Genomic DNA, 57,671 nt, shown 5'->3' on the forward strand with positions numbered 1-57,671 from the left:
GCCTTGTCGATGGTGTCGGCATTGGCGCCGATCATTTCTACGCCGAACTTCTCCAGAACGCCTTCACGCTCCAGGTCCAGTGCGCAGTTCAGAGCAGTCTGGCCGCCCATGGTCGGCAACAGAGCGTCCGGACGCTCTTTTTCGATGATCTTGGCAACAGTCTGCCACTTGATCGGCTCGATGTACGTTGCGTCGGCCATGTCCGGATCGGTCATGATGGTGGCCGGGTTGGAGTTCACCAGGATGACGCGATAGCCTTCCTCGCGCAGAGCTTTACAAGCCTGGGCGCCGGAGTAGTCGAATTCACAGGCCTGGCCGATAACGATCGGGCCAGCGCCGAGAATCAGGATGCTTTTAATGTCTGTACGTTTTGGCATGGGTTTGTCACTCAAATCCGCAGGTCAGTCGGCAAGCCGTCGATCAAGTCTGTGAAGCACCCAAGGGGCCGCCGGAGTCCGGGGCCGGCACTGGGTACTAGCACAAGGGTATGATCAGCGGCGCTTGGCCATCTCATTGATGAAACGATCGAACAGCGGCGCTACGTCGTTCGGGCCAGGGCTGGCTTCAGGGTGACCCTGGAAGCTGAAAGCGCTCTTGTCGGTCAGCTCGATACCTTGCAAGGTGCCGTCAAACAGCGACTTGTGGATTGCGCGCACGTTGGCCGGCAAAGTCGCTTCATCAACCGCAAAACCGTGGTTCTGACTGGTGATCATCACAACGCCCGTGTCCAGATCCTGAACCGGGTGGTTCGCACCGTGGTGGCCGTGACCCATTTTCACCGTCTTGGCGCCGGACGCCAGAGCCAGCAACTGGTGTCCCAGGCAGATACCGAACACCGGAATTTCGGTTTTCAGCACTTCCTGAATAGCCGTGATTGCGTAGTCGCATGGCTCCGGATCACCCGGGCCGTTGGACAGGAACACACCATCCGGATTCAGTGCCAGTACGTCGCTGGCCGGAGTTTGTGCCGGCACAACAGTGACGCGGCAGCCACGCTCAACCAGCATGCGCAGGATGTTCCACTTTACGCCGTAGTCGTAGGCAACTACGTGATAAGGCAGCTCGGAAGCTTCAATTGTCGGATGGCTATCGGTGGCCAGGTTCCAGACACTGGAGCGCCACTCGTAAGCCTTCTCGGTGCTGACAACTTTCGCCAGATCCATGCCTTTCAGGCCCGGGAAGCCGCGCGCAGCAGCAATGGCAGCTTCGTCAGAAATGTTGTCGCCGGCCATGATGCAGCCGTTCTGTGCACCTTTCTCACGCAAAATGCGGGTCAGGCGACGGGTATCGATACCTGCGATAGCGACAACATTGTTGGCTTTCAGGTAATCGGAAAGCGACATCGTGTTGCGCCAGTTGCTGGCAACCAGTGGCAGATCACGAATAACCAGACCTGCGGACCAGACACGATCAGACTCGGCATCTTCCGGCGTAGTACCGGTATTGCCAACATGCGGGTAAGTCAGGGTAACGATTTGCTGAGCGTAGGATGGATCCGTCAAGATCTCCTGGTAGCCAGTCATTGCGGTGTTAAACACCACCTCTCCAACGGTCTGACCGTCGGCTCCAATGGCTTCGCCGCGAAAAATGCTGCCATCAGCGAGGGCGAGTATGGCTTGCTTAGTCAAGAAGACCTCCCGTAAATAAAGCCTGAAAGGGCGATCGCAGGTTGTAAAAAAGCGGAGTGACGTATGGACACGTCACCCCGCTTCTTCATCGAATTATCTGCGCGCTTTTAGTGGACACACTAAAGCTGTAGCTTACAGAAAAAGGCTTTTTTGGTCTACCGCTAAAGAGCCTAAAAGGCAGAGGAATGCGACAGAACATCGCTTAGCGGTTAAAAGTCAGGCTGCCGGCGCGCCAACAGCCTGATTTTACAGAGACAACTCAACGCAGGTCGAGCACATCCTGCATGTCATACAGCCCGGGCTCACGCCCGTCGAGCCACAGCGCAGCACGAACGGCACCCTTGGCGAAGGTCATGCGGCTGGATGCCTTGTGGGTGATCTCAAGACGCTCGCCCTCGGTCGCAAACAGAACCGTATGATCCCCCACCACATCACCGCCCCGAACTGTCGCAAAACCGATGGTTTCGCGCTCGCGGGCGCCGGTGTGACCTTCGCGACCATAGACCGCCACCTGCTGCAGGTCACGCCCCAATGCACTGGCAATGACCTCACCCATGCGCATCGCGGTTCCCGAAGGCGCGTCGACCTTGTGCCGGTGATGAGCTTCGATGATTTCGATATCAGCATCTTCACCCATCACCCGTGCCGCCATATCCAGCAGCTTGAACGACAGGTTGACGCCCACACTGAAGTTGGAGGCAAAAACAATCGCAATATCCTGGCCAGCTTCAACCAGCAACTGCTTTTGTTCGGCATTCAACCCCGTAGTACCGATCACCATGGCCTTGCCCAACTGGCGACACACGGCCAGGTTGGCCAGCATTACCTCAGGCAGGGTGAAATCGATCAGTACGTCGAAATCAGCCGCGACCACTTGCAGGTTTTCCGACAACGGCACACCGATACGCCCGATAGAGGCCAGCTCACCGGCATCCGCCCCCACCAGGGAGCTGCCCGGGCGCACGATGGCCGCCGTCAGCCCGCACACTGGTGAGCGCTGCTGCACCGCATCGACCAAGCTCTTACCCATGCGCCCAGCAGCGCCCATCACAGCCATACGTCGCATGTCCCGCTCCTTACAAATCGCCGAAGAAGCGCTTCACGCCTTCGAACCAGCCGGTTGCGTTCGGCGAATGACTACTATCGCCTTCGAGTGTCGAACGGAACTCTTCCATCAGCTCACGCTGACGACGGCTCAGTTTCACCGGCGTCTCGATCACCACACGGCACATCAAGTCACCAGCGCCGCCGCCACGTACCGGAGCAACACCCTTGCCACGCAGACGGAACTGCTTGCCGGTTTGCGTGCCTTCCGGAATCTTCAGCTTGACCCGGCCATCCAGGGTCGGCACTTCAATCTCGGCACCCAGCGAAGCATCGGCAAAGTTGATCGGTACTTCACAGAACAGATGCTTGCCGTCGCGCTGGAAGATCGCGTGCTCACGCACCTCGATCACCACGTACAGATCGCCGGTCGGCCCGCCCTGCACACCCGCCTCGCCTTCGCCCGAAAGACGAATCCGGTCGCCCGTATCTACGCCCGCAGGCACTTTTACGGAAAGGGTTTTGTATTCCTCTACGCGGCCTTCGCCACGGCAGCTGTCGCACGGATCAGAAATGATCTTGCCCTGACCGTGGCAACGCGGACAGGTCTGCTGCACAGCAAAAAAGCCCTGCTGCATGCGCACCTGGCCAATACCGCCACAGGTCGTACAGGTAACCGGCGAAGAACCTTTCTTGGCACCCGAACCATCGCATGGTTTGCAGTTGACCAGCGTCGGCACACGAATATTGACCGTGGTACCGCGTACGGCCTCTTCCAGATCCAGCTCCAGCGTGTAGCGCAAATCGCTGCCCCGCTGAGCGCCGCCCCGGGAGCCACCGCGACCACCGCCGAAGAAATCACTGAACACATCGCCGAAAATATCGGAGAAGTTCTGCCCGCCAAAACCGGCACCGCCGCCACCCATTTGCGGATCAACACCGGCATGGCCGTATTGATCATAGGCGGCACGCTTACTGGAGTCCGACAGAACTTCGTAAGCCTCGTTGGCTTCCTTGAACAACTCTTCGGAAGCCTTGTCATCCGGATTGCGATCCGGGTGATGCTTCATTGCGAGGCGACGATATGCCTTCTTCAACTCCACTTCAGTGGTAGTACGTTCAACACCCAATATTTCGTAATAATCGCGCTTTGCCATAATTCTTTGCACTCTCAAGGACGTTCGGCAAAACCCTCCCGAGCCTCACCAAACCCGCCGGACCCCAGTAAAGACCAAGCCCGACTCACGTCTTTTTCAACGATATTGGTTTCTGATTAACAGCCAATGCATCGGCCAACAGGAGCGGTTACAGCCAAGCGGAAATAAAAAAGATCCGGACCCAACCGCAAGCATTCGACCATGTCGCATGCTGTAAAAATTCCTCTACTCCAGACACGCCAACGCGGGAGCAAGCTCCCGCGCGGCGACATCCTACCAGTCACCGCTAATGCACGGTCAACCGGCCGACCAACAAGCTAATTACTTGTTGTCTTTTACTTCTTCGAACTCGGCGTCGACAACGTCGTCAGCCTTGGCTTCTTCAGCAGGCTTGGCCGCTGCGTCTGCCGGGTTCGCTTGCTCGGCGTACATTTTCTGTGCGACCGGAGCAGACACCTTGGACAGCTCTTCAACCTTGGCTTCGATAGCAGCCTTGTCATCGCCTTTAACAGCGGCTTCAAGTGCAACTACTGCAGCTTCGATTGCAACTTTCTCTTCTGCGGTCACTTTATCGCCAGCATCAGCGATCATTTTACGAGTCGAGTGAACCAGTGCGTCGCCCTGGTTACGTGCAGCTGCCAGCTCTTCGAACTTGCGGTCTTCTTCAGCGTTGACTTCAGCGTCACGAACCATCTGAGCAATTTCTTCCTCGGACAGACCCGAGTTAGCCTTGATCACGATGGACTGAGACTTGCCAGTCGCCTTGTCTTTTGCACTTACGTGCAGGATGCCGTTGGCATCGATGTCGAAGGTTACTTCGATCTGAGGCACGCCACGTGGAGCTGGTGGAATGTCAGCCAGGTCGAACTTGCCCAACGACTTGTTCTGAGCGGCTTGCTTGCGCTCGCCTTGCAGCACGTGAATGGTCACTGCGCCCTGGTTATCGTCAGCAGTCGAGAACACTTGCGATTTCTTGGTAGGAATCGTGGTGTTTTTCTCGATCAGGGCAGTCATTACGCCACCCATGGTTTCGATACCCAAAGTCAGCGGGCTCACGTCCAGCAACAGAACGTCTTTCACATCACCGGCCAATACTGCGCCCTGGATAGCAGCACCCATTGCAACAGCTTCGTCCGGGTTCACGTCTTTACGTGCTTCCTTGCCGAAGAACTCGGTTACCAGCTTCTGTACCAGCGGCATGCGAGTCTGACCACCGACCAGGATCACGTCGTTGATCGCGCCAACGTCGATACCGGCGTCTTTCAGTGCAGTGCGGCAAGGCTCGATGGTGCGCTGAACCAGGTCTTCAACCAGCGATTCCAGCTTGGCGCGGGAAATCTTAACGTTCAAGTGCTTAGGACCGGTGGCATCTGCAGTGATGTACGGCAGATTCACGTCGGTCGACTGGCTCGAAGACAGTTCGATCTTGGCTTTTTCAGCAGCTTCTTTCAGACGCTGCATCGCCAGCGGGTCACCTTTGAGGTTCATGCCGCTTTCTTTCTTGAACTCGTCAACCAGGTAGTCGATCAGACGGATGTCAAAGTCTTCACCACCCAGGAACGTGTCACCGTTGGTCGCCAGCACTTCAAACTGGTGCTCGCCATCCACTTCGGCAATTTCAATTACCGACACGTCGAAAGTACCGCCACCCAGGTCATAAACGATGACAGTGTGGTCGCCTTTCGCTTTGTCCATACCGTAAGCCAGAGCAGCAGCGGTTGGTTCGTTGATGATGCGTTTTACGTCCAGACCCGCGATACGGCCGGCGTCTTTGGTCGCCTGACGCTGGCTGTCGTTGAAGTAGGCCGGAACGGTGATAACCGCTTCAGTCACTGGCTCGCCGAGGTAGTCTTCGGCGGTCTTCTTCATTTTCTTCAGAATTTCAGCCGAGATTTGTGGCGGAGCCATTTTCTGGCCGTTCACTTCAACCCAAGCGTCGCCGTTGTCAGCCTTGGCGATCTTGTACGGAACCATCTGAATGTCTTTCTGCACAACTTCTTCGTCAAAACGACGACCGATCAGACGCTTCACCGCGTACAGGGTGTTATGCGGATTGGTCACTGCCTGACGCTTGGCCGACTGGCCAACGAGAATTTCGCCATCGTTGGCATACGCAACGATCGACGGCGTAGTACGCGCGCCTTCAGCGTTTTCGATAACTTTTGCTTTACCGTTTTCCAGAACCGAAACACACGAGTTGGTGGTCCCGAGGTCAATACCGATAATTCTGCCCATGTTAACTCTCCCTAAATTTGAATTTTTTTGCCGCAGCAGTAATGACCAACTGCGGCATTACTTAACGCTTGACTTCTAAATGGGGGCCTTGCGGCCGATTTCAAGCCTGCTCGTCAATCGATGGCGAAACCGGCGCTGGAGCCTTGCTGACTACGACCATAGCCGGGCGCAGCAAGCGACCATTGAGCTGATAACCTTTTTGAAACACCTTGAGCACACTGTTTGGCTCCAGGTCAGCGCTTTCCTGCATTGCCATCGCCTGGTGATGCTCGGCATTGAAGGGCTCGCCGTGTGGATCGATAGCTTCCAGGTGATAACGTTTCAGGGTGTCCTGGAACATTTTCAGGGTCAGCTCGATCCCTTCACGCATTGGACGAATGCTTTCGTCGTCCGGGTTCGACAGCTCAAGGCCGCGTTCCAGACTGTCGATTACCGGCAACAGGTCGCCAGCAAATTTTTCCAGTGCAAATTTGTGTGCTTTTTCAACATCCTGTTCTGCACGGCGGCGAACGTTCTGTAGATCGGCAGCTACGCGCAAAGCCTGATCATTAGCGGCCGCCAGCTGCTCTTCAAGCACTTGCACGCGGGATACCAGATCTTCGCTTCCTGCATCAGCAGCCTGATTAGCGTCTTGATTCTGCGTATCCATAGTCTGTTCGTCTGCCATAGATTTCTCCTTTCAAACTTTGTCCGCGAGCTCGACTCGCGCTTCTGCCAAGGTATATGGGGTCGCAATTTTCAGGTTCAAGAGCCAAAAAGCAGTAAGTGTGGTCTTTCCCCTCGAGCAAAAGCCCCGGCTGGACAATCGAAACGACCTAAAAAAGCAAAATGACCAAGCAAATCGAACTAAACGAAGGCATTGTCAGCACGAAACAAAACACTGTATAAATAACCAGACATTACGTTTTGGAGCAGCTCCTATGCTGGTGCACCTGTCCGTACATAACTACGCCATCGTTGAACATCTCGATCTTGAACTGGATCGCGGGATGAGTGTAATCACTGGCGAGACCGGTGCCGGTAAATCGATCATGCTCGATGCGCTCGGCCTTACCCTGGGTGACCGCGCCGACAGTGGCGTAGTTCGCCCCGGAGCCGAAAAGGCCGACATCCTGGCCACCTTCGACCTGCAGGATATCCCCGAAGCCCGGGCATGGCTTGCCGCACGCGATCTCGAGGCTGAAGGCCCGTGCATCCTGCGCCGAGTGATCACCGCCGAAGGACGCTCACGCGGCTACATCAATGGCACACCCTGCCCTCAAGGCGACCTGAAAGCCCTGGGCGAGTTGTTGATCGATATCCACAGCCAGCACGAACACCAGTCGCTGCTCAAACCCGACACCCATCGCCGCTTGCTGGACGAGTATGCGGGTGCCACCGATCTGGCCCGCCAGGTCCATCTGGCAGCACAACGCTGGCGCCAGACCCGCCAGGAACTCGAGCACCTGTCCAACTCGGGTGACGAACAGCGCGCACGCCACCAACTGCTGAGCTACCAGCTCGAAGAACTCGAAACCCTCTCGCTGGGCGAAAACGAACTGGAAGAGCTGGAGCAGGAACACAAGAACCTGACCAACGCCGAAACCCTGCTGACTATCTGCCGCCAGGTGGTTGAACAGTGCAGCGAAAACGATTCCGGCAACGTACTCAACGCGCTGACCGTGAGCCTGAATCGCCTGTCGAGCATCAACAACAACTCCGGCTCGCTGAGCGAAGCAACCGACCTGCTGGCCAGCGCACAAATTCAAGTCGAAGAGGCCGTGGGCGAACTTAACCGTTTCCTCGATCATTTTGATGCTGACCCGGGCCGCCTGCAGTACCTCGAAGAGCGACTGGACACCATCTACACCCTGGCACGCAAACACCGCGTCCAGCCAAATGACGTTGCCGCCCTGCAGCAACGGCTACTGGAAGAGATCGAAACCCTCAACGCCAACGATGAGTCCATTGAACGCCTGAACAATGAACTGACCGCGTACACCCGCCACTATCAGGAGTGCGCACGCGAACTCAGCGGTTTGCGTGCCCATGCGGCAACACAGCTGAGCAGTGCAGTAGAAGAAGAAATCCAGCGCCTGGGCATGCCAGGCGGCCGCTTCGTCATCGAGTTGCGCCCACAAAACAGCACCGACCCGATGCCCCACGGTCTGGAGCAAGTTGAACTGCTGGTCAGCGCCAACCCCGGCCAGCCTCTTAAAGCCCTGGCCAAGGTGGCCTCTGGCGGCGAACTGTCACGCATCAGCCTGGCCATCCAGGTCATCACCGCACAAACCTCACGCGTACCCACCCTGGTATTCGACGAAGTCGACGTGGGCATCGGCGGCCCAACTGCTGAAATCGTTGGCCAGTTGCTGCGCAGGCTTGGCGAGCGCGGCCAGGTGCTGACGGTCACCCACCTGCCGCAAGTGGCAGCCCAATGCCACCAACACCTTTTCGTACACAAGGTTCGCGAGCGCGAAACCACACGCACCGCTGTGTCGAAACTCAGTCAAAAAGAGCGAGTAGAAGAAGTCGCGCGCATGCTCGGCGGCATCGATCTGACCAAAGAATCATTGGCTCATGCCAAGAAAATGGTGGTCACAGCAAAAAACCTGGCAGCTTAACGACGAACGGTCAACAAACACCAAGATTCAGACAGCACGAAGGCGACCCTGGGGTCGCCTTCGTTGGTTTCGCGAACCGGGGTTCGCGCGACATGCTTATTTAGTTTTCTTGCGTACGTACAGCACCAGATTGTGATCTACCAGCTCGACGCCATGTTTGGCGGCGATGGCATGTTGCAGTTTTTCGATGTCTTCGTCGAAAAACTCGATCACTTCACCACTGTCCACGTTGACCATGTGGTCGTGGTGTCCGCCGTCGGCATCGGCCAATTCAAAGACTGCATGACCGCCATCAAAATTATGGCGAATCACCAGCCCTGCGGACTCAAACTGCGTCAGTACACGGTAGACCGTGGCCAGACCGACGTCTTCGCCAGCTTGCATCAATGCCTTGTAAACATCCTCGGCACTCATGTGACGCTGCTCGGCAGAGTCAAGCATTTGTAGAATCTTGACTCGTGGCAGAGTCACCTTAAGTCCGGCCTTACGTAGTTCGCTATTTTCAACCATGGTTAGCTTTCTCGCGGAAGCGCTTCGCAGCTTCTCTTAATACGGGTATGATCGGCGTTTACGTTGTCCCAGCCAAGATAGTGGAAGTCGCCCACCGATGCAAAACACCAAGCTCTTGCTAACCAGTTTCACCTTTGTGGGACTGCTCGCACTCGCCGGTTGTTCATTCCCCGGGGTTTACAAAATCGACATCCAGCAGGGCAATGTCGTCACGCAGGACATGATAAACCAGTTACGCCCGGGAATGACCCGCCGGCAAGTGCGGTTTATCATGGGCAACGCCCTGCTGACCGATACATTCCATCCGGATCGTTGGGATTATTTGTATAGCCTGCAACCCGGTGGCGGTGAACGCCAACAAGAACGCGTGAGCGTGTTCTTCAACGAAAACGACCAGCTCATCAGCTTGTCAGGCGATTTCAAGCCTGGCGTGAGCCGCGACGAGGCAATTCTCGGCAAAGACACTGCCCCGGGTGAAACCACCCCGCCAGTGCCTGAGACTGCCCCGAGCGAGAATAGCGATGAGCCACCTAAACCTGGCTCGCTGCTCGATCAGATCCAGAAAGACGTCGATGGAGTCAAAGCGGTACCTGTACCGACTCCAGCGCCTCTGGATACAACCGAACAATAAAGGTTCGGCACAAAAAAGCCCGGCATGCCGGGCTTTTTGTTGTCTGTCTAAAGTGCTTACAGCTGGCTCAGGCGCTTGGCTTCAGCCGCTTTGGCTGCACGCTGGCGCCGGATTTCTTTAGGGTCGGCCAGCAAAGGACGATAAATTTCAACCCGATCACCGGCCTGCAATACATGGCTGTCTGGCGCTGCGACCTGCTTGCCGAAAATCCCCACAGGGCAATTCAGCAGATCCAGCTCCGCAAACTCGCTATCCATACCCGACGCCAGCACCGCCGCCCGTAAAGTAGTGCCTTGCGGCACCGCCAAAACCAGCAAGCGCTGACGATCGACAGCCGCGTAGACAACCTCAACATCAATCATCAGAGTCAGCCATACAACTGCTTGGCGCGCTGGCAAAACGCATCTACCAGCGTATTGGCGGCCTGATTGAACAACGGCCCCAAGGTCGCCTTCACAATCGCCCCGGCGTAATCAAACGTCATATCCAGGCTGATCTTGCAGGCTTTCTCGCCCAATGGCTTGAACACCCAGAGGCCGTGCAACTTGGTGAATGGCCCCTCTTCCAGATTCATCTCAATGGATTGCCCCGGCACCAGCGTGTTACGCGTCACAAAGTGCTGGCTCAAACCGCCCTTGGCCACACCCAGGCTGGCGCGCATCAGCACCTCGGTGCTTTCAAGAATTTCGGCCGATGAACACCACGGCAAGAACTCCGGATAACTCGCAACATCGTTAACCAGGTCATAAAGAGCCTGCGCCGGATAAGGCAGCAAGGCGGAGCGTTGGATATGGGTAGTCATGTCAGCGTTACTTCCACAGCTGGGCGGCAAACACAATCAGAATGCCGAGTGGCGCCACATAGCGCATCAAGAAAAGAGTCAGGGTGAACATCGCCGGGCTGCGCATCGACAACTCGTCGCGTACCGCGCCACGCCCCATGATCCAGCCTGCAAAGACCACAAAGCACAGCCCGCCTAAAGGCAGCATGATACGCGAGGTGAAGAAATCAACGACACCAAAGAAGTCCAGACCGCTGGCAGCCCCCCATTGGTACAGGTGAAAACCTGATTCTTCGCTCACGAAAAACTTGGCCTGCTTCCAGATATTGAACGAAAACACCGTACCCAGACCGACGAACCAGCAGGTAAAGGCCAGCCAGAACGTGACCCAAAGGCGCCTGACCCGGGTCCGCTCAACGAGGTAAGCCACCATCGGCTCCAGCAGTGAGATAGCCGAACTCCAGGCTGCCACGGCCACCAGAACAAAGAACACCACCCCCATCAACTGACCGAACGCTACGTTGCCAAAGGCAAACGGCAAGGTCACAAACATCAGCCCTGGGCCTTCGCTCGGGTTCAAACCCGAAGCGAATACAATTGGAAACAATGCCAGTCCGGCCAGCAATGAGACAAAGGTATCGATCAGCGCCACACCGACAACCGTCCCGGAAATCGATGCGTTTTTCGGCATATATGCACCGTAGATCATGATAGAACCCACGCCAACACTGAGCGAAAAGAACGCATGCCCCATTGCCGCCAGCAAGCCGTCGAGCACCCGGTCGGGGTTGAAGTCGAACATGAAATGCACGCCCTCCATGAAGTGCCCCGTGGTCATGCTGTAACCCAGCAGCACCAGCAACAGTACAAACAGAATAGGCATCATGATCCGCAAACTGCGCTCAAGACCCGCTACCACCCCCCTGGCGATCACAAACGCTGACAGAAGCATGAACGCTGTATGCCAGAACGTAAGGCGCCATGGGTCGGCTATCACGCCACCGAAGTAAGCACCCACCTGATCAGCCGTCGCGCCCTGAAAGTCGCCCTTGCCCATATTGATGATGTAATCCAGCGACCAGCCGCCGACCACACTATAAAAAGACAGGATCAGCAGTGCCGTGATCATCCCGGCAAAAGCCCCCCAGGACCAACGCCCGGAATGCCCGGCCTCCACCGCCAATACCTTCAAGGCATTTGCCGGACTCAGTCGCGCCCGCCGACCGATCAGGGTTTCAGCCAGCATCACCGGCACACCAATCAGCGCGATACAGGCCAGAAACACCAATACAAAAGCACCGCCACCGTAGACGCCCACCATGTAAGGGAATTTCCAGATACTGCCCAGACCCACGGCAGAACCGGTCGCAGCGAAAATAAAGACCCAACGGCTTGCCCAACTGCCGTGGACAGAAACCTTGTCTGTCGACATCGTTACTACGCCCAACCACTAAAAAAAGAGGGCGCATTGTCCGGGAATCACCCTACGCGCTCAAGCACGCAGTCCTGCACGCACAAACTCGCAGGTTGGCCGTAGCCGACACGCTAGCAACTGCCTATAATGCCGGCCCTATGGCTAAACAGAAGAAACACCCCACAGGGACCATCGCGCAGAATAAAAAAGCGCGACACGATTACTTCATCGAACATCGGTTCGAGGCTGGTCTGGTCCTGGCCGGCTGGGAAGTAAAAAGTCTGCGTGCAGGCAAGGCACAGCTGGTCGACAGCTATGTGCTACTCAAGGACGGTGAAGCCTGGCTGCTTGGCAGCCATATTGCCCCCCTGACGACAGCCAGCACCCACGTTATTGCCGACCCGACGCGCAGCCGCAAACTGCTGCTTAACCAGCGCGAGCTGGAAAAGCTGTTTGCCGCGGTGCAGCAGAAGGGTTACGCCTGCGTCTGCCTCTCGCTTTACTGGAGCAAGCACTTGATCAAGTGCGAAATTGCCCTGGGTAAAGGCAAGAAGGAATACGACAAGCGCCATACCGAGCGTGAGCGCGACTCCGATCGCGAACTGCAGCGTGCAGTGCGCAACAAGGGCAAGGAAGACTAAACCTCCCTGCCCCTATTATCTGCAGGAGCGAGCTTGCCTCGCTCCTGCAGGTTTGGCCCCTTACAACCCGTTACGCCGCTCAGCCCGCGCCATGCGCTGAACTTCCTGACGCACTTCTTCCAGCACTTCCTGCACGTACACCAGGTGCCGGCTCGCCACTTCCCGGGCATCCTCTGCACGCCCCTCGATAATCGCCAGATACAACTCGCGATGCTGACTGATCAGCATGTCGCGCGTTTCACTGCGCTGCTTGTACATACCCCCGATGTTGGTCACCACGTTGCGCTTGAGCAGGTCGAACAAGCCCCGAATGGTGTGCAGCAACACTGCGTTATGACTGGCTTCGGCAATAGCCAGATGGAAGTTGGCATCCGCCTCGCCCTCCTCGGCGCGACTCACTTCATCGACCCGCGCATAACAATCCTGCAACTGCTCAAAGGCCAGGCGCAGACGCTCGCGATCCATCTCGGTGGCGCGCGATGCCGCGTAAAAGGCACATGAGGCCTCAAGGGTATGGCGAAACTCCAGTAAATCGCGCTGCGCTTCGGGATTGCTCTCCAGCAATTGCAACAACGGATCACTAAAGGTCGAACCCAGCGCAGTCGCCACATAATTGCCGCCGCCCTGGCGACTGACCAGCAAACCTTTGGCCGACAGCTTTTGAATGGCCTCGCGCAACGACGGGCGCGACACACCAAACTGCTCCGCCAGCGCACGCTCAGCCGGCAAGCGCTCGCCTGACTTCAACGTTCCCTCAAGGATCATGCCCTCAAGCTGCTCGACAATATCGTCCGACAAACGGCGCTGACGAATTTGATCAAACCCCATAACTGCTCTCCACCCTCCCGACCGAGCGCCGGGGGCCGCTATTCTCGCCGATTGGCGCAATCCGCACACCCATCAGAAGCGCCGCTCCGGCCCCATCAGATGCACTGAACACGAACACCCCGACAAAAGATTTAAGAGCGGCAAATTGACACATACCGCATAAGGCTTTTACCCTAGCCGGTAGCGGTTGTAAATTGGTAATACCAATTATCCAAGCACGCTCGACCAATAACAATTAGGGGCCACCCCATATGCAAACCTGGCAACAGCTCTATAGCCCGCTCGGCAGCCTCGGCCTGTCCGCTCTCGCGGCTGTCATTCCGATCGTGTTTTTCTTCCTGGCTCTGGCCGTGTTCCGTCTCAAAGGACACGTCGCCGGGAGCATTACCCTTGCCCTGTCCATTGTGGTGGCCATCTTTGCCTTCCAGATGCCTGTCGACATGGCCTTCGCAGCTGCCGGCTATGGATTTGCCTATGGCCTCTGGCCAATTGCCTGGATCATCGTTGCCGCGGTGTTCCTCTACAAACTGACGGTTAAAAGTGGTCAGTTCGAAATCATCCGCAGTTCGGTACTGTCGATCACCGATGACCAGCGCCTGCAAGTGCTGCTGATTGGCTTCTGCTTCGGTGCCTTCCTCGAAGGTGCAGCCGGTTTCGGCGCGCCGGTAGCCATTACTGCCGCACTGCTCGTAGGCCTGGGCTTCAACCCGCTGTACGCGGCGGGCCTGTGCCTGATTGCCAACACCGCCCCCGTAGCGTTCGGCGCACTGGGCATTCCGATCATCGTGGCGGGCCAGGTGACGGGCATCGACTCGTTCAAGATCGGCGCCATGGCTGGCCGTCAGTTGCCATTGCTGTCGCTGTTCGTACCCTTCTGGCTGGTATTCATGATGGACGGCCTGCGCGGCGTGCGTGAAACCTGGCCGGCAGCCCTGGTGGCCGGCTTGAGCTTCGCCGTCACCCAGTACTTCACCTCGAACTTCATTGGCCCTGAGCTGCCGGACATTACCTCGGCCCTCGCCAGCCTGGTCAGCCTGACCTTGTTCCTGAAAGTCTGGCAGCCAAAACGGACTGCAGGCGCACAGATCGCAGGCGTCTCCTCTGATGTAATCGTGACCGCCAGCGCAGGAGGTTTCGGCAAACCGAGCAACCTCATGGCTTCGCCTTACAGCCTGATGCAGATTCTCAAAGCCTGGTCGCCGTTCCTGATCCTCACCGTTCTGGTCACCATCTGGACCCTCAAACCGTTCAAGGCCCTGTTCTCCCCGGGCGGCGCGATGTATGGCTGGGTGTTCAACTTCGCCATTCCGCACCTTGATCAACTAGTGATCAAAACCGCACCCATCGTAAACGCACCGACCGCCATTGCTGCCGTGTTCAAACTGGACCCGATTTCAGCAACCGGCACAGCGATTTTCTTCTCTGCATTGATCTCGATGCTGATCCTGAAAATTGACATCAAGACTGGTCTTACCACTTTCAAAGAGACCCTCTACGAACTGCGCTGGCCGATCCTGTCCATCGGCATGGTGCTGGCCTTTGCCTTCGTCACCAACTACTCGGGCATGTCTTCCACCATGGCTCTGGTGCTGGCGGGGACTGGCGCGGCGTTCCCGTTCTTCTCGCCGTTCCTCGGCTGGCTGGGCGTATTCCTGACCGGTTCCGACACCTCCTCGAACGCGCTGTTCAGCTCGCTGCAAGCCACCACCGCGCACCAGATCGGCGTCAGCGACGTGTTGATGGTTGCGGCCAATACCAGCGGCGGCGTGACCGGCAAAATGATTTCCCCGCAATCAATCGCCGTAGCCTGTGCGGCCACCGGCCTGGTGGGCAAAGAGTCCGACCTGTTCCGCTTCACCCTCAAGCACAGCCTGTTCTTCGCCACCATCGTTGGCCTGATCACACTGGCGCAGGCCTACTGGTTCACCGGCATGCTGGTGCACTAATAAGACTATGGTTACTGCACGATAAAAGGCGCCGGCCTGCACGCCGGCGTCATTCATTCCAAACCCGGTCTGCCTGGCGGCTGAAGACGGTTTCAGCTGCTGACGCGGACACATAACCGGGACCACCCGGAGACGCCTGATGAGCGAGCTTTTTTACAACGCCGTGCCGAATGCGACCCGCGTCGCCCCGCCCCTCCCGACACCTCGCCAATACCCCTCGCACAAGCCACGCAAGGTCTATCTGTTTGGCACCTGCGTAGTGGACCTGTTCTTCCCCGAAGCCGGAATGGACGCCATTCACCTGATCGAACGCGAAGGTATCGCAGTCGACTACCCCCAGGGCCAAAGCTGCTGCGGACAACCGGCCTATACCTCCGGCTACACCGATCAGGCCCGCGAAGTCGCACGGTCGCAGTTGGCATTGTTCGCCGAAGACTATCCCGTGGTCGTGCCGTCCGGCTCTTGCGCCGGGATGCTGCGCGAGCACTACGAAGACCTGTTCAAGGACGAACCCGAAACCCTGCTCAAGGTCCACGCCCTGGCCGAACGCACCTTCGAACTCACCGAATTCCTGCTGTTTGTGTGCAAGGTGCAATTCAAGGACAGCGGTGCTCCGGTCAAAGTAGCGCTGCACACCTCATGCTCCGCACGGCGCGAAATGAACACCCACCTGCATGGCCGCGAAATGCTCGCGCAACTGAGTAATGTCGAACGTATCGACCACAGCCACGAAAGTGAATGCTGCGGTTTTGGTGGGACATTCAGCGTACGCATGCCGGATATTTCCGGGGCCATGGTCGCCGACAAGACCCGTTCCTTGATTGAAACCGGCGCCCATCAGGTACTGACTGCCGACTGCGGCTGCCTGATGAATATCAATGGCTCGCTGGAAAAACAGAAGCAGGCCCTGCGCGGCCAGCATCTTGCCAGCTTCTTGTGGCAACGCACCGGAGGCCAGCAATGAGCGCCAGCACACTGATCCCCACCGTCGCGATTGAAGAAGACTTTCGCGAGCGCGCCCACGAAGCCTTGGCCGACACGCAACTGCGAAACAACTTTCGCAGTGCCATGGACTCTTTGATGACCAAACGTGCGGCGTCCTTCAGCGACGCCCATGAACGCGAACACTTGCGAGCCCTGGGCAATGCAGTGCGCGCACGCGCCTTGTCCAAACTGCCCGACCTGCTGCAACAACTGGAAGCCAACCTGACTCGCAACGGCGTGCAGGTGCATTGGGCCGAAACCGTCGACCAGGCCAATGAAATCGTGATGTCCATTGCTCGCCGGCGCTCAGCCAGGCAAGTGATCAAAGGCAAGTCCATGGTCAGCGAAGAGATGGAGATGAACCACGTGCTCGGCGCCCAGGGCATTGAATGTCTTGAGTCCGACATGGGCGAGTACATCGTTCAACTCGACAACGAGAAGCCGTCCCACATCATCATGCCGGCGATCCACAAGAATGCCGGGCAAGTGGCTGACTTGTTCCACGAAAAACTCGGTGTGGACTACACCAAAGACGTCGACCAGTTGATCCAGATCGGCCGACGCGTGCTGCGCCAGAAATTCTTTGAAGCTGACATCGGCGTGTCCGGCGTCAACTTCGCAGTCGCCGAAACCGGCACTCTGTTGCTGGTGGAAAACGAAGGCAATGGCCGCATGTCCACCACAGTGCCACCGGTGCATATCGCCGTCACCGGTATCGAAAAAGTCGTCGAAAACCTGCGCGATGTGGTGCCACTGCTGTCACTGCTGACCCGCTCGGCCCTCGGCCAGCCGATCACCACCTACGTCAATATGATCTCCGGCCCGCGCAAACCCGGCGAACTGGACGGCCCCGAAGAAGTGCATCTGGTACTGCTCGACAATGGCCGCAGCCAGGCATTTGCCGACAGCGAGTTACGCCAGACTCTTAACTGCATCCGCTGTGGTGCCTGCATGAACCACTGCCCGGTATACACGCGCATCGGCGGCCATGCCTACGGCGAGGTTTACCCGGGGCCGATTGGTGCAATCATCACGCCGCACATGGTGGGCCTGGCCAAAGTTCCGGATCACCCCAGCGCGTCGTCGCTGTGCGGTGCCTGCGGCGAAGTGTGCCCGGTAAAAATTCCGATCCCGGCCCTGCTGCGCCGCCTGCGCGAAGAGAACGTCAAAGCGCCGGATGCTTCGCCCCGAATCATGCGCGGCCAAGGCAGCAAGTACTCGCGCAAAGAGCGCCTGGTCTGGAACATGTGGGCCAGACTCAATAGCTCTCCCACCCTCTACCGCGTGTTCCTCAAGGCTGCCACCCGCCTGCGCGGGCTCACGCCGAGCAATGTCGGGCCGTGGACGCAAAACCACAGTGCCCCCAAACCCGCAGCCCGCTCCCTGCACGATATGGCCCGCGAGCACCTGGCGAAAAAATCGGGAGACCCGCGATGAGCGCTAGACAAAACATCCTCAACAAACTGCGTAACAGTCTGACAGGGACCACACCGGTGCCTGACAACTTCGACGAAGTGCTGGTGACACAACCCTGGACTTATACCCCGGAACAACGCATCCCTCAGCTGCGCAAACTGATGGAAGCGGTGCACACCGAAATCCATCTCAGCACCGAACAGGACTGGCCCGCACTGTTGGCGCAATTGGTCACCGACCGTCAACTGCCGAGCCTGCTGATTGCCCCGACCACGGCCCACGGGCAAAAAGTGACGGCGCACTGGGAACGAAATCCCGGGTTGGCGCCGCTCAAGGCCTACAACCGTCCGGTGGAAGAATGGAAAGCCGAACTGTTCAATGACACCCCGGCCAGCCTGACCACGACCCTGGGCGCAATTGCCGCCACCGGCAGTCTGATCATGTGGCCAACCCCTGAAGAACCGCGCCTGATGAGCCTGGTACCGCCGGTGCATTTCGCCCTGCTCAAGGCCAGCGAAATCCGCGACAACTTCTATCAGGTGCAGCAAGAGATGAACTGGGCCGCCGGGATGCCAACCAACGCATTACTGGTATCCGGCCCGTCGAAAACCGCCGATATCGAGCAAGTGCTGGCCTACGGCGCCCACGGCCCGAAAGACCTGGTGGTGTTGATCCTGGAGGATGCATGAGCCTGCCCGCTGCCTTTGTGCGTGATGTCGAACAACTGATCGCGCAGGACCGCCGTTTCAGCGACCCGCTGTCCACCCTGGCCTTTGGCACTGACGCCAGCTTCTATCGGCTGATCCCAAAGCTGGTGATCCGCGTCGAGTCCGAAGACGAAGTGGTCGAACTGCTGCGTCTCGCCCGTCGCGATCAGGTGCCGGTGACTTTTCGCGCCGCCGGCACCAGCCTGTCGGGGCAGGCCATCAGCGACTCGGTGCTGATCGTGCTTGGGGATAACTGGAACGCCAAGGAAATACGCGGCCAGGGCACACAAATCCGCCTGCAACCCGGGGTTATCGGCGCCCAGGCCAACGCCTGGCTGGCACCGTTCGGGCGCAAGATCGGCCCCGACCCGGCCTCGATCAACGCCTGCAAAATCGGCGGCATCGTCGCCAACAATGCCAGCGGCATGTGTTGCGGCACCGCGCAAAACACCTACCACACCCTGGCTGGCCTGCGCGTGGTGCTGGCCGACGGTACCCGGGTCGATACCGAAGACGCGAACAACGTCGCCGACTTCCGCCAAAGCCATGCTCCATTGCTCGAACAGCTGGCGACATTGGCCCGCGAGACCCGCGCCAATCCCGAACTGGCTGCCAAAATTCGCCATAAATACCGTCTGAAAAATACCACTGGCCTGTCGCTCAACGCCCTGGTGGATTTCGATGACCCGCTGGATATCCTCAGCCACTTGCTGGTGGGCAGCGAAGGCACGCTGGGCTTCATCAGCTCGGTGACCTACGACACGGTAATCGACCATCCGAATAAAGCCTCGGCGCTGATCGTGTTCCCCGACGTTGAAACCTGTTGCAACGCAGTCACCGTACTGAAAAGCCAACCTGTGTCCGCCGTGGAGCTACTGGATCGTCGCAGCCTGCGCTCGGTACAGGACAAGCCCGGCATGCCGGCTTTCGTACAACAGCTGTCGGCCAATGCCTGCGCCCTGTTGATCGAGTCCCGTGCCGCAACCTCGACCTTACTGCACGAACAACTGGCGCAAATCATGGCGTCGATGGCGGCGTTCCCGGTCGAGAAACAAGTCGACTTCACCGAGGACCCGGTGGAAAACGCAAAACTGTGGGCGATCCGCAAAGACACCTTCCCTGCAGTCGGCGCCGTGCGCAAAACCGGGACCACGGTCATCATCGAAGACGTGACCTTCCCGGTCGAACAACTGGCCATCGGCGTCAATCGCCTGATCGAGCTGTTCGACAAACACCACTACGACGAAGCGATCCTGTTTGGCCATGCCCTGGAGGGCAACCTGCACTTCGTCTTCACCCAGGGTTTCAACAACCCCGAAGAAGTGGCGCGTTACCAGGCATTTATGGATGACGTGGCGCAACTGGTGGCCGTGGAATTTGGCGGCTCGCTCAAAGCCGAGCACGGCACCGGGCGCAACATGGCGCCTTTCGTAGAACTGGAATGGGGCAGCGATGCCTACCAGTTGATGTGGCAGCTCAAGCGTTTGCTGGACCCCCAGGGCATTCTCAACCCTGACGTGGTCCTCAGCGAAGACCCGCACATCCATCTAAAGCATCTGAAACCGATGCCCGCCGCTGACGAGATTGTGGATAAATGCATCGAGTGCGGCTTCTGCGAGCCGGTATGCCCATCAAAAGGCCTGACCCTCAGCCCGCGCCAGCGGATTGTGATCTGGCGCGACATTCAGGCCAAAAAGCGCGCAGGTATCGACACCCTAGAACTGGAAAAAGCTTACGCCTACCAGGGCATCGACACCTGCGCCGCTACCGGTTTATGCGCGCAGCGTTGCCCGGTGGGTATCAATACCGGCGAGCTGGTGAAAAAACTCCGGGCCCGCAGCGCCCACAGCGTGAAAACCGCCGACTGGCTGGGAAATCACTTTACAACCACGCTGCAAGGCGCCCGCTTCATGCTGCACGCCGCCAATGGCGCACGCATGCTGCTGGGTGCGCCGCGGCTGGGCAAAATCTCGGCCGCGCTGACCAAGGCAAGCAAAGGCCGGGTACCCTTGTGGACCAACGCCATGCCGCAACCCGAACGGCCGATTCGCTTCAGCCCGCCGGTCAATGATGCACGGCCGCGCGTGGTGTATCTGGCCGCGTGCGTTTCACGGGTGATGGGGCCGGCGGCAGGCGACAGCGAGCAAATGTCGCTTCTGGATAAAACCCGCGGCCTGCTGGAAAAAGCCGGTTACCAGGTAGTGTTCCCCGACAACATGGACAGCCTGTGTTGCGGCCAGCCGTTTGCCTCCAAAGGCTATGCCGAACAGGCCGAACACAAACGCCAGGAACTCATCGGCGCCCTGCTGCATGCCAGCCGTGGCGGGCTTGATCCGATCTACTGCGACACCAGCCCTTGTACCTTGCGCCTGGTGCAGGACCTGAACCAGTCGCGCCTGGACCTGTACGACCCGGTGCGTTTTATCCGCACCCACCTTGTGCACAAGTTGAACTTCACCCCGCAGACCGCGCCGATTGCCGTGCATGTCACTTGCAGCACCCAGCACCTGGGCGAAAGCCAGGCGCTGATCGACATTGCACGGCTGTGCAGCACCCAGGTAGTGATTCCCGAAGGGATTCATTGCTGCGGATTTGCCGGCGACAAAGGCTTCACCACACCGGAGCTGAACGCCCACTCGCTGCGCACCCTGAAAGACGCCGTGCAGCATTGCAGTGAAGGGATATCCACCAGTCGCACCTGCGAAATCGGCCTGAGCCAACATGGCGGAATCGATTACCACGGGCTGGTGTATCTGGTGGACCGGGTGACCACCACCCTGTAGGAGTGAGCTTTTTACGTCGACGGCATGCAGGCTGGCTCGCCCCGGACGCCCTGCCGAACACTCAAAAAAACGCCCCACTTTTGGGCATAAAAAAACTCATTCCATGGCGGCCAAATACAGGCAGAACTCCTGAGCACAGCTATAGTCAATTGGCTTAAGGCCCCAATGTTTGGGGCATATAACCGAGTCCGGAGACACCGGGCCTACCCTGTACACAAGGAGTTTTCCCCATGAAGCGTACCGCTCTTGCTGGTCTGTTTATTTCCGCTGTGATGTTGGCCTCCCCGGTGTTTGCGGCTGAAACCGTTCCTGCAAAGGATGATTTGTGCGCCATCAACCTGCAAAGCATTGAAAACGCCATGGCTACTTCTGGTCAGACCAGTGAAAACACCGCCGACGACATCAAGGCTGGTTACGAAAAGGCCAAGAAAGAACAGGCCAGCGGCGATGACAAAGCCTGCATTTCAACCACCACTCAATTGCTCCAGCGTATCCAGGATAACAACAAAGGTGGTGATGACGGCAAGTAAGCCCTTGATGGGGTTGGCCTTCTGCGCCGCAAAGGCGTACACTCCGCTAGCTTGCTGGTAATACACAGCAAGCATCGGGGCCGTTTAGGATTCGACGCCGGTTGCGAAACTCTAGGTGCATGCCGAGTTGGTAACAGAACTCGTAAATCCACTGTTGCAACTACTTATAGTTGCCAATGACGAAACCTACGAGGGTCAAGCTCTCGCAGCGTAAGCTGCCTTAGCCATCCTCCTGGTACCTTCGGGTCCAGCAATCACTAGGGGATGCCTGTAAACCTGAAGTGATTGTCATATAGAACAGGATCGCCGTGCAGTACGTTGTGGACGAATCGGCTAAAACTTACACAACTCGCCCAAAGCACCCTGCCCTTCGGGTCGCTGAGGGTTAACTTAATAGATACGGCTAAGCATGTAGTACCGACAGCGGAGTACTGGCGGACGGGGGTTCAAATCCCCCCGGCTCCACCACTTCAACATCTAAAGACGTCCACGGACGTCTTTTTTTGTGCCTGAACTCCAGTGAAATCAAGGGTTTCAGCGCTACTGGGCTTTGCAGAGGATTTTTGAGTTCTAGCCGTTTGGGTATTCCAAATGGTATTCCAAGCCATCCGGTGCTATTTTTTGGAATACCAAAACGGTGTCAGAGGTAGCTCTCATGCCTGCTCCAGCCCTTCGCCTTTCCGACCGCCTGCTCAAGGCAGTCAAGGCAAAAGACAAGGATTACGTCCTCAGCGATGGTGACGGTCTTCAGCTCCGAGTCAGGAGCAATGGCTCGATGCTGTGGAACTTCAACTATCGCGATCCGATAACCAAGAACCGTATCAACATGGGACTGGGCACTTATCCAGAGCTCTCGTTGGCGAACGCTCGAAAGAAAGTCGTTGAAGCACGTGAGCTACTTGCACAAGGCATAGATCCCAAGGTGCAACGCAACATTCAGAACGAAGCCAAACGAGCGGAGACAGAACACACATTTGAGAACGTCGCTACCGCTTGGTTTGAGCTGAAGAAGGACTCCGTCACCGCAGCGTACGCCGAGGACATTTGGCGGTCGCTCACACTGCATGTATTTCCGGACCTGAAAACAACGCCGCTTTCGAAAATTACCGCACCGATGATCATCGGACTGCTTCGGCCAATCGAGGCGAAAGGCAGTCTCGAGACTGTGAAACGGTTGAGCCAAAGGCTCAACGAGATCATGACCTACGGTGTAAATTCGGGACTGATCTTTGCCAACCCCCTCAGCGGTATTCGAGCGGTCTTCAAAAAGCCCAAGAAAGAGAATATGGCCGCCCTACCACCTGATGAGCTTCCGGAGCTCATGCTGGAAATTGCCAACGCCGCCATCAAAAGAACGACCCGCTGCCTAATCGAATGGCAATTGCACACCATGACCCGTCCTGCCGAAGCGGCAACCACACGATGGGCAGACATCGACTTCGATAGACGTATCTGGACCATCCCCCCGGAGCGCATGAAAAAGCGTCGTCCGCATACCATCCCGCTGACCGAACAGGCACTCGCGTTACTGGAGGCGCTCAAGCCCCACAGCGGCCACAGGGAATACGTGTTTCCAGCAGATAGAAATCCGCGTACCCATGCCAACAGCCAGACCGCCAACATGGCGTTGAAACGCATGGGCTTCCAGGACCGCTTGGTCAGCCACGGCATGCGCTCCATGGCCAGCACCATCCTGAATGAGCATGGCTGGGATCCCGAACTGATCGAAGTCGCCCTGGCACATGTCGACAAGGATGAAGTTCGAAGCGCCTATAACCGTGCGGACTACATTGAGCGAAGACGCCCGATGATGGCCTGGTGGAGTGAGCATATTCAGAAGGCCGCAACGGGTAGCCTGTCGGCATCTGCGATCAATCAAATCAAGGACTCCAACGTCGTGCAGATACGCTAAGGGCTCACCCTACTCGCAGATGGCCGAAAAATTACGCATCAGAGAAATAGGTGACTTTTCTCAAAGTCTCGTTTAGACATGAATTGCAATTGCCTTTGCGAATACACTGTCGACCTGAAAATGGCCTCAGTGTGATGGCTAGCAACGATCTGTCTGGATATCGACCAATGCCTCTGACCCTACCCCAACTAGAGCGCCACCTGTTTAAGGCCGCTGACATTCTGCGCGGCAAGATGGACGCCTCAGAATTCAAGGAATACATCTTCGGGATGCTGTTCCTCAAGCGCTGCTCGGATATGTTTGAGCAACGTCGCGAGGAAGTGATTCGCCTTGAAATGGAAGGTGGTAAAAGCAAGGTTCAGGCGCAGGTCTCTTCCGAGATCTCGCGCTGGTACAAAATAGAGGGCTCGTTCTGGGTGCCGCCGCAGTCGCGCTACGATTTTTTACTGAATGATGCACACCAGAACGTGGGCGACTTCCTGAATAAGGCGCTGACCGGTATCGAGACAGCTAATACCAGTCTGTACGACGTACTCGAGCATATAGACTTCACGCGCAAGGTCGGCCAGAGCAAGATCTCCGACATCAAGCTGCGCCAGCTCATCACACACTTTGGTGTGTTCCGCCTGCGCAACGAAGACTTCGAGTTCCCTGACTTGCTGGGTGCTGCTTACGAATACCTAATTGGCGAATTCGCCGATTCGGCGGGCAAAAAAGGTGGCGAGTTCTATACGCCGCGCTCGGTGGTGCGGATGATGGTGCGACTCATCAAACCCGAGCTCAAGCACGACATCTACGACCCCTGCTGTGGGTCCGGCGGCATGCTGATCGCTGCAAAGGAATACATCGACGAGCATGGAGAAGATGGCCGCAAGGCGAACCTGTTCGGCCAGGAATTCAACGGCACAGTGTGGTCCATCGCCAAGATGAACATGCTGCTGCACGGCATCAGCAACGCCGATCTACAAAACGAGGACACCTTAGCCGAGCCCCAGCACGTTGAGGGTGGCGAGTTGAAGCACTTCGACCGCGTCCTCACCAATCCGCCGTTTTCCATCCAGTGGGGCAATACCGAAAAGGATGCTGACGGCAAGCCCGCCTGGAAGCCCAAGTTTGAAGCCGAGCGCTTCTCCTATGGCCAGGTGCCGCTGGGTGCCAAGAAGGCCGACATGATGTTCCTGCAACACATGCTGGCCGTCACGAGCGACGGTGGCATGGTGGCCACTGTTCTGCCCCACGGCGTACTGTTCCGGGGTGGTGAGGAAAGAACCATCAGAAAAGGCATCATTGAGGACGACTTGCTCGAAGCCGTCATCGGCGTCGCCCCCAATCTGTTCTACGGCACCGGTATTCCTGCCTGTATTCTGCTACTGCGCCAGCGGGTGCAGAAAGGTGCCAACCGCGTCAGCGGCAAACCCGCCGAGCGCCGAGGCAAGGTATTGTTCATTAATGCCGACCGCGAACTCTTCGAAGGCCGGGCACAGAACTACCTGCTGCCGGAGCACATCGAAAAGATAGTCACCACCTTCGACGAGTTTCGTGCCATCGACGGTTTCTCGGCCATTGTCGACAACACCACACTTAAAGCGAACGACTACAGCCTCAACATTCGTCGCTATGCCGACAATTCCCCTCCGCCCGAGCCACATGACGTGCGCGCCCATTTGGTCGGCGGCATCCCAAAGGCCGAGGTAGCCGACAAAGCCGGATTGTTCAGCGCCCACGGACTGAATCCGATGGACCTGCTGGTGGAGCGTGAAGCCAAGTATCTCGACTTCGCGTCTGAGCTCGACAAACGACAGGCTCTCAAACCGACAATCGAAAACAACGCAGGCCTGGTTGCCAAGGAAGCGGCCATCCGCGCCGCTTTCGAGCAATGGTGGCAAGACCACAGCGCCCGCATCACGGCACTCTCTGGGCAAATGGACAACGCTGCCAGCCTCGTCGCCCTGCGCAACGACCTGCTGGCCAGCTTCAGCCAAAGCCTGGAGGCCATCGGCCTGCTCGACCCCTTCCAAGTGCGCGGCATCGTTGCCGGTTTTTGGTACCAGACAAAGTACGACTTCCTCACCCTGATGGCGCGCGGTTCCAAGGGCGTGGCCGACGCCTGGCGCACTAGCATCGTCACCGCGCTGGAAGATAAGGCCAGCAAAGAAAGCCCACTGGAGCACAAGCTGGTTAAGTTTCTGATGGGTGATTTCGTCGAGGCCATCACCGAACTGGAGGCCAAAAAGGCCGAGCTGGACAGCCAGATCAAGGCCGCTAGCCCTAAAGATGCTGAAGGAGAAGATGGCGAAGTAACCGAAGCTGCGGAGGAAGATGCCAGCGCAGAAAACACCGTGGACGATGCCCAGCTCAAAGCCTGGAAGAAGGAGCTCACCGCAGTCAAGAAGCAACTCAAAGCCAAGAGCAACAGCTTCAAGGAGCATATCGGTGCCGCCGTTGAGGGGCTAACACCGGAAGCCGCCGACGACCTGCTACTGACCATCATGCACAATGATATGAAGGCCATCGTTGAGGGCTACATGGCCGCGCAACGCAAGCAGATCGTGGCCTCGTTTGAAAACTGGTGGGACAAGTATCGCGTGACGTTGACCGAAATCGAAGCCAATCGTGATGAAGCCGCAAAGGCGCTGCAGGGGTTCTTGAAGGGGTTGCGGTATGTCTGAAAAAACAGCAAAGCAGCCGACGCACAGATACCAGCGCTTCCTTCAAAGTCTTCCGGAGGACTGGGAGCACAAGGAGATTCGACAACTTGGCACAGTAGTTGGCGGCGGTACGCCGTCCCGCGATGTTCCCTCTTTTTGGCGAGGGACCAATCCATGGGTCACTCCGGGTGAAATAAGCAAGATCGCAGTGAAGTTCTTATACGACACCGATGAGCACATCAGTGCATCTGGACTGGCAGGAAGCGGTGCCAACATACTCCCGCCCGGTTCGCTGATGGTGACGACCCGTGCGACCCTCGGCGCTCGTGCGATCAATGGCGTGCCTATGGCCACGAACCAGGGTTTTAAATCAATTGTCTTCAAACAAGCGGCCGACTCAGACTTCTACTTTCATCTCTTCGAAAAGGTGCAACCAGAACTTGTTCGGCGCGCATCGGGCACTACGTTCCTAGAGATCTCCGGCTCCGAATTCGCCGGCATCGAGGTGCCATCGCCCAGTCCGGATGAGAAGCGTCTGATCACCGAAGTCCTGGACACCCTAGATACTGCCATTCACGAAACCGTAGCGATCATTACAAAGCTAAAGGCAGTCAAACAAGGTCTGCTGTACGACCTACTAACACGCGGCATCGACGCAAATGGCGACGTGCGCCCGCCCCAAGGCGAAGCGCCGCATCTTTACAAGGAGTCGCCGCTGGGGTGGATACCAAAGGAGTGGGATGTCGAGACTATTGCCAACGCATGCTCTGATGTAGTCGATTGTCCCCATACAACCCCACATTTCCAGGACCAAGGAGTTCTCGTAGCTAGAACGATGCACATTAAGGAGGGTGGCTTTCTCGAATCGCTGGCTTCTCGTGTTTCTGAACTCCAGTACCTCGACCGAATCGCGAGGTTGGAGCCACAACCAGGCGATCTGATCTTCACTCGCGAGGCGCCAGTGGGCGAAGCATTTGTTGTTCCTTCTGAGATGAGGATTTGTCTCGGTCAACGGGTGATGTTGTTAAGGCCAAAGAATGGCAGGTTGGTCGCAGATTACTTACTTGCTCAAATCTACTCTGGAGCTGTGAAAGATCGAATCGCATCGCTGACATCTGGGACAACAAACCCACACCTCAACGTCTCTGAAGTTAGAGACTTTGAAATCCCCCTCCCTACTTTTGACGAGCAGCATTTCATTGCGGATCGAATGCGATCGCTTGAATCACGTATTCGGTGTGAGATTGGCGAACTACAGAAGTTTGTAGTTTTGAAGTCCGGTCTCGCTGACGACCTTCTCACCGGCCGCGTCCGCGCCACACCACTGCTGGCCGAAAACGTTCACCAGGAAGGGAGCGCCTAATGGGCTGGGAACTCGATGACGTCGAAAAACCGTTCGTGGCCCAGTTGCAGGCGCTCGGTTGGACCTATAACCAAGGAAGTCTCGACAACCCGGCAGTCTCAGGTCGAACCAATTTTGCCGAGGTGATTCAGGAAGAGTCGCTGCGCGAACAACTGCGCGCGTTGAACCCCGGCGCTGACGGCGCTCCTTGGCTGGACGATGCGCGATTGTCGGAAGCCGTGACGGCCATCACCCGGCTGGGAACGCACAAGCTGATGGAGGCCAACGAGAAAGCCACTGGACTCTTGATCAAAGGCTTGACCGTGGAGGGTCTGCTCGGCTGGGACGGCGGGCGAGGCCAGACAATTCGCTACATCGATTGGGATACCCCTGCCAACAACAGCTTCACGCTGATCAACCAGTACCGCGTCGATTGCCCTCCGGGCTTCAACAGCGGCAAGGCCTTCATCGTGCCCGACCTGGTGCTGCTGGTGAACGGTATTCCGCTGGTGGTGGTGGAATGCAAGAGCCCGTCCTCCCCTGAGCCGCTGGCCGAGGCAGTGGACCAACTACGACGCTACTCCAACCAACGGCAAGACGCATTTGAGGTGGACAATAACGAGGGCAACGAGGCGCTATTTGCTACCAACCAACTGCTGGTGGCCACCAGCTTTGACGAGGCACGCGTGGGCTGCGTGGGTGCAGCCTTCGAGCACTATGCTCAATGGAAGACGGTGGTCGGCCCGAATGGCGCAGGTAGCGAGATCGAGGCGGCTCAACTGCTAGGCAAGGCGGCTCTATCCGAGCAAGAGCGTTTGATCGCTGGTCTGCTTTCGCCTTCGCATCTACTGGATGTTGTGAAGAACTTCATGTTGTTCATGCAGACAGGCGGCCAGACCATCAAAACAGTATGCCGATACCAGCAGTACCGGGCAGTAAACAGGGCAATTGCCCGCCTCAAAACCGGACAGACGCGGCTGCAACACGGCGAACACGACAAGCGCGGCGGTATCATTTGGCACACTCAGGGTTCCGGCAAAAGTCTGACAATGGTGTTCCTGATTCGCAAGATGCGCACAGACGCGCAACTACGTCGCTTCAAGGTCGTCGTCGTCACCGACCGCAAAGACTTGCAGGGCCAATTATCCGCGACCGCCACGCTGACCGGCGAAATGGTGGACGTAGCAGAGAGCACTGCGGGAGTAAAGGCGCTGGCACGGCGCAAGGGCCCGGGGCTGATCTTTGCCACGATCCAGAAATACCGTGATCCAGATAGCGCCGGGGATGCGCCGCTGACAGCGGACGATTTACTGAAAGTGGAAGAGTCCAACGCCATCTACAAGGCTGACGAAAAGTTTGAGGTACTGAACGAAGACGACAGCATCCTTGTGCTGGTGGACGAGGCGCACCGCACCCAGGCTGGCGACCTGCAAGCCAACCTGTTGGCGGGTCTGCCCAACTGCGTACGCATCGGCTTTACCGGCACTCCAATCATTATGGGTGACAAGAAGCGTACTCATGAGATCTTTGGCGAGTTCATTGACCGCTACACCATCAAGGAAGCCGAGGCCGACGGCGCGACGGTCCCGGTGCTCTACGAGGGCCGCACGGCCAATGGAGCGATCAAAGACGGCACCAGCCTGGACGAACTGTTTGAAGACCTGTTCCGCCAGCACTCCCCGGAAGAGCTGGAGGCGATCAAAAAAAAGTACGCAACCAAAGGCCACATCTTCGATGCCCCGGCGCTGATCGCCGACAAGGCCCGCGACATCATTCGTCACTACGTGACCAACATCCTGCCCAACGGCTACAAGGCGCAGGTAGTGGCTTACAGCCGGTTGGCCGCGATTCGTTATTTTGAAGCGCTCAGGTCAGCCCGCGATGAGTTGCTGGCCGAGGCGCAGGCACTCTCATCCGAAGACAAGGTCCTGGACGACGAGGCCTTGTGCCAGCGTCCTTTGAGCGTGCAGGCTGTGGTGCAGGCCTGGCGGTACCGCGATACGCTGGCGCGCATTGAATTCGCGCCCATCATTTCGGGCAGCAACAACGACGACCCTGCGTGGAAACAATGGACAGACGGCGCGGCGCATCAGCAACTGATCAAGCGTTTCAAAAAACCGCTGTTCAATGCCAAGCCAGAGAAGACTGACCCGCTGGCCTTCCTAATCGTAAAGTCGATGCTTCTAACTGGCTTTGATGCGCCGATCGAAGGCGTGATGTACCTAGATCGCCCGATTCGCGAGGCGGAGTTGCTACAGGCGATTGCCCGCGTCAACCGTACCGGCTTCGGCAAGCGCTGCGGCATCGTGGTTGACTACTACGGCGTGGCACAGCATTTGAAAGAGGCGCTGGCAGCCTATGCTGATGAGGACGTGGACGGCGCACTGGCTAGCCTGAAGGACGAAGTACCGGTGCTGCGCGACAGGCACCTGCGCGTGGTGGACCTGTTCCGCCAGCACGGTATCGAGTCGCTGGACGACACCGAAGCTTGCGTTGAGGCATTGGGCAACGAGAGGTTGCGCGCCGAGTTCACTGTCAAGCTCAAGGCTTTCTTGGGGTCACTGGACACGGTGCTGCCGCGACCGGAAGGGTTGCCTTATTCCGGCGACGCCAAGCGCCTGGCATACATCCACGCCCGCGCCCGCAATCGCTACAAGGACACGCCGGTTCTGGGCAAGGATGTCGGTGCCAAGGTTCGTAAGCTGATCGACGACCATGTGATCTCGCTGGGTATCGATCCAAAGATCCCGCCGATTCAGTTGTCCGATGCCGAGTTCGATACACACCTTGCGCGTGCCGTAAACGACCGCGCCAAGGCTTCCGAGATGGAGCACGCGATTCGCTCGCATATCCGTAAGCACACTGATGAAGACCCGGTGCTGTACCGCAAGCTCTCGGAGCACTTGAACGACATTCTCAAAACACTAGGTGAAAAGTGGAACGAGGTGATCTCGCAGCTGCAGAAGATTATCGACGAGTTGCGCACTGGCAAGGTGGGAAGTGCCGATACGCCGAGCGACTTGCCCGAACACTACGCGCCGTTCCTCCGAACAGTCCTTGATGTCGTTTGTGCTGGCCAGACGCCAACTGGAGCCGAGTTGCTGCGCCTGAAGGATGTGACGGTTGAGCTGGTCGAATCTCTGGCTCAGGAACTGCAGAGCAACCGCAATATCTGGAGTCCGCACAAACGCGCCGCACAGGACGAGCTGAACGGCCAGTTATTCGATCAGCTAATGCGCCTTCGTCCTCCTCTGGTGGATGCGGATAAAGCCGGTGTGCTGGCCGACAAACTAATAGAACAGGCCCGCGCCAACCACGACAAGCTGGTGCAGGCGTAATCCGATGCTCGTCTCTATGAGATCACCAATACTACAGGTAGACGACTTACTGTTCTCCATCCGACGCAGTGCACGTCGCAGAACGATGGAGATCACAATAGAACGTAGTGGTGACTTGGTTCTGTCTGCCCCACCAGAGGTTGGCGAAGCTCAGCTGCGCGAGTTCGTCTTGGAGAAGCGCTTCTGGATCTACACCAAGATGGCAGAGAAGGAGCGTTTGCAGCGCCAGATTCCGCGCAAGGAATTCGTTGGCGGCGAGGGTTTCCTATACCTCGGGCGCAGCCACCGGTTGAAAGTGGTCGAGGAGCAGAACGTACCGCTGAAGCTCGCGGGTGGCCGCTTCTGTATACGCCATGACGCCATACACACCGCGCGCGAGCACTTCATCCGGTGGTACAGCACACGTGCGAAGGCCTGGCTATCGAGCCGCGTGGCCGACTGCCAATCGCGGATGGAGGTGCGGCCAGCGGGCGTGAAGGTGCAAGACCTGGGTTATCGGTGGGGTTCCTGTGGCAAGGGCGACTGGCTGTACTTCCACTGGAAGGCGATCCTATTACCGACACGTATTGCTGAATACGTGGTAGTACACGAAATGGCTCACCTGCACGAGCCGCACCATACTCCCGCGTTCTGGTTACGCGTGGAGCGCGCCATGCCTGATTTCGCGCAGCGAAAGACTTGGTTGGCAGAACACGGAATTGATGTCGAAGGGATCTGAGAATCATGGCGGGATATTTCACCACTGACCACTTCAAGCTGCTGAACAAGTGGATGGGACAAAAGCGTGACGAATCAAACCCCGAGCAAAACCGCGCCTACGATGATCTGAAAAAGGCCTATGAGGTAACAGAGGAGTGGGCCAACAAGCTTAAGGCTGAGTTGTTTCCTGTGGGCCGCGTAGAGATTCGCAAACGCCCTACCAACCAAGGCAATAATTTCGCGGGCTACAATTGGGCAAAAATCTACCCTTCGCCCGAAGCGCCGAAGGAGTTGGCCTACACCGTAGGCATCGATGCCAACGACGGCTTCGTGGTCAAGATCGATACCGTCGGACTGGACGAATCGGATGCGACGCGAAGAGCCTATCTAACGCTGCGCGGCACCTATAACAACTCATCCCCCTTTGTTACCAAACTGCCCGCAGGCGATGGTCTGGGAAAATCGCTGGACCAGCTCATTACGTGGAGTATTGAAGCGATCCGCAGCTTCAAGCTGCGCTACGACGAGGTAGTGACCAAGCTGGACCTGGGCATGACACTGAGCGACGAGGATCTCCTCAAGCACTTCGATAGTAAACCCGCATTCCAGACTTTCCGCGCCTCGTGGTCGCCACAAGACAAGGCGCTGTTCTGTCGATTAGCGCGGGCTGTCCACATGGCAGGTCTGGACTGGTGGCACATGAACAAAGGCGTCCAAGTGCGCTTTGGCCGCAAAAACCCCGGAAGTGAGCGCGCGGTCGGTGTGCTTGGCGTCATTCGGGGCACTCGGGCCCGGAAGCTCTCATGGACGCGGGAGGTGGGTGCGCTACCCAAGCTCCACCGCGAACCGTTGACGGAGGAACTCGTCTCGAAGATTGAAGCAGCCCTTTCAGCCGATCGTGGCTTACTCGACGACTGGATGGTACTTGAAACGGAGCGACCGGGACTGTGGCCAGATCAACTGCGTGACGATCCAGTGGAGCACGGCGATGATTCCGACGAAGACGAAACGGTCGATTCTGATGCCGTAAGGTTCCCGATTAATCGTATCTACTACGGTCCGCCCGGCACGGGGAAGACCTACGAGTTATCGAAGCTGCTTAAGCGAGAGTATGAGCAGGCCATGACTTCCGTATCCAAGGAAGAGTGGCAAAATCAGTTCGTGGGCGAAAAAACAGTGGGCCTTACCTGGTGGGAGGCGGCTGCGGCGGCTCTCTACCATCTGGGGGGAAAAGCGAGTGTCGACACACTGCTTGATCACCCTTTCATGAAAGCTATTGCCGCCGTGAAGAGTGCGAACAAGAATGTGCGAAATACCGTTTGGGGCGCTCTGCAGTACCATACGATTGAATCATCTAAAACCGTCAAGATGAGCAAACGGATGGCGCCGGCAGTGTTCGACAAACTACCGGATTCGTCCTGGATACTTGCTGGGGATTGGGAGGACGCAGCAGCCGACCTGAAAAGGCTAGTGGACGAGTACGATGCCGGTCCACCCTCAGCCGAATACATCAAACGCTACAGTTTCGTCACCTTCCACCAATCTTACGGTTACGAAGAGTTCGTGGAGGGGCTCCGACCGGTTCTCGATGGCGATGCAGAGTCCGGTGAAATCCAATACGAGATCCGCGCGGGGGCCTTCAAGGATCTGTGCAGGAAGGCACGATTGGCACCGGATCAGAAATTCGCGATGGTGATTGACGAGATCAACCGAGGCAACATCAGCAAAATCTTTGGCGAGCTGATCACCTTGATCGAATCTGATAAACGCGAAGGGGCTGTGAACGCCGTTTCTGTGGCTTTGCCGTATTCCGGCGAAAGTTTTTCGGTGCCAGCCAATGTCGATATTATCGGCACAATGAACACGGCAGACCGATCCCTTGCGTTGCTGGATACCGCGCTGCGTCGCCGGTTCGAGTTTGTGTCGGTGATGCCGGACGCTCGCGATGAGCCAGGTGCGCCGCTCGCAGGCCTTCGGGTCAGCCTGGGCGAGCAGGTGGTCGATGTGCCTCGCATGCTTGATGCCATAAACCAGCGCATCGAGGTGCTCTACGACCGCGACCATTGTATCGGCCATGCGTACTTCACACCGTTGGCGCAGGTGCCTGATGGGGACGAACGATTTGTAGCATTGCAACAAGTATTCAGCACCCGCATTCTGCCCCTGCTCGAAGAGTACTTTTTTGAGGACTGGCAAAAGATCCGTCTTGTATTGGCGGACAACCAGAAATCCCTCGCTGCGCGTTTTGTTGTAGAGGGTCAAGATCAGGAGGACGATTTGGCTCGTCTGTTCGGCAGCGACCATGGCATGGACAGCTACTCCACCAAGCGCCATTACGCTGTGCAGGAGGCTGCGTTCTCTAATACGGATGCCTACATTGGCATCTACCATACGTTGTCGACCTGAATCGTGAGGGGGCGCGTGAGTGGTATCTCGATCTACGAATTTGACGTACTGATAGCAGAGACATCTGGGGACGCGTCTTCCGAGGGTTTGCACACAATCCCGGACCAGGTATACGGATGGCTTGAGCGCCAATGTCTGCGGGCCACCAATGAAAGTGGTGCGCAATGGCTGCGCCTGACTCAGCGGCGTGGGCATCGTGTCGTTCAGGTCACCAGTTTTGTCGGAGTGATCCGTGCACCGGACGGTTACCAGATCGAGGTGCTTCCCAAGGTCGGCAAAGCGATAGGTGGTGGTGCAATCGAGGCGCGCCAGCTTCTAATCGAGATGCTCTGCTGTCTTCAAGGCTTCCGCCACATTCAATCCGACAGCGCCAAGCTCTCGGCTGCACGAATGCCCTTGCTGGAGGTCTTTATTGCCGAATTTCTGCTTGCGGTAGGGAATATCGTCAAACGAGGGTTGCGCAGCAACTATTCCTGTCGGCAGGACAACCTGTTTGCGCTTCGCGGCAAGCTGATGATGGCATCGCATCTGCGGCAAAACCTACATAGGGCGGACCGATTCTTTACAGAACACGACGAGTTTTCGATCGATCGCCCTGAAAACCGTTTGCTACACGCCGCCTTGCGACGAGTGCTGATGCTGTCGACGTCTCAGGCCCATCAGCAACTGGCCCGTGAGTTGGAGTTCGTGTTTGCAGAAGTCCCGGTATCAGCGCAGCCACGGATCGATTTCCAGCAGGTGCGTCTCGATCGGGGCATGGGTTACTACGGCGATGCGTTGGCTTGGGCGAAGTTGATCCTAGACGAGCAGTCCCCTCTGACTGGCAGCGGCGGTAACAATGCTCCGTCGCTGCTGTTCCCGATGGAGGCAGTATTCGAAGCGTTTGTATCCAAGCATCTCGCGAAACAACTGGCGCGGCCGCTTGTCCTGAAAACCCAAGCACGCAGTCATCACATGGTTCGCCATCGAGAGCAGAGCTGGTTTTGTCTAAAGCCAGATCTTTTGATCCGGGATACCAACAAGGATCTGCTGGTCCTGGACGCAAAGTGGAAACTGCTGGATGGACTGAAGGCCAACGGCACGAGCAAGTACGGCCTCGCGCAAGGCGACTTCTACCAGTTGCAGGCCTACGGCCAGAGCTACCTGAATGGAACGGGGGATGTGGTGTTGATTTACCCCAAGACGGCCGCATTCGACCGGCCGCTATCAGTATTCGAGTTCCCTAAAATAGAGGGTCTGCGATTATGGGTGCTGCCCTTTTGCCTGAAGTCACGCCAGCTTTTGGTTCCGGGCGGCGCGCCGTTTACTGCAGTGTTCAAGGGCACGCAGAGGGAAATTACTTCCGGAGTTGAGCTACCGACATTCGACTGACAACTGTTCCACTCGTAGATCGCCAGAGCAGCAATAGCCAGACCGCCAACATGGCGTTGAAACGCATGGGCTTCGAGGGCCGGTTGGTCAGCCGTGGCATGCGCTCCATGACCAGCACCATCCTGAACGAGCATGGGTGGGATCCGGAGCTGATCGAAATCGCGCTGGCGCATGTCGACAAGGACGAAGTCCGAAGCGCTTACAACCGAGCGGATTACATCGAACGCCGGCGTCCGATGATGGCTTGGTGGAGTGAGCACATCCAAAAAGCAGCAATGGGCAGTCTGTTGGTAGCTGCCATCAATGACACCAGGAACTGCAATGTCGTGCCGATACGGTAAGCGCTCACCGAACGCCGCAGGTAACCGAAAATGACTCCCCAGGTGGAGTGATGGTTGATTTGGCGACAGCGGCGACAGCGGCGACACCGGCGACACCCCGTGTAATACCTGGCCTGCAGCATGGTGACAGAGGTGGCGACTGTCGCCGTTTCAAGTCTCGCTCTTGGGGGCTTGTTCGACCAAGCCCACGCGAGCGGGAAGGCTCCGCATTCCCACTCGCATGGGCTCACATTAAAAACCGACGAACGATCACCCGGCCATGGAAAACCACCGGCCGCCAAGGCCTTCCAGCGCTACCAATGGGCGCAAGAGTCACCCCAAAAATACGGTTGACCGCGAGCAAAACAAGCGCTAAACCAGAACCGTACCAGCGCTGTCCTCGACAGCACCCAGGTAGCCAGAACCTTTGAGGCTACGCCACATGGTGGTGGTTCTCCCCAAGTGCGATTAGCGTCCGGCGGCTCGCACGGTCACAGCGATGTGATGGATGCCACTTCTCTCAGAGCGCCCACTGCGGCAACTCATACCCCCTTCATTGCTGCTCTGCAGCAACTTATCCGCTTGGCCATTTCTTGCGCCAACCTGTTGCCCGTCTCTTTGCCCCCTAAAGAGACGGGCGCTCCTACCACTGCTGCAGCCCTGCTCGCACGGGCTTTTGCGGCTTTCCCCCTCGTGACAATCGGCGTGACAAACACCGACATCACCAGCAACAGCGATGCAGATGATGGTGCCGCAGCCCATGGAATGGACTGCACCTGACTGACAGTCAGGCATGCCCCGGTTGTCACCCAGCAGCCTTTACCGGACTCAGGATCTCGCGGCACCGGACTCGTCAGCCAGTGCAGCCTCCACCCGCCCACCGCTATCGGTGCTCAGGAGGTCAGATCATGAGATGCCCAAGCTCCCGGTCGTAAGGAGCCGTCAGTCCCGCGTTAGTGGAAAAACCTCACAGGTCGCAGGGGCCTTAATCCCTGATAACACTCAACAACCGTGGCGGGATGAGTGAGGACGAAGTCGATAATCTCAGGAGAATTGCGATGCAACTGTGCGAAGCGTTCGAGCCACCACAACCGTTGCTGGAATATCAGCAGGCGCCACTGTCCTACCCGGTCGAAGCACTGGGGGAATTGTTGGGCCCTGCGGTCGAACGACTGGCCGAGGTGATCGGCGTGCCCTGCGCCATGGCCGCGCAATCGGTGCTGGCCAGCGCTGCTCTGGTGAGCCAGGGTCATGCCAATGTCCAACTCGACGGCCGAATCTATCCGCTGTCCCTCTACCTACTGACTGTGGCGTCCTCGGGGGATCGCAAAAGCGCGGTGGATCACCTGGCATTAAGGGCGGCTCGCGACTGGGAGCGGCAGCAGTGGACCCTGTATGCGGAAAAGCTCAAAGCCTATCGCGCCGCTACCAGCATCATGGCCAAACCCAAAACCTCAACAGTGCGTACTGAGGCGAAAGGCGGTGAGCTGTCCGAGCCGGTACCACCGAGACTGATCATTGCCGAGCCCACCATTGAGGCCCTGGTCAAAAGTCTGTGCCATGGCTTACCCAGCATGGGTTTGTTCAATGATGAAGGTGGCCAGTTCTTGGGCAGCAGCACCATGAGCAAAGAGAATCTGCTCAAGGCGATCACCACCTTGTCGACACTGTGGGATGGCAGCCCGATCGACCGGGCGCGATCCATGGCCGGAGAAAGTCTGCGCGCCTATGACCGTCGCCTCAGCCTGCATCTGATGCTGCAGCCCTACCTGGCCAACCAGCTGTTCAAAGACCCGGTGATCAATGGCCAAGGCATCCTGGGCCGTTGCCTGATCAGTTGGCCCGAGCGTCTGGCCGGCCAGCGACTCTACAAGGCAATTGACCTGACCCGAGATGCCCGAGTACAGCGCTACCAGCAACGGATCACCGCCTTGCTGCAAAAGCCCTGGTCACTTCACCAGGATGGCTCTCTCAATCCCGCCACACTGGAGCTAACTTCCCGTGCCCGTCGTACCTGGATTGATATTCACGACACCATCGAGTGCCAGTCTGGCGAGTTCGGCGAGCTAGCTGGTATCCAGCCTGTCGCGGGTAAGGCGGCTGCGAATGTACTGCGTATTGCGGGCGTGCTGGCCATGGTTGAAGAGGCCAGTGCGTTGGACGAAGCACACATCCAGCGCGCCTCAACGTTAATGGATTACTACCTGGCCGAGATCCAGCGCCTGACCGAACAGAAGCCGGTCAATAGCCTATGCGAAGAGGCGGATCGGCTGCTGCGCTGGCTGGTACAGAAAGGCTGGACCCACTTCAGCATCCGCGACGTCAATCGCAACGGCCCTCGCTTTGCCCGCAAGAGCGCTGACCATACCGCCTCTTTATTGGTCGTGCTGATCACTCATCGCTGGCTGAGCTGCCGCGACGGAAAAACTTTCGAGGTCCGCCATGTTTCGCCTCAATGACGCCGTGCGCCGCTACCAGGCGCAACATCCACCACAGCCAGAATCGCGGCGTGTCGCCGCCTCTGTCGCCACCCTGTCGCCACGCGCCAGGTCAGAAACGACGCGGGTTGTCGCCACTGTCGCCGCTGTCGCCACACCACCCCTGGAGCCTGCCCACCTCGCCCTGCTGATCGAGCAACTGCGTGAGGAAGGGGCTCTGCTGCAACACCAGGAGAACGCCCTCCTGATCCGCCCGACACAGTGGGGGCAGGTGGACAGACTCGGCCCCCACTGGAAAGCCCTGCTGCTTTTTCTGCAAACAAACGAAAGCGTTGATGACGATGGCCTTGGTCGGTCGGCGTGAGGGTCGCAACTTTGGCTATGGCCGCCAGCTGAGCTACGCCGGCCCGCAAGCGCTCAAGGATCTGTTTGCCGGCGGCCACTTCGCCACGGTCAAAGCGCATAGCGATCGCTGGCAAGCGTTCGTGCGCTGGTGTCGGTCAGAGGACGGTCCCGGTTACAACGATGCGCGCCAGATCGATCGCCGGACACTGCAAGAGTACGCCGCTTACCTGCGTCAGCAGATCCAGCAAGGCGAGCTCTGCATCGCTACCGCGCAGAACCGCCTGAGCAGCGTCAACCGTACCCTCGCTGCGCTGCGCGGTGATCAGGACGTGAGGATCGCCAGCCCGAGTCAGGCGTTGGGACAGCAGCGTTCGAGCGTACGCACCCGCGCACCGGATGGCCAAGACCGTCAACAGATCCGGCGAGTGATTGAGGCGCTTGGCGAACAGCACCGCGAGCGGGTGGCCGCGATTGTCCTGTTGGCCCGAGCAACCGGTATGCGTCTGCGCGAAGCGATCCTGGCTGACCTGCCACGACTGCAACGCGAAGCCGAACACTTGGGTCGTATCAACATCCAGGACGGCACCAAAGGCGGCCGCTCGGGGGCATCAGCGCCGCGATGGATTGTGGCCAATGAAGCGGTGAAAACGGCCCTGCAGTTGGCCCGTCATGCGTCGCCGCCCCATAGCCGCAACTTGCTGGTCCGAGACGAAAGCTACGCCGCGTTCCTGCAACAGACCGTGCTCCCTGCCCGCGAAACGCTGCATGAACACGGGCTGAAGGGTTTCCATGAACTGCGAGCGGCCTACGCCTGCGAACGTTATGAGCAGCTCACTGGCCACGCGGCACCGGTCAATGGTGGCCACTGCTATCGCATTGATCGCGACCTTGATCAGCAGGCGCGCCAGCAGATCAGCAATGAACTCGGGCATAACCGGATCGATGTGGTTTCGGCCTATATTGGAGGTCGAGCATGACCAAGCTGTTCGATATGGCGCTGTTCCTGAGCGGCGTACTGAATGGCTCTAAGGTCACGCAGCAACGCCACCTACGCCAAGCCCGAGTCATGCAAGCGGCCATTCAACAACGATGGCAGCGAGACAATCCCTGGACATGGCAGCTCAAGCATGTGCGCTGGTTTCTCACTCAGCACCTGAAAGACCACTCCGACGCCACCCGGTATTACTATCGACTCACCGCCCTATTGATCTGGAAACGATTAGGGAATGACCGAGAAATGCTGATCTAACGCTCGAGTCGTGGGTAGGCAGCCTTCCAGGCTCGCTTGTCCGCATTCATCTATCTCAGCGTGGCATTCTCTTGCTGAGCAAACTTTTCGGAGCACACCCCCACAACGGCAAAAAAGGCTGAGAGTTACCATTCGAAATAACCGACCTAGCTCATTCGATTGAACAAAGAGTGGGTCGTTTGTCGCTGATTTGTTTGCTCTCACTGAAGATGTATCCAGAAGTGTCCGGACCGGAGATGAACGTTAAAAGCTCACGCTTGCGACAAGATGGAGAAAGGTGGGATGCTCCGCTCCCTCAGGGCGCACACATAAATGTAGGGGATTTAGTTGATAGACCGAGCATGCTTTCGCAAACTGCTCTTGAAGCTTGCAGCAGATCGACCTGCCGATTTCGTTGGGCTTGGGGTTATCGCTTACTCGACAATAAAGGGCTTGCCTGTAGTCCCTCTTGGATCGGTACCAAATGCACAGCCTGACCTGCCGGTTTCTGGTGAGAATAATGTCATGCTCACTCTCGCCTCGTTGGCCACACGACGAAGCACTAGACACGATGGCTTCCACCTTATAGAAGCAAATAGTGGAAACCTCACTCACGTCGCGCAGTTCGTTTCGCCACCTTTAGACGCAGCACTCGCCAATCCGCACGCTGACTGGCCGCATGGCGCTCGCCAAATGACCGCACTTTTAATCTCGACTCTACCTCAGGTTGAAATTGCGGCAGTGGTATCCGCCGATGGGGATGTACAACTCTATGAGAACGGTGCACAAACGATAAGTGGAGTGCATAAGTGAACCATCTCAGTCTAACAACCGCAGAATTCGAACGCCTTCTAAAGGTTTTTGGCTACCTGCTTGGCCTGCTCTGCCTTGCATGCTTCCTAGTTCAATGGAAGTGCTTCCACACACCCGTTGCCTCTGCGGCCTGGAAAGCATTCAGTTCGGCACTCGGATTGGGAGTTCTATTATTTGGTGTATTTACGAAGGTCGCTTGGCGCTGGGAACGACTTGCAAAGTGGATGAGCCGCCCGATCGTTCACGGCATTTGGAAGGGGGAACTGCGGTCCGACTTCGGAGCAGTTGATGGCAACCGATTGACCATCCCCATTTTCTTTGTGATTCGCCAAACTTACCTAACTCTTTCTGTCCAATCCTTTACCGAGCACCAAGAAGGTGAGTCACGCCTCGAGGCTCTGTTGAAAAGCTCAAAAACAGATACAGCTCGTCTTTGTTACGTTTTCGAGTTGCGCAAGCTATTCTCTGGCGCAAACTCTTTAACAAGCGGCGCGGGCGAACTAAAGTTGGCTGGCGATCAACTTACATTTAGAGGAACTTACTGGACAAACACACCGACACATGGCGAAATATATTTGGAACACGTCACCCGCAACTGTGAAGGCGTCGCATCGTTCCAAGACGTGCAAAAAAGGGTCCAGCAAACAGGACCTTAAAATTCGTCTAAATAAAAACTATGGCAACTACATATTTTTACAGCTTGCGCAGCCCTCTACCAGACATATTTAGAAACCGCGAGTGATATTTTATTATGGTCGAAAGCTGTCTGCTTTCCCCCCCAGTTTAGGGCTACCTAAACGATGACCCGAATGGGTGATTTCGGCCGAGGGTGCAGTGGCACACATCAGGAGAAGCGCCGAAATCTTGGCTCGCTCTCTTGAGCCAGGACAGCTATTGGATAAAACTTCCTTGGCACCGCAGTTAGTTCGAGATTAAATTTGTCTGGGCAGCTTTATTTCACGGACTAGCTACCCCACCCTTTCCATAGCTGAGCAGCTGCCTCAAGAAACTCATTGCAATTAGCCTGAGACCAGCAAGTGTGAGCATTGTCCCGCAACAGATAGTACTGCTCATTTGCACAGACCAACTTACTTTTATCCGCCTCCTTTTGAATCCAGTTGAAGACGTTGACAAATGAGTCTGCGTAGCTACCTCCGAACTTTTCAGCGGGAACATTATAAAGCAACCCCTCAATGTAGTAGGACGGTGCAAGCCCGGCCTTGATAACTCCATCATTGACAAGTTTAGTACGCATATTCTTCCATATACGCACCATAGGCTTTAGCCAGTTGCTGGAGCCTTGATGCATTTTCGTAAGATTTGCGGAATGTTGTTTTGGATAATTGGCTATCCGTTCACCTGCAGAATTGAAGAAACAAATGCCTTCTTCATACGACTGATCCTGGAATCCATTGAATTTGTAGTAGCGTCGAAACTGCATTGACGCAATTACGTCAGTTTTCCTCCTACTACTGCTGGCATCAATCATGATTGCCTTATCTCCGGCCTCCACATCTTTTCCATATGCAGCAGTCAATACCGAAAGCACATCCTTCTTGAAGGTCGTATACGTGTAAGTTGCATCGCTATGGACGCTCTTCCATGCCTCCTTTTCCGCGTCAGATAACGCTTCAAGGTCACTGTAAAAGCAGTCCTTCATAAGGATGACTACATCAACGTCGCTTTCAGCATAAATATTGGTGTCGTTGCCATACGACCCCTGCAGAAAAATTTGGTAGTTCCTGTCGGCATAGGGGGTGCTCTTCGCTTCGAGCACACTTTTAACTGCGTTATAGGTAGTGCTAGACCCTTGGATAGCTCCCTGATGGGACCAAGTTTCGAGCTGCGCCTCAGGTATAGCCATCTACATTCACTCCTATAGCAAAAAATCACGCAGTTGAGCCTCACGAGAGGCGAAAGACTCACTTCCCCGTTGCCGTAAAATGTTCAGCTTACCCAAATTGTGCTCCATGAGATCTGTTGCCATTTCCGGACGCTCGAACGTGTCGCTGATACGGATGGTTGGCACGTCCTTAAATAGAATTTCTCGTAACTGATCCATCGACTGAGTATTGATTTCCAGTGTCTTTTGGAGGAGCTGCACGCTAAGCAAGTATTTCTTGGCTAGCCACATTTTCAGACCAGGTTTCGGATCCGGATAGATTCCCACTCCAATGCTAACGACGCGCAAATCCTGATGCGGTCGCTCCATTGCAACCAGCGCATCGGCAATCGCATACAGAGTGGGGTTGTTGGCACAGTATCCGCCATCAACGAGTTCGACTTGGTCTCCCGTTGACGTGATCACAACCTTCCGATTGAAGAAAGGGTATGCGGAGCAAGAGGCTTGAACAGCATCAGCCATCTTTACTCCGAAACCGGGAATGAAAGAGCTCTTGCGTCCGTGCGCTTGAGCTATGTTGGCCTTGAAGATCATCGGCTTCTCGGTCAGCCAGCGGGTGGCAACCACGCCAATGCCCGTTTTCACCTCGTCAAAGGTACGGTCTCCAAATACGTCCTTGGCAAGTTTGGCAAGAGCATCAGTTTTCTCAGACGGTGACCGCTTAGACATGACGGTCGGTACATGCTTCTTGTAAAGCTCATGGATTTCCTCGACTCGATACCCCAAGGCGAGGAGCGAAGCAATGATAGCCCCAGTGCTTGTTCCAAAGATGAGATCGAAGCGCTCAGAGAGCGGGCAACCTATCATGGCTTCGATTTCTCTCAGTACACCGAGCGTGTAGAAGCCCTTGGCCCCGCCGCCATCCAACGAGAGGATTCTGTAAGGTGACCCCGATTGGTTCTGGGGCCGCTCTTCCTTGCTAACAGTTACATCGACCATGTATTGCTCCCTGCTTTTTTAGAAGTGTAACAGCGTGCGGTAGGGAGGAACCGGCCCGATTTAAATAGCGGATTTTAACTGCCCGCTTCGGGTTCAGACTGTGTGAAAACGCATGCGCCGATTTGAAGGCTGCGTGGCTACGCAAAATCTGTCGGCGATTGGTTAGTCAACCAGACTTGAAATTTACGTAGGAATACGATTTTCGTTCCGATTTCGACTGGAGCCGCCCGAAAACTCGTTCTATTAGCTTCGCGATGGCTTGATTAAATTGGCGGAAATCATCGCAGCCTCCGCGTGATCAGCCTCTGTTTTCCCAGCAACTATGAGTGGACGTACAAGACAGACTCACGACCATAGAAATCGTCAAAGCGGCACACGGCGATAGTAAAACAACCGAACTGGCCGGTATTCCAATTGGTATTCCATATAAAAATAAAATTTTATATTAATGTTATAGATCAATATGTTATCGAACGAATTCAAATTACCCCGGCCCACCAACTCAACAAAAAAAGACGTCCTCGGACGTCTTTTTTTGTGCCTGGAATTCAGGGCTTTCAGCGCTGCTGACGGGGTGTGATCCATGACATTGCGCAGGAAAACGCCTCAGGTGCTGCCTGTCACCTCGGCCCTCAATGCCCGGTAGCCTGCCGATACTGACGTGGGGTAAAGCCGGTCAATGCCTTGAACTGTCGGGTGAAAGCGCTGTGGTCGGTATAGCCGCACTGCAGTGCCACTTCGGTGATGGGCATGTCGGTATGCAGCAGGCGATGGGCGTGCTCCAGGCGAACCTTCTGGATCATCTGCCGCGGCGTCAGGTGGAACACTCGCTTGCAGTATCTTTCCAGCTGCGCCACGGAAATGCCGGCGATTCGCGTCAGCTCGCCCAAGGTGACGCGGCGATTGAAATGCGCGCGTATGTATTCGTCGACCGCGGCCAGGCGCTGGTAGGCCGGGTGCGTGTCGGCGGCCGATTGCAGGTCAACCGAAATCCCCGCCAGGCCGATGATTTCTCCGTTGCGGTTATATAGCGGCCGTTTGTGGGTCAGGCACCAGCCGGGCTCCCGGCTGCCGTATAAATGCAGCTCCAGTTGGTCTTCCAGGACCAGGCCCTGTTCCAGAACCCGGCGGTCCTGTTCGGTGTAACCGGGGCCCAGTTGCGCGGGGAATACTTCGGCACTGGTTTTGCCAAGCAAGGGTTGCAACTGTTTCAACCCGCAGCGCTGAACCAGGGTGCGGTTGGCCATCACGTAGCGCGCGTGGATATCTTTGATAAAGATCGCGGCATTCGGAATCACATCCAGCAGCGGCAACAGCAACGCCACCCCCGCCAGTAGTTCATCGAGGCTGTCAGGGCGGCTCCGGTCGCTGCCCTGCCCCAGGATCGCAAACGCGCTTAGCGGCATGACTCTCACTCTCTCAGGGTTCGGACAGGCAAAAGTCTACCCGTGCCGCACCTCGTCGGCAATTTGGAATTGTGCTGATTTCGTCATCGACCCAAGTGAAAAACATCAATCGAGCAACTGCTGAAAAGTCCACTCTAGAGCCATTGCATGCCCCTTGAAAAACTCTGACGGATTGGCAAGCAAGCGTCAGCCCGCATCCAGGAAGGTATAGGCGATTACACGGCACGACCTATGGAAGTGAAGGATTCCTGAACCCGGTTTTTATAAGTGCGCGGTTGTTAGCAGCCGCAACGTTATCTACGGCGATCCCGAGCATAACGTTTTCAAATGACATCACTCCTGCCTATCCAATAACTCACAAGAAGGCACCGCCATGTCAGGCAAAGGTAAGTTCAAAAAGCAACTTTCATTGATAGACCTTACGTTTATCGGGCTGGGAGCCATTTTCGGTTCTGGCTGGCTGTTTGCCGCCAGCCACGTTTCCGCCATTGCGGGCCCCGCAGGCATCTTTTCCTGGCTGCTGGGCGGGTTTGCCGTGCTGCTGCTGGGCATCGTTTACTGTGAACTGGGGGCAGCACTGCCGCGGGCCGGCGGTGTGGTTCGCTACCCGGTGTACTCCCACGGCCCGTTGCTCGGCTACTTGATGGGCTTTATCACCCTGATCGCCTTCTCCAGCCTGGTGGCAATCGAAGTGGTTGCCTCTCGCCAGTATGCTGCCGCCTGGTTCCCCGGGCTGACCCAGGCCGGCTCCAACTCCCCTACGGTGATTGGCTGGCTGATGCAGTTCGGTCTGCTCTGCCTGTTCTTCATGCTCAACTATCGCAGTGTGAAGACCTTCGCCAAGTTCAATAACCTGGTCAGCGTATTCAAGTTCATCGTTCCGCTGCTGGTGATCGGAGTGCTGTTCACCTTCTTCAAACCGGCAAACTTCGAGGTCCATGGCTTCGCGCCATTCGGCATGGCGGGCATCGAGATGGCCGTTTCCGCTGGCGGTGTGATCTTCGCTTTCCTGGGGCTGACCCCCATCATCTCGGTGGCCAGCGAAGTACAGAACCCGCAACGCACCATCCCGATTGCACTGATCCTGTCGGTGCTGCTGTCCACCGCCATTTATGTGCTGTTGCAGACGGCCTTTCTCGGCGGTGTGCCCACCGAGATGCTGGTCAACGGCTGGGCGAGTGTGTCCAAGGAACTGGCGCTGCCTTATCGCGACATCGCCCTGGCCCTGGGTGTGGGCTGGCTGGCCTACCTGGTGGTGGCTGATGCGGTGATCTCGCCCAGCGGTTGCGGCAATATCTATATGAACGCTACCCCGCGGGTGGTCTACGGCTGGGCAAAGACCGGTACCTTCTTCAAGATTTTCACCCGCATTGACGAAAAGTCCGGCATCCCGCGCCCTGCGCTGTGGCTGACCTTCGCCCTGTCGGTGTTCTGGACCATGCCCTTCCCTTCCTGGGAAGCCCTGATCAACGTCGTCTCCGCAGCACTGGTGCTCAGCTACGCCGTGGCTCCGGTGTCTGTGGCCGCACTGCGCCGCAACGCCCCCGACATGCCGCGCCCGTTCCGGGTCAAGTGGATGGCGGTACTGGGCCCGCTGTCATTCGTCATCGCGGCACTGATTGTCTACTGGTCAGGCTGGAACACCGTGTCCTGGTTGCTTGGCCTGCAGATCGCGATGTTCGTGGTGTACCTGATGTGTGGTCGCTTTGTACCCACCTGGCACCTGAATCTGGCCCAGCAAGTCCGCTCTTCCATGTGGTTGATCGGCTTCTACGCCGTGACCATCGTGCTCTCCAAGCTCGGCAGTTTCGGTGGCATGGGCGTGCTCACTCACCCCTTCGACAACCTGGTGGTGGCGACCTGCGCTCTGGGCATCTACTACTGGGGCGCGGCCACCGGTGTACCGGCGCATCTGGTGCGCCTGGAAGATGAGGACGAAGACGATGAACAGGTAGTCCATCAGGCAGCAGCCCACTCTGCGCATCCCGCCGGGGCATACGCCGGGGCTTGATCCCGGGATTCCAGGCCTCTTTGCGCGTCTAAAGGACAGGTATATGAAACAAGTACATATCATTGATTCCCACACCGGCGGCGAACCCACGCGCCTGGTCATGAAAGGCTTTCCGCAACTGGCCGGCAACACCATGGCCGAGAAGCTCAATGCCCTGCGCGACCAGCATGACCAATGGCGTCGTGCCTGCCTGCTGGAGCCCCGCGGCAACGATGTGCTGGTAGGCGCCCTGTACTGCGAGCCGGTCTCGCCGGATGCCACCTGTGGCGTGATCTTCTTCAACAATGCCGGCTACCTCGGCATGTGTGGTCACGGCACCATCGGCCTGGTGGCCTCGTTGCATCATCTGGGGCACATCAGCCCGGGCGTGCACAAAATCGATACGCCAGTGGGTCCGGTCAGCGCCACGCTGCATGAAGATGGCGCTGTGACCCTGCGCAACGTACCCGCCTACCGCTACCGCAAACAGGTGCCGGTGGACGTCCCCGGCCACGGCCTTGTGTACGGCGATATCGCCTGGGGTGGCAACTGGTTCTTCCTGGTTTCCGATCACGGCAAAGCATTGCAACTCGACAACGTCGAAGCCCTCACCGAGTACACCTGGGCGATGCTCAAAGCTCTGGAAGCCCAAGGCATCCACGGCGAAGACGGCGCCCTGATCGACCATGTCGAGCTGTTTGCCGAGGACCCCCAGGCCAACAGCCGCAACTTCGTCATGTGCCCGGGCAAAGCCTACGACCGCTCGCCCTGCGGCACCGGCACCTGCGCCAAGCTGGCTTGCCTGGCAGCCGATGAAAAACTGGCCGCAGGCGAGCGCTGGGTCCAGGCCAGCATCACTGGCAGCCAGTTCATCGGCAGCTACGAATGGGAAGGCGAGCGTATCCGCCCTTCCATTACTGGCCGCGCCTACATGACCGCCGACAGCACGCTGCTGATCGACGAACAGGATCCCTTCGCGTGGGGCATTTGAGCCACCCCGCCGGATGCCGTTCAGACGGCCCCTTATAGCTTCAATAGACAACAATAAATTTTCCAGGAGTTACAGCAATGACCGATAACATTTTCACTGGCTGCATGCCGGCCCTGATGACCCCTTGCACCGCTGACCGCCAGCCGGATTTTGACGCGCTGGTAGCCAAGGGCCAGGAACTGATCGATATCGGCATGAGCGCCGTGGTGTACTGCGGCTCCATGGGCGACTGGCCACTGCTGACCGAAGCCCAGCGCCAGGAAGGCGTCGCGCGCCTGGTGGCCGCAGGCATTCCGACCATCGTCGGTACCGGTGCGGTCAACAGCCGTGAAGCGGTTTCCCACGCAGCCCATGCAGCCAAAGTTGGCGCCCAGGGCCTGATGGTTATCCCGCGCGTGATGTCCCGTGGCGCCTCTGCCGCCGCGCAAAAAGCTCACTTCGCCGCGATCCTGGAAGCCGCTCCGGGTTTGCCGGCAGTCATCTACAACAGCCCTTACTACGGCTTTGCCACCCGCGCCGACCTGTTCTTCGAACTGCGTCGCGAGTACCCGAACCTGATCGGCTTCAAGGAGTTCGGTGGTGCTGCAGACATGCGCTACGCCGCCGAGAACATCACCTCCAAGGACGATGACGTTACCCTGATGGTCGGTGTCGACACCCAGGTGGTGCATGGCTTCGTCAACTGCAACGCCACCGGCGCCATCACCGGCATCGGCAACGCCCTGCCGCGCGAAGTGCTGCAACTGGTAGCCCTGAGCAAAAAAGCCGCCAAAGGCGACGCCAAGGCTCGCCGCCTGGCCCGCGAACTGGAAGCTGCTCTGGCCGTGCTCTCGTCCTTCGACGAAGGCTGCGACCTGGTGCTGTACTACAAGCACCTGATGGTGCTCAACGGTGACAAGGAATACACCCTGCACTTCAACGAGACTGATGTGCTCAGCGATGCCCAGCGCAATTACGCCGAGAACCAGTACACGTTGTTCCGCCAGTGGTACGCCAACTGGTCGGCAGAGCAGAACGTCGCCTGACGTTTCGCCCTCCACCTGCCTGCACGGCGGCGCCCCGATGCGCGCCGCCCTCTATTTATGCCCGGCTGCCAAGCCCCGTGTTTGGCAACCGGACTCCCCTACTGCTCCAGGAACCGCCATGACTCTGACAGGCCAAATGCTGATCGGCACCCACGCCATTACCGGCAGCCGCGAAGCGATCCGGGCGATCAATCCCGCCACCGACCAACCGCTCGAACCGGCCTATCCCGGCGGTACCGCTGAGCATGTAGAACAGGCCTGCGCCCTGGCATGGGCAGCCCTGGACCGCTATCGCGAGACATCACTGGCGGCACGCGCCGAATTCCTCGAAACCATTGCCGATGAAATCGAAGCCCTTGGCGATGAACTGATCGACCGCGCCACGGCCGAGAGCGGCCTGCCACGCCCGCGTATCCAGGGTGAACGTGGCCGCACCTGCCACCAGCTGCGCACCTTCGCCCGCACGGTACGTGCCGGCGAATGGCTGGATGTACGGGTCGACCCGGCACTACCGGAACGTCAACCTCTGCCCCGCTCTGACCTGCGCCAGCGTCAGGTGCCGCTGGGTCCGGTGGCCGTGTTCGGCGCCAGCAATTTCCCCCTGGCCTTCTCCGTTGCCGGCGGCGATACCGCCTCGGCCCTGGCTGCCGGTTGCCCGGTCGTCGTCAAGGCCCACAGCGCGCACCCGGGCACCAGCGAACTGGTAGGCCGCGCAATTGGCCGCGCCGTGGAAAAATGCGCTCTGCCTGAAGGCGTGTTCTCGCTGTTGTTCGGCTCGGGTCGCGAAGTGGGGATCGCCCTGGTCAGCGACTGGCGGATCAAGGCCGTCGGCTTCACCGGCTCGCGCAGTGGCGGCATGGCCTTGTGCAAGGCGGCCCAGGCACGCCCGGAGCCGATCCCGGTGTATGCGGAAATGAGCTCGATCAACCCGGTACTGCTTTTCCCGGCGGCACTGCACAATCGTGGCGAAGCGCTGGCACAAGGCTTTGTCGCTTCCCTGACCCAGGGCGCCGGCCAGTTTTGCACCAACCCGGGCCTGGTAATTGCCCGTCAAGGCCCGGCCCTGGACAGTTTCATCCGCGTGGCAGGGGACTTCGTGCAGCGCAGCCCTGCGCAGACCATGCTCACCCCCGGCATCTTCAGCGCCTATCAAGCCGGTGTCGGCGCTCTGGCCGAAAACCCCCACGCCCGGGCAGCGGCTGCCGGCCTGCAGGGCGAAACTCCTAACCAGTGCCAGGCCCGACTGTTCGTCACCCGGGCAGAAGATTTCCTCGCCGACCCGTCCCTGCAAGGCGAAGTGTTCGGTGCCGCGTCGCTGATCGTGCAATGTGCCAATGACGACGAAATCCGCCAGGTCACCGAGCACCTGGAAGGCCAGCTAACCATCACCCTGCACCTGGATGACGCCGACCTGGAAAGCGCCAGGGCGCTGCTGCCAATCCTGGAGCGCAAGGCCGGTCGCCTGCTGGTCAACGGCTGGCCAACCGGTGTTGAAGTGTGCGATGCCATGGTCCATGGCGGTCCTTTCCCGGCCACCTCCGACACGCGCACAACCTCGGTCGGCACCGCCGCCATCCTGCGTTTCCTGCGGCCGGTCTGCTACCAGGACTTCCCCGATACCTTGTTGCCAGCCGCGCTCAAGCACAGCAACCCGCTGCTGCTGCGCCGCCTGTTCGACGGCCAGAGAGAAGCCTAGGAAATGTCGAACCCCTTCAATTCCAGCAACCCTGACGACAGCGTTGACATTGCCGTGGTCGGCGCCGGGATCATCGGCGTTGCCTGTGCCCTGCAACTGGCACGCCAGGGCCAGCGCGTAGTGGTTATCGACCAGCAGGACCCCGGCCACGGCGCCTCATTCGGCAACGCCGGGCATCTGGCGACCGAGCAGGTGTTTCCCATCGCCGATGTGTCGATCCTCAAGCGCTTGCCCGCCATGCTCATGGACCCCATGGGCCCGCTGCGCCTGGACTGGAAATACCTGCCCCGTGCCATGCCCTGGTTCACGCGCTTGTTGTTGAACCTGCGACCGGCGCCTTACCAGCGCACCGTGGCCGGCATACGTGCGCTCAACGAAAGCAGCCTGGGTGCCTGGCACCGGCTGCTGGAGTCGATCGAACGGCCGAACCTGATGAAGGAAGACGGCTCGTTGCTGGTGTTCGAACGCGCCGAGTCGCGCCAGGCGATCGAAGCGCTACAGGCACGCATGCGTCAACAAGCAGTACCGGTCGATATGTGGCAGGCCCAGGCCATCCGCGACGTCGCCCCGCAATTGAGCGAGCAGATCCAGGGCGGGTTGTTCTTCCCCAGCACAGGGCATTTTCTGGACCCCTACCAGGTGGTCTGCGAACTGGTCGAGGCCGCCAAGGCCTGCGGTGTGCGCTTCATCAAGCAACGGGTGCAGGACGGACACCTGCATCAGAACGGCGTTTCGCTGCACACCGACCAGGGCAGTTTGACTGCCCGCCAGGTACTGATCGCCTGTGGCGCCCACTCAGCCAGGCTCACCGCAAAGCTGACGGGCAAGAAGGTCCCCCTGGATACCGAGCGCGGTTATCACCTGATGCTGCCCCATGAACACGAGCGGCTGCCTTTCGCAGTCACCTCGCTGGAACGCAAGTTCATCATGACCCCCATGACCGATGGGCTACGGTTGGCCGGCACTGTCGAGTTCGCCGGCCTGGAGCGCCCCCCGACCATGGAGCGCGCCTGGCAGTTGCACCGGTTGAGCAAAGGTCTGTTCCGCCAGGACTTGAGCGCCGAGGGTGCCACTCCCTGGATGGGTTTCCGCCCGTCCCTGCCGGACTCTCTGCCGATCATCGACCGGGTATGCAACGGCAAGGTACTGCTTGCCTTCGGCCACCAGCACCTGGGCCTGACCCAGGCCGCAGTCACTGCCGAGCTGATTGCGCGGATGGTTGCACCGGCGACCGCGACCCCGTCTCATCCGTTGCCGGGGCTCGAACCGTACCGGCTGGATCGCTTCTGAGGCAATCGCGGGAAATGGCTGGCTGCGGGCCCGACGCCGGCAGGCCATGCCCCTGCGGGAGCAACGATTCACAATAGAAGCTTCAGGCAAAAAAACGGGCTGCCAGGTATTACCTGGCAGCCCGCTGGCCTTGGGAGAAAAGGCTCGATGCGCCTGTTCAGCGCACTTGAGGACTAGTACCCAGCGGCCTTAGAAAAGCGCAATGCTGTAGCTCAGAAACACCCGGTTCTGATCTTGATTGCGGGCAGCCTGGCTATGGGACTTACCATTGCGCCAACCCAGCCCCACACCTTTAAGCGCGCCGGATTGCACGACGTAATCCAGGCTGAAATCCCGCTCCCATTCCTTCAGCCTGTCGCCGCTGACAGTCTTGATATTGTCCCCCCGCAGGTACATCACCGAGGCTTTCAGGCCCGGCACGCCGAGGGCAGTAAAGTCATAGGCATACTGGCCAAATGCTGTGCGCTCCCCGGCCCGGGTGAAACTTTGGGTCAGGCGGTCGGTGTACAGGTACAAGCTCGCGCCGCCAGCACCTTTGCCTTCCAGCCCGCCCTGATTGAGCTGAGTGAAATTACTGCCGTCGGAAACACTTTGATAGCCGGCGGTGACCCCATGGCTGCCAATGCTGTAAATAAATGCAGCACTCCAGGTACGGTTGTCGATCTCGCCATCGCCCTCTTTGGTGTAACCACTGATGCGGTAGCCCGCAGCTCCCGAACTGTTTTTACCCGAAGATTCAGTTCGGAAATAACGCAGGTCGGTTTTTAAAGACTGGTCATTCGAAAACTCAAGGGTGTGAACCAATCCAAAAAACTGCTGGCTGTAATAGTCTTCAAGGTGACCGTAGTAATACTGTGCGAGCAGGTCCCTGGAAACTCTCCAGTCAGCCCCGGCAAAATTGAACTGGTTGCTTTCGCGCTGACCACCCACAGCGGCCAGACCGGTCCGGTCAGTAGATCCACGGCCAGTTGCATGCTCAATCCGCCCGCCATTGAAGGTCACATTAGCCAACTCCCGTGAGACTACCTGGCCCCCCTCGAAGGTTTGGGGAAGCAGCCGTCCATCGTTGGCAACCAGCACCGGAAGTCTGGGCAGAAGTGTTCCGTAGCGAAGTTCGGTCCTGGAAACTTTGACTTTCCCCGTCAGCCCCAGGCGCCCCCACTGACTGACGGGCCTGTCATCACTGCCGACTGGAATCATGGTGCTACCCACAGACCGCCCCTTGCCGCCATCCAGGGTCACACCCAGCAACCCCAAGGCATCGACCCCAAAGCCGAAAACGCCGTCGGTATAGCCCGACTTGTAATCCAGCATAAAGCCCTGCGCCCACTCTTCGGTTTTTGAAGGCTTCGCGGCGCCCTCACGACTGTCATTGTTGAAGTAGAAGTTCTTCAACCCCAGCGTGGCTTTACCGTCACGCAGAAAATCAGCCTGTGCCTGAGTACTCAGGGCAATACCGCCCAGAAGAAAAGTTGCAGCTATATTGTTTACGGTCACTTACAGCGCTCCGATTTATTATTTTAATTTGCTCAATCCACAGGCAAACCCGCCCGCTGCCCCAAGGCTGTTTACTTGAACCATTGCTATCGCAACTGCTGGCACGAGCTTGTCTCGCGATGGTTTAGAGAGCGCCGTGTTTAAACTGTAATCACGGGTTATCGCTAACAAACATCCCAAGACAAGTTCGCGCCTGCTACATCAGGGTTTAATGACTTGATCACTACAGCCAGGGCGGGATGAGAACTTCAAAACGGGCCCCACTTCATTTCTACGCCGACAATCAGTACAACCACACAAATCACCATCCATACGGCAATCAGCGGCGCTACAAACTTCACCCACTTGCCGAAAGGAATACCGGCCACGGCAAGAACGCCCATCAAGACACCGGAGGTCGGGTTAATACAGTTAACGATACCTTCGCCAAACAATACGGCATGCACCACTACTTGCCGTGTCAGCCCGATCATGTCGCCGATAGGCACATAGATGGGTATCAGCAATGCCGATTCTCCGGAACCGGAAGAAATAGCAAAGTGCATCAGCGCTGCACTCACGTACATACCGATGGCGGCCATGGCGGGATGCAGCGGCGCCAGCAAGTCAGCCAGATGCCCGACAATCGGATCAAGGATATGACCGTTATCCAGAACGATTGATATTGCCCGGGCCATGCCGACAATCAGTGCCCCGGAGACAATCCGGGAACAACCACCCAGAAAACTGTTGGCAATTTCAGACGCCGACAGTTTGCCAATCATGCCTGCGACTATCGCCATGAACACAAACATGGCGGTCATCTCGAGCTCTCCCCACTTCATGGTCATGGCGCCATAAATGAAGGTCACCAGAGTGCCGGAAGCGAACGCCAGAATCAGCCAGTGGCGGGTTGTTGCCTTTTCGTCTGCCGCGATGGAATCAGTCAGTTCAGGACGTTTTTCACCATTTTTGCGGCATTTGCGCATGTAAATCATCAAAAAAGCGATACAGGCCAATATGAACAGTGCTGAGGTAATGCCGCGCAACCCGAAGCCGGAAAATAATGGCAGTTGGGCCAGTCTCTGAGTAAGCCCGGTAGTCACCGGGTTAGTGAGCGCCACATTGAAACCGGACGCGCACGTCAAATACACCAGCGAGACCCCGAAGAAAGGGTTCAACCCCAGAGACCTGGCAACCAGCAAACCAATCGGAACGAAAGCAACAACCGCATTGACCACAACGCCCGTGGTTCCAAGCACTCCAAAGATCAGTCCAAAGATTGCCACGACCACGTAATCATTAAGCTTTGTACTGCGTGCAATGCCATTGAGTGCCTGGTGAATGGCTCCGGTACTTTCCAGTACCGCCAAAGCGCCGCCGGTAAAGAGGATCAGAAAGATGATAGGTGCAGAACTCTGCAACCCGGAAGCAATCGCCGTAAAAACCCCTAGCGGATGCACGCCATTTTGCGGAACGGCATGAAGACTGCCATTCACGACAAATGAGATGCCATCGCGCATTTCACGATCAAACACACCCGCGGGAATAATCCATGTAGCGGCCGCCGCAATCAGCAAGATAATAAAAAGAAAAACATAGGGACTTTTGATTTCTTGCTTTGAAGATTTAGAGGCCGTACTTACGCCCTCAGAAGCCGATTTTATATTTATCATAGCTTTTACCTCAGGTTTCTCAGCCGGTTTAAAGTCTCTGGATCAGTTCAGCCAGAAGTGCGGCCCGTACTGGTAAATCCGAGATAATGATGTGTTCATGGGTAGAGTGCGGCCCTACCCCCGTAGCCCCAAGTCCGTCCAGGGTCGGGATACCGATGGCAGAGGTGAAGTTGCCGTCACTTCCTCCTCCCACCGAGGCACCTTTGATTTGAATGCCCAGTGCCTCTGCAGCCTCTTGGGCTACGGCAAAAAGTTTCTGGTTTAACGGGGTGTATTCAAGGGGAGGACGCACCAGACCACCGCTGACAGCGATCTGCGCGCCAGCCAGGCATGGTTTCATGTCTTTGACGATGGATTCAATCCGCCGGGCCTCTGCCAAACTGCTGACACGCAGGTCAACACTCAACTCTGCACTGTCGGCGATCACATTGGTACGCTGCCCGCCGTTGGCAATCCCGACATTAATGGTTGTGCCCAATTCAGGCGCATTCAGTCCATGGAGGAAAAGAATCTGTTCAGCCATTTCATGTACTGCGCTGATTCCGTCTTCGGGGTTGTTACCTGCGTGAGCTGCCCGACCTTTGATCTTGATATCGAAACGGCCTGTGCCTTTGCGCTCGATCTTCAGTTCATTGCTATGCGAGGTGGCCGGCTCAACCACCAGCACTTGTTCGCACAGACGCGCTTCACTTTCAATCCACTCACGAGAACTCGGGCTGCCGATTTCTTCATCACTGGAACATAAAAAGCGGATTTGCCGATCCCCCAGCAAGCCAAGGTCAATCAGGGCCTTGGTAGCCCAAATGGCCTGAATGAGCCCACCCTTCATATCCAGAATACCCGGGCCGTAAAGTTTGCCTTCTTCGACCCGCAGTGAAAGACGGCCGATGTCCCAAACGGTATCAAAATGCCCGAGCACAGCCGTGCGCTTTGGCCCTTTACCCACCGTGAACATCAGATGATTTCCGTACTCCTCGCGCGCGACAACCTCCACGGTAGCGCCGATGCGCTGCGCCATGATGTCTTGCAGCACTTCACCACAGGCATCAACAGCCCGCTTGTCTGTAGAGGGGGACTCGGCAAGTACCAGTCGCTTTAAATCGGCGAGCAGAACATCGGAGTGCAGGCGAAGGTATTCTTGTACGGCGCTCATATTTTGGGCCTGTCCTGGAGGAGTAGGCCCCGAGTATGGAATGCTCTTGTGGGTTGAAAAATACGAGGGTGAACACTAGATTGTTGCCCACAGAGCAACAGTTGACGACCAGAAGGCTAAGAGATGGAGAACAGTTTCCAGGAAAAGCGCCTTGGCTACCTGCACGAAGTCGGGTTTCAAGGTGGCATTCGCAAAGCAGCCGACGTACTTGACGTAAACCCCTCCGTCATCAGCCGACAGATCGCCCTCCTCGAGCGCAGCCTGCATTTACCCTTGCTTGAACGTCGCGGACGCAATGTAGTGCTGACTGAAGCAGGCAAACTCCTGTCTGATCATTTCAGTGAAACGCAAAAACGTCGGGAAGTCCTGAGCAAACAATTGAATGACCTGCGATATATGCGCGGCGGAACCGTCTCCCTGAGAATCGGGCCGGGGATGGTTGCCGACTTTGTCGCCAACGAATTGCGTGAATTCTCCAAAGTCTATCCCGACGTTTTTGTGGACATCAGTTCCGGGGATATGAGCGCCACACTGATGATGCTGGTACGCGGAGAGGTCGATATGGCGCTGTCATTCGGCCCCATCGACAACGTATCGCTGCAGCGTCGCAGTTTCACCAGAGGCCCTATTTGCGCAATTGTTCCTGAAGATCATCCCTTAAAAGAATTCACTGTCATTGCTGTCAGTGAACTGGCCAACCACAGGTTGATTGGCCTGTCTAACGCCTATGGCGTACAGCGCTATATCAATAAAATATTCGAGTCTGAAAATCAGGTATTCACCCCCGCCTATCGCTGCAACCAACAGTCTGTGGCGATCACCCTGTGCCAGGCAGGTCTTGGCGTAGCGTTCATGACCGCTCAGTCTCTGGGGCAACAGGGCAAAGATTCAAAACTGCTGGCCATCCCCCTGGATCACCCCATAGCAAGGGCCTCGCAGTGTCATATTCTGCGTAGCTCCGATCGACGACTACACCCGGCGTCAGAGCATTTATGGTGGCTGCTGGTGAATTACCTGGAAAGGACCCAGACCGAAGAAACCCTGTAAAGCCCGGGCAGCGCAGGACAATTTATTGATTCAGCACCTCTGCGGCGCACTGCCCCGAGATGTGCGTGCAGGGATCAGCAAACTGTCACTGCTGACCGCGAACCGGCCGATGCCGGCCTTCGGCGGGCTGCCCAATGGACTTAACTCTTGAGACATGCGCCCGGATTGAACAGGGAACCTCAGGTAATGGGTGCCGGGTTGAACAAGGTAATGTCGTTGTGCAATTTGTGCTGTTCGGCCCAGGTGTGTTTTTTGCCACTGGCCACATCCAGGTAGTAGTGGAACAGCTCCCAGCCCAGCTCTTCTATGGTCGCGCGGCCGGTGGCAATGCGCCCGGCGTCGATATCGATCAGGTCCGGCCAGCGCTGCGCCAGCTCGGTA

45 protein-coding genes, 1 other RNA gene and 1 pseudogene (2 of these 47 cut by a window edge) are annotated in these 57,671 nt (G+C 57.4%); 29 read left to right on the plus strand and 18 right to left on the minus strand.

From position 1 onward, the window contains the following. The 6 genes from carB to grpE form a co-directional block, all read right to left on the minus strand. A protein-coding gene (carB, locus tag FEZ21_RS00255; protein WP_003439590.1) for a carbamoyl-phosphate synthase large subunit crosses the window boundary here: on the minus strand, positions 1-377 show its 5' portion. Its footprint begins 2,845 nt before the window's first position; the window shows 377 of its 3,222 coding nt (coding positions 1-377); the start codon lies at positions 375-377; the stop codon falls past the left edge of the window. Between the two features lie 114 nt (positions 378-491). Then, positions 492-1,628, minus strand: coding sequence for a glutamine-hydrolyzing carbamoyl-phosphate synthase small subunit (carA, locus tag FEZ21_RS00260; protein ID WP_003439586.1), 1,137 nt, complete (start codon positions 1,626-1,628; stop codon positions 492-494). A gap of 259 nt (positions 1,629-1,887) precedes the next feature. Beyond that, positions 1,888-2,694: a 4-hydroxy-tetrahydrodipicolinate reductase gene (gene dapB, locus FEZ21_RS00265; RefSeq protein WP_160626190.1), complete on the minus strand. Its 807-nt coding sequence runs from the start codon at positions 2,692-2,694 to the stop codon at positions 1,888-1,890. 10 nt (positions 2,695-2,704) lie between these two features. Then, positions 2,705-3,829 (minus strand): molecular chaperone DnaJ, encoded by a 1,125-nt coding sequence (gene dnaJ, locus FEZ21_RS00270; protein ID WP_003439584.1) that lies wholly within the window; start codon positions 3,827-3,829, stop codon positions 2,705-2,707. 321 nt (positions 3,830-4,150) lie between these two features. Beyond that, a complete protein-coding gene (dnaK, locus tag FEZ21_RS00275) occupies positions 4,151-6,064 on the minus strand; it encodes a molecular chaperone DnaK (protein WP_003439583.1) in 1,914 nt (637 codons plus the stop codon). 100 nt (positions 6,065-6,164) lie between these two features. Next, on the minus strand, positions 6,165-6,731 hold the full coding sequence (grpE, locus tag FEZ21_RS00280) for a nucleotide exchange factor GrpE (protein ID WP_003439582.1): 567 nt from the start codon (positions 6,729-6,731) through the stop codon (positions 6,165-6,167). Between the two features lie 253 nt (positions 6,732-6,984). On the opposite strand from grpE, the gene recN reads away from it, so the two are divergent. Continuing rightward, the gene (gene recN, locus FEZ21_RS00285) at positions 6,985-8,667 is read left to right on the plus strand and encodes a DNA repair protein RecN (RefSeq protein ID WP_160626192.1); all 1,683 of its coding nucleotides are present in this window, start codon (positions 6,985-6,987) and stop codon (positions 8,665-8,667) included. 96 nt (positions 8,668-8,763) lie between these two features. Here the strand turns inward: recN and fur are convergent, their stop codons facing one another. Next, positions 8,764-9,177 (minus strand): ferric iron uptake transcriptional regulator, encoded by a 414-nt coding sequence (gene fur, locus FEZ21_RS00290; RefSeq protein ID WP_003439580.1) that lies wholly within the window; start codon positions 9,175-9,177, stop codon positions 8,764-8,766. A 97-nt stretch (positions 9,178-9,274) separates the two neighbouring features. Between fur and FEZ21_RS00295 the strand changes: the two genes are divergently transcribed. Next, positions 9,275-9,808 carry an outer membrane protein assembly factor BamE gene (locus tag FEZ21_RS00295; protein WP_010656958.1) on the plus strand — a complete coding sequence of 178 codons (534 nt, stop codon included), beginning with the start codon at positions 9,275-9,277 and terminating at the stop codon, positions 9,806-9,808. 56 nt (positions 9,809-9,864) lie between these two features. On the opposite strand, the gene FEZ21_RS00300 is transcribed toward FEZ21_RS00295, so the two are convergent. Genes FEZ21_RS00300 through FEZ21_RS00310 form a run of 3 tightly spaced genes read right to left on the minus strand, consistent with a single transcriptional unit; the run spans position 9,865 to position 12,021 of the window. Beyond that, entirely contained in the window at positions 9,865-10,170 is a 306-nt protein-coding gene (locus FEZ21_RS00300; RefSeq protein WP_127196820.1) for an RnfH family protein, read from the minus strand. Between the two features lie 5 nt (positions 10,171-10,175). Then, entirely contained in the window at positions 10,176-10,610 is a 435-nt protein-coding gene (locus FEZ21_RS00305) for a type II toxin-antitoxin system RatA family toxin (RefSeq protein WP_003439577.1), read from the minus strand. A 7-nt stretch (positions 10,611-10,617) separates the two neighbouring features. Then, a complete protein-coding gene (locus tag FEZ21_RS00310; RefSeq protein WP_003439573.1) occupies positions 10,618-12,021 on the minus strand; it encodes a sodium-dependent transporter in 1,404 nt (467 codons plus the stop codon). A 140-nt stretch (positions 12,022-12,161) separates the two neighbouring features. Here FEZ21_RS00310 and smpB point away from each other — a divergent pair, with 140 nt between their 5' ends. After that, positions 12,162-12,644, plus strand: coding sequence for an SsrA-binding protein SmpB (gene smpB, locus FEZ21_RS00315; RefSeq protein WP_003439570.1), 483 nt, complete (start codon positions 12,162-12,164; stop codon positions 12,642-12,644). Positions 12,645-12,704: 60 nt separating this feature from the next. Here smpB and FEZ21_RS00320 read toward each other — a convergent pair whose 3' ends face one another. Further along, positions 12,705-13,472, minus strand: coding sequence for a GntR family transcriptional regulator (locus tag FEZ21_RS00320; protein ID WP_003439567.1), 768 nt, complete (start codon positions 13,470-13,472; stop codon positions 12,705-12,707). 251 nt (positions 13,473-13,723) lie between these two features. Between FEZ21_RS00320 and FEZ21_RS00325 the strand changes: the two genes are divergently transcribed. The 20 genes and pseudogenes from FEZ21_RS00325 to FEZ21_RS00420 all read left to right on the plus strand — a co-directional run bounded on the left by FEZ21_RS00325 (position 13,724) and on the right by FEZ21_RS00420 (position 41,354). Then, the gene (locus FEZ21_RS00325) at positions 13,724-15,418 is read left to right on the plus strand and encodes a lactate permease LctP family transporter (protein WP_127196821.1); all 1,695 of its coding nucleotides are present in this window, start codon (positions 13,724-13,726) and stop codon (positions 15,416-15,418) included. A gap of 139 nt (positions 15,419-15,557) precedes the next feature. Further along, positions 15,558-16,382, plus strand: coding sequence for a (Fe-S)-binding protein (locus FEZ21_RS00330; RefSeq protein WP_003439562.1), 825 nt, complete (start codon positions 15,558-15,560; stop codon positions 16,380-16,382). Next, positions 16,379-17,839, plus strand: coding sequence for a LutB/LldF family L-lactate oxidation iron-sulfur protein (locus FEZ21_RS00335; protein ID WP_003439560.1), 1,461 nt, complete (start codon positions 16,379-16,381; stop codon positions 17,837-17,839). The genes FEZ21_RS00330 and FEZ21_RS00335 overlap by 4 nt, the downstream gene beginning before the upstream one ends. After that, entirely contained in the window at positions 17,836-18,507 is a 672-nt protein-coding gene (locus FEZ21_RS00340; RefSeq protein ID WP_010656955.1) for a lactate utilization protein, read from the plus strand. Before FEZ21_RS00335 ends, FEZ21_RS00340 begins: the two co-directional genes overlap by 4 nt. After that, complete coding sequence (locus FEZ21_RS00345; protein WP_160626194.1) at positions 18,504-21,308, plus strand: FAD-binding and (Fe-S)-binding domain-containing protein; 2,805 nt, start codon at positions 18,504-18,506, stop codon at positions 21,306-21,308. Before FEZ21_RS00340 ends, FEZ21_RS00345 begins: the two co-directional genes overlap by 4 nt. Before the next feature lie 230 nt (positions 21,309-21,538). After that, a complete protein-coding gene (locus FEZ21_RS00350; protein WP_003439557.1) occupies positions 21,539-21,838 on the plus strand; it encodes a hypothetical protein in 300 nt (99 codons plus the stop codon). Positions 21,839-21,914: 76 nt separating this feature from the next. Beyond that, positions 21,915-22,306, plus strand: a transfer-messenger RNA (tmRNA) gene (gene ssrA, locus FEZ21_RS00355). A gap of 187 nt (positions 22,307-22,493) precedes the next feature. After that, positions 22,494-23,750 (plus strand): integrase domain-containing protein, encoded by a 1,257-nt coding sequence (locus tag FEZ21_RS00360; RefSeq protein WP_160626195.1) that lies wholly within the window; start codon positions 22,494-22,496, stop codon positions 23,748-23,750. Between the two features lie 167 nt (positions 23,751-23,917). After that, positions 23,918-26,419 (plus strand): class I SAM-dependent DNA methyltransferase, encoded by a 2,502-nt coding sequence (locus FEZ21_RS00365; protein WP_160626198.1) that lies wholly within the window; start codon positions 23,918-23,920, stop codon positions 26,417-26,419. Continuing rightward, positions 26,412-27,761, plus strand: a complete 1,350-nt coding sequence (locus FEZ21_RS00370; RefSeq protein ID WP_160626200.1) for a restriction endonuclease subunit S — start codon at positions 26,412-26,414, stop codon at positions 27,759-27,761. The genes FEZ21_RS00365 and FEZ21_RS00370 overlap by 8 nt, the downstream gene beginning before the upstream one ends. Further along, positions 27,761-31,078, plus strand: coding sequence for a type I restriction endonuclease subunit R (locus FEZ21_RS00375; RefSeq protein WP_160626202.1), 3,318 nt, complete (start codon positions 27,761-27,763; stop codon positions 31,076-31,078). Before FEZ21_RS00370 ends, FEZ21_RS00375 begins: the two co-directional genes overlap by 1 nt. 16 nt (positions 31,079-31,094) lie before the next feature. Further along, a complete protein-coding gene (locus FEZ21_RS00380; RefSeq protein WP_160626260.1) occupies positions 31,095-31,796 on the plus strand; it encodes a M48 family metallopeptidase in 702 nt (233 codons plus the stop codon). Positions 31,797-31,801: 5 nt separating this feature from the next. Continuing rightward, positions 31,802-34,183, plus strand: coding sequence for an McrB family protein (locus FEZ21_RS00385; protein WP_160626204.1), 2,382 nt, complete (start codon positions 31,802-31,804; stop codon positions 34,181-34,183). A gap of 15 nt (positions 34,184-34,198) precedes the next feature. Next, complete coding sequence (locus FEZ21_RS00390) at positions 34,199-35,554, plus strand: McrC family protein (RefSeq protein ID WP_160626206.1); 1,356 nt, start codon at positions 34,199-34,201, stop codon at positions 35,552-35,554. Between the two features lie 20 nt (positions 35,555-35,574). Continuing rightward, a pseudogene (locus tag FEZ21_RS00395) lies at positions 35,575-35,895 on the plus strand (tyrosine-type recombinase/integrase); the annotation flags it as partial. A 1,037-nt stretch (positions 35,896-36,932) separates the two neighbouring features. Then, the gene (locus tag FEZ21_RS00400) at positions 36,933-38,333 is read left to right on the plus strand and encodes a YfjI family protein (protein ID WP_160626208.1); all 1,401 of its coding nucleotides are present in this window, start codon (positions 36,933-36,935) and stop codon (positions 38,331-38,333) included. Continuing rightward, a complete protein-coding gene (locus FEZ21_RS00405; protein WP_160626210.1) occupies positions 38,317-38,676 on the plus strand; it encodes a hypothetical protein in 360 nt (119 codons plus the stop codon). The genes FEZ21_RS00400 and FEZ21_RS00405 overlap by 17 nt, the downstream gene beginning before the upstream one ends. Next, positions 38,654-39,634 (plus strand): integrase domain-containing protein, encoded by a 981-nt coding sequence (locus FEZ21_RS00410; RefSeq protein ID WP_160626261.1) that lies wholly within the window; start codon positions 38,654-38,656, stop codon positions 39,632-39,634. Before FEZ21_RS00405 ends, FEZ21_RS00410 begins: the two co-directional genes overlap by 23 nt. Next, positions 39,631-39,906: a hypothetical protein gene (locus FEZ21_RS00415; RefSeq protein WP_160626212.1), complete on the plus strand. Its 276-nt coding sequence runs from the start codon at positions 39,631-39,633 to the stop codon at positions 39,904-39,906. Before FEZ21_RS00410 ends, FEZ21_RS00415 begins: the two co-directional genes overlap by 4 nt. 788 nt (positions 39,907-40,694) lie before the next feature. Further along, complete coding sequence (locus tag FEZ21_RS00420; protein ID WP_160626214.1) at positions 40,695-41,354, plus strand: hypothetical protein; 660 nt, start codon at positions 40,695-40,697, stop codon at positions 41,352-41,354. 308 nt (positions 41,355-41,662) lie between these two features. Here the strand turns inward: FEZ21_RS00420 and FEZ21_RS00425 are convergent, their stop codons facing one another. The 3 genes from FEZ21_RS00425 to FEZ21_RS00435 form a co-directional block, all read right to left on the minus strand. Further along, positions 41,663-42,562 carry a nucleotidyltransferase gene (locus FEZ21_RS00425; RefSeq protein ID WP_160626216.1) on the minus strand — a complete coding sequence of 300 codons (900 nt, stop codon included), beginning with the start codon at positions 42,560-42,562 and terminating at the stop codon, positions 41,663-41,665. Positions 42,563-42,574: 12 nt separating this feature from the next. Further along, the gene (locus FEZ21_RS00430) at positions 42,575-43,540 is read right to left on the minus strand and encodes a patatin-like phospholipase family protein (RefSeq protein ID WP_160626218.1); all 966 of its coding nucleotides are present in this window, start codon (positions 43,538-43,540) and stop codon (positions 42,575-42,577) included. Positions 43,541-44,172: 632 nt separating this feature from the next. Next, positions 44,173-44,946, minus strand: a complete 774-nt coding sequence (locus tag FEZ21_RS00435; protein WP_003439496.1) for an AraC family transcriptional regulator — start codon at positions 44,944-44,946, stop codon at positions 44,173-44,175. Positions 44,947-45,319: 373 nt separating this feature from the next. Between FEZ21_RS00435 and FEZ21_RS00440 the strand changes: the two genes are divergently transcribed. The 5 genes from FEZ21_RS00440 to FEZ21_RS00460 all read left to right on the plus strand — a co-directional run bounded on the left by FEZ21_RS00440 (position 45,320) and on the right by FEZ21_RS00460 (position 51,938). Next, on the plus strand, positions 45,320-46,957 hold the full coding sequence (locus FEZ21_RS00440) for an APC family permease (RefSeq protein WP_003439493.1): 1,638 nt from the start codon (positions 45,320-45,322) through the stop codon (positions 46,955-46,957). A 43-nt stretch (positions 46,958-47,000) separates the two neighbouring features. Beyond that, the gene (locus FEZ21_RS00445; RefSeq protein ID WP_003439482.1) at positions 47,001-47,927 is read left to right on the plus strand and encodes a 4-hydroxyproline epimerase; all 927 of its coding nucleotides are present in this window, start codon (positions 47,001-47,003) and stop codon (positions 47,925-47,927) included. 77 nt (positions 47,928-48,004) lie between these two features. Beyond that, positions 48,005-48,952: a dihydrodipicolinate synthase family protein gene (locus FEZ21_RS00450; protein WP_003439474.1), complete on the plus strand. Its 948-nt coding sequence runs from the start codon at positions 48,005-48,007 to the stop codon at positions 48,950-48,952. 118 nt (positions 48,953-49,070) lie between these two features. After that, entirely contained in the window at positions 49,071-50,648 is a 1,578-nt protein-coding gene (locus tag FEZ21_RS00455; RefSeq protein ID WP_160626220.1) for an aldehyde dehydrogenase (NADP(+)), read from the plus strand. A 3-nt stretch (positions 50,649-50,651) separates the two neighbouring features. Continuing rightward, positions 50,652-51,938 carry an FAD-binding oxidoreductase gene (locus tag FEZ21_RS00460; protein WP_003439468.1) on the plus strand — a complete coding sequence of 429 codons (1,287 nt, stop codon included), beginning with the start codon at positions 50,652-50,654 and terminating at the stop codon, positions 51,936-51,938. Between the two features lie 189 nt (positions 51,939-52,127). Here the strand turns inward: FEZ21_RS00460 and FEZ21_RS00465 are convergent, their stop codons facing one another. From FEZ21_RS00465 to FEZ21_RS00475, 3 genes are all read right to left on the minus strand, one after another. Further along, positions 52,128-53,435, minus strand: coding sequence for an OprD family porin (locus FEZ21_RS00465; protein ID WP_003439465.1), 1,308 nt, complete (start codon positions 53,433-53,435; stop codon positions 52,128-52,130). 248 nt (positions 53,436-53,683) lie between these two features. Then, positions 53,684-55,090, minus strand: coding sequence for a YfcC family protein (locus FEZ21_RS00470; protein WP_010656946.1), 1,407 nt, complete (start codon positions 55,088-55,090; stop codon positions 53,684-53,686). A 28-nt stretch (positions 55,091-55,118) separates the two neighbouring features. After that, positions 55,119-56,243, minus strand: coding sequence for a M20 family metallopeptidase (locus tag FEZ21_RS00475; protein WP_003439459.1), 1,125 nt, complete (start codon positions 56,241-56,243; stop codon positions 55,119-55,121). A gap of 123 nt (positions 56,244-56,366) precedes the next feature. On the opposite strand from FEZ21_RS00475, the gene FEZ21_RS00480 reads away from it, so the two are divergent. After that, complete coding sequence (locus FEZ21_RS00480) at positions 56,367-57,290, plus strand: LysR family transcriptional regulator (RefSeq protein WP_003439457.1); 924 nt, start codon at positions 56,367-56,369, stop codon at positions 57,288-57,290. Between the two features lie 179 nt (positions 57,291-57,469). Here the strand turns inward: FEZ21_RS00480 and garD are convergent, their stop codons facing one another. Next, positions 57,470-57,671 carry the final stretch of a galactarate dehydratase gene (gene garD / locus FEZ21_RS00485; protein ID WP_010656944.1) on the minus strand. 1,352 nt of this gene lie beyond the right edge of the window, so the window shows 202 of its 1,554 coding nt (coding positions 1,353-1,554); its start codon lies beyond the right edge, outside the window; the stop codon is at positions 57,470-57,472.

Origin of the sequence: Pseudomonas sp. 9.1(2019) (assembly GCF_009910445.1) — a bacterium.
Lineage (GTDB): Bacteria > Pseudomonadota > Gammaproteobacteria > Pseudomonadales > Pseudomonadaceae > Aquipseudomonas > Aquipseudomonas paraversuta.

Coding starts and splice junctions, on each gene's coding strand:
- dapB (WP_160626190.1), bottom strand. CDS start 2,694: ATGCGACGTATGGCTGTGATGGGCGCTGCTGGGCGCATGGGTAAGAGC.
- dnaJ (WP_003439584.1), bottom strand. CDS start 3,829: ATGGCAAAGCGCGATTATTACGAAATATTGGGTGTTGAACGTACTACC.
- dnaK (WP_003439583.1), bottom strand. CDS start 6,064: ATGGGCAGAATTATCGGTATTGACCTCGGGACCACCAACTCGTGTGTT.
- grpE (WP_003439582.1), bottom strand. CDS start 6,731: ATGGCAGACGAACAGACTATGGATACGCAGAATCAAGACGCTAATCAG.
- recN (WP_160626192.1), top strand. CDS start 6,985: ATGCTGGTGCACCTGTCCGTACATAACTACGCCATCGTTGAACATCTC.
- fur (WP_003439580.1), bottom strand. CDS start 9,177: ATGGTTGAAAATAGCGAACTACGTAAGGCCGGACTTAAGGTGACTCTG.
- FEZ21_RS00295 (WP_010656958.1), top strand. CDS start 9,275: ATGCAAAACACCAAGCTCTTGCTAACCAGTTTCACCTTTGTGGGACTG.
- FEZ21_RS00300 (WP_127196820.1), bottom strand. CDS start 10,170: ATGATTGATGTTGAGGTTGTCTACGCGGCTGTCGATCGTCAGCGCTTG.
- FEZ21_RS00305 (WP_003439577.1), bottom strand. CDS start 10,610: ATGACTACCCATATCCAACGCTCCGCCTTGCTGCCTTATCCGGCGCAG.
- FEZ21_RS00310 (WP_003439573.1), bottom strand. CDS start 12,021: ATGTCGACAGACAAGGTTTCTGTCCACGGCAGTTGGGCAAGCCGTTGG.
- smpB (WP_003439570.1), top strand. CDS start 12,162: ATGGCTAAACAGAAGAAACACCCCACAGGGACCATCGCGCAGAATAAA.
- FEZ21_RS00320 (WP_003439567.1), bottom strand. CDS start 13,472: ATGGGGTTTGATCAAATTCGTCAGCGCCGTTTGTCGGACGATATTGTC.
- FEZ21_RS00325 (WP_127196821.1), top strand. CDS start 13,724: ATGCAAACCTGGCAACAGCTCTATAGCCCGCTCGGCAGCCTCGGCCTG.
- FEZ21_RS00330 (WP_003439562.1), top strand. CDS start 15,558: ATGAGCGAGCTTTTTTACAACGCCGTGCCGAATGCGACCCGCGTCGCC.
- FEZ21_RS00335 (WP_003439560.1), top strand. CDS start 16,379: ATGAGCGCCAGCACACTGATCCCCACCGTCGCGATTGAAGAAGACTTT.
- FEZ21_RS00340 (WP_010656955.1), top strand. CDS start 17,836: ATGAGCGCTAGACAAAACATCCTCAACAAACTGCGTAACAGTCTGACA.
- FEZ21_RS00345 (WP_160626194.1), top strand. CDS start 18,504: ATGAGCCTGCCCGCTGCCTTTGTGCGTGATGTCGAACAACTGATCGCG.
- FEZ21_RS00350 (WP_003439557.1), top strand. CDS start 21,539: ATGAAGCGTACCGCTCTTGCTGGTCTGTTTATTTCCGCTGTGATGTTG.
- FEZ21_RS00360 (WP_160626195.1), top strand. CDS start 22,494: ATGCCTGCTCCAGCCCTTCGCCTTTCCGACCGCCTGCTCAAGGCAGTC.
- FEZ21_RS00365 (WP_160626198.1), top strand. CDS start 23,918: ATGCCTCTGACCCTACCCCAACTAGAGCGCCACCTGTTTAAGGCCGCT.
- FEZ21_RS00370 (WP_160626200.1), top strand. CDS start 26,412: ATGTCTGAAAAAACAGCAAAGCAGCCGACGCACAGATACCAGCGCTTC.
- FEZ21_RS00375 (WP_160626202.1), top strand. CDS start 27,761: ATGGGCTGGGAACTCGATGACGTCGAAAAACCGTTCGTGGCCCAGTTG.
- FEZ21_RS00380 (WP_160626260.1), top strand. CDS start 31,095: ATGAGATCACCAATACTACAGGTAGACGACTTACTGTTCTCCATCCGA.
- FEZ21_RS00385 (WP_160626204.1), top strand. CDS start 31,802: ATGGCGGGATATTTCACCACTGACCACTTCAAGCTGCTGAACAAGTGG.
- FEZ21_RS00400 (WP_160626208.1), top strand. CDS start 36,933: ATGCAACTGTGCGAAGCGTTCGAGCCACCACAACCGTTGCTGGAATAT.
- FEZ21_RS00405 (WP_160626210.1), top strand. CDS start 38,317: ATGTTTCGCCTCAATGACGCCGTGCGCCGCTACCAGGCGCAACATCCA.
- FEZ21_RS00410 (WP_160626261.1), top strand. CDS start 38,654: ATGGCCTTGGTCGGTCGGCGTGAGGGTCGCAACTTTGGCTATGGCCGC.
- FEZ21_RS00415 (WP_160626212.1), top strand. CDS start 39,631: ATGACCAAGCTGTTCGATATGGCGCTGTTCCTGAGCGGCGTACTGAAT.
- FEZ21_RS00425 (WP_160626216.1), bottom strand. CDS start 42,562: ATGGCTATACCTGAGGCGCAGCTCGAAACTTGGTCCCATCAGGGAGCT.
- FEZ21_RS00430 (WP_160626218.1), bottom strand. CDS start 43,540: ATGGTCGATGTAACTGTTAGCAAGGAAGAGCGGCCCCAGAACCAATCG.
- FEZ21_RS00435 (WP_003439496.1), bottom strand. CDS start 44,946: ATGCCGCTAAGCGCGTTTGCGATCCTGGGGCAGGGCAGCGACCGGAGC.
- FEZ21_RS00440 (WP_003439493.1), top strand. CDS start 45,320: ATGTCAGGCAAAGGTAAGTTCAAAAAGCAACTTTCATTGATAGACCTT.
- FEZ21_RS00445 (WP_003439482.1), top strand. CDS start 47,001: ATGAAACAAGTACATATCATTGATTCCCACACCGGCGGCGAACCCACG.
- FEZ21_RS00450 (WP_003439474.1), top strand. CDS start 48,005: ATGACCGATAACATTTTCACTGGCTGCATGCCGGCCCTGATGACCCCT.
- FEZ21_RS00455 (WP_160626220.1), top strand. CDS start 49,071: ATGACTCTGACAGGCCAAATGCTGATCGGCACCCACGCCATTACCGGC.
- FEZ21_RS00460 (WP_003439468.1), top strand. CDS start 50,652: ATGTCGAACCCCTTCAATTCCAGCAACCCTGACGACAGCGTTGACATT.
- FEZ21_RS00470 (WP_010656946.1), bottom strand. CDS start 55,090: ATGATAAATATAAAATCGGCTTCTGAGGGCGTAAGTACGGCCTCTAAA.
- FEZ21_RS00475 (WP_003439459.1), bottom strand. CDS start 56,243: ATGAGCGCCGTACAAGAATACCTTCGCCTGCACTCCGATGTTCTGCTC.
- FEZ21_RS00480 (WP_003439457.1), top strand. CDS start 56,367: ATGGAGAACAGTTTCCAGGAAAAGCGCCTTGGCTACCTGCACGAAGTC.